At 73.2% G+C, this 55443-nt stretch carries 50 protein-coding genes (1 of these 50 only partly in view); 22 read left to right on the forward strand and 28 right to left on the reverse strand.

Going from position 1 to position 55443, the window contains the following annotated elements; translation table 11 throughout:
• Positions 1-107 precede the first annotated feature (107 nt).
• Positions 108-1259: an acyl-CoA dehydrogenase family protein gene (locus ACLQ2X_RS20875; RefSeq protein ID WP_425682750.1), complete on the reverse strand. Its 1152-nt coding sequence runs from the start codon at positions 1257-1259 to the stop codon at positions 108-110.
• A 75-nt stretch (positions 1260-1334) separates the two neighbouring features.
• Here ACLQ2X_RS20875 and ACLQ2X_RS20880 point away from each other — a divergent pair, with 75 nt between their 5' ends.
• Positions 1335-2825, forward strand: a complete 1491-nt coding sequence (locus tag ACLQ2X_RS20880) for an aldehyde dehydrogenase family protein (protein WP_425682751.1) — start codon at positions 1335-1337, stop codon at positions 2823-2825.
• 1 nt (position 2826) lies between these two features.
• Here ACLQ2X_RS20880 and ACLQ2X_RS20885 read toward each other — a convergent pair whose 3' ends face one another.
• Positions 2827-3480, reverse strand: coding sequence for a GntR family transcriptional regulator (locus ACLQ2X_RS20885; RefSeq protein WP_425682752.1), 654 nt, complete (start codon positions 3478-3480; stop codon positions 2827-2829).
• A gap of 43 nt (positions 3481-3523) precedes the next feature.
• Here ACLQ2X_RS20885 and ACLQ2X_RS20890 point away from each other — a divergent pair, with 43 nt between their 5' ends.
• Genes ACLQ2X_RS20890 through ACLQ2X_RS20905 form a run of 4 tightly spaced genes read left to right on the forward strand, consistent with a single transcriptional unit; the run spans position 3524 to position 7756 of the window.
• Positions 3524-4372, forward strand: a complete 849-nt coding sequence (locus ACLQ2X_RS20890) for an enoyl-CoA hydratase-related protein (RefSeq protein WP_425682753.1) — start codon at positions 3524-3526, stop codon at positions 4370-4372.
• On the forward strand, positions 4369-5562 hold the full coding sequence (locus ACLQ2X_RS20895) for a CaiB/BaiF CoA transferase family protein (RefSeq protein WP_425682754.1): 1194 nt from the start codon (positions 4369-4371) through the stop codon (positions 5560-5562). The genes ACLQ2X_RS20890 and ACLQ2X_RS20895 overlap by 4 nt, the downstream gene beginning before the upstream one ends.
• Positions 5562-6590, forward strand: a complete 1029-nt coding sequence (locus ACLQ2X_RS20900; protein ID WP_425682755.1) for an LLM class F420-dependent oxidoreductase — start codon at positions 5562-5564, stop codon at positions 6588-6590. The genes ACLQ2X_RS20895 and ACLQ2X_RS20900 overlap by 1 nt, the downstream gene beginning before the upstream one ends.
• A gap of 29 nt (positions 6591-6619) precedes the next feature.
• Positions 6620-7756: an acyl-CoA dehydrogenase family protein gene (locus ACLQ2X_RS20905; protein WP_425682756.1), complete on the forward strand. Its 1137-nt coding sequence runs from the start codon at positions 6620-6622 to the stop codon at positions 7754-7756.
• On the opposite strand, the gene ACLQ2X_RS20910 is transcribed toward ACLQ2X_RS20905, so the two are convergent.
• The 4 genes from ACLQ2X_RS20910 to ACLQ2X_RS20925 form a co-directional block, all read right to left on the reverse strand.
• Complete coding sequence (locus ACLQ2X_RS20910; protein WP_425682757.1) at positions 7742-8455, reverse strand: TetR/AcrR family transcriptional regulator; 714 nt, start codon at positions 8453-8455, stop codon at positions 7742-7744. The two genes, ACLQ2X_RS20905 and ACLQ2X_RS20910, sit on opposite strands and share 15 nt — an antisense overlap.
• A 159-nt stretch (positions 8456-8614) precedes the next feature.
• Positions 8615-9376: a succinate dehydrogenase/fumarate reductase iron-sulfur subunit gene (locus ACLQ2X_RS20915; protein ID WP_425682758.1), complete on the reverse strand. Its 762-nt coding sequence runs from the start codon at positions 9374-9376 to the stop codon at positions 8615-8617.
• A complete protein-coding gene (locus ACLQ2X_RS20920) occupies positions 9373-11307 on the reverse strand; it encodes a fumarate reductase/succinate dehydrogenase flavoprotein subunit (protein ID WP_425682759.1) in 1935 nt (644 codons plus the stop codon). The genes ACLQ2X_RS20915 and ACLQ2X_RS20920 overlap by 4 nt, the downstream gene beginning before the upstream one ends.
• Before the next feature lies 1 nt (position 11308).
• The gene (locus ACLQ2X_RS20925) at positions 11309-11992 is read right to left on the reverse strand and encodes a succinate dehydrogenase cytochrome b subunit (protein WP_425682823.1); all 684 of its coding nucleotides are present in this window, start codon (positions 11990-11992) and stop codon (positions 11309-11311) included.
• Between the two features lie 83 nt (positions 11993-12075).
• Here ACLQ2X_RS20925 and ACLQ2X_RS20930 point away from each other — a divergent pair, with 83 nt between their 5' ends.
• The gene (locus ACLQ2X_RS20930) at positions 12076-13005 is read left to right on the forward strand and encodes a LysR family transcriptional regulator (RefSeq protein WP_425682760.1); all 930 of its coding nucleotides are present in this window, start codon (positions 12076-12078) and stop codon (positions 13003-13005) included.
• Between the two features lie 13 nt (positions 13006-13018).
• Here ACLQ2X_RS20930 and hrpA read toward each other — a convergent pair whose 3' ends face one another.
• Positions 13019-17011 (reverse strand): ATP-dependent RNA helicase HrpA, encoded by a 3993-nt coding sequence (gene hrpA, locus ACLQ2X_RS20935; protein ID WP_425682761.1) that lies wholly within the window; start codon positions 17009-17011, stop codon positions 13019-13021.
• A gap of 132 nt (positions 17012-17143) precedes the next feature.
• On the opposite strand from hrpA, the gene ACLQ2X_RS20940 reads away from it, so the two are divergent.
• Positions 17144-17611 carry a cytidine deaminase family protein gene (locus ACLQ2X_RS20940; protein ID WP_425682762.1) on the forward strand — a complete coding sequence of 156 codons (468 nt, stop codon included), beginning with the start codon at positions 17144-17146 and terminating at the stop codon, positions 17609-17611.
• A 46-nt stretch (positions 17612-17657) separates the two neighbouring features.
• On the opposite strand, the gene ACLQ2X_RS20945 is transcribed toward ACLQ2X_RS20940, so the two are convergent.
• A complete protein-coding gene (locus ACLQ2X_RS20945) occupies positions 17658-18584 on the reverse strand; it encodes a MerR family transcriptional regulator (protein ID WP_425682763.1) in 927 nt (308 codons plus the stop codon).
• A 125-nt stretch (positions 18585-18709) separates the two neighbouring features.
• On the opposite strand from ACLQ2X_RS20945, the gene ACLQ2X_RS20950 reads away from it, so the two are divergent.
• Positions 18710-18865: a hypothetical protein gene (locus ACLQ2X_RS20950; RefSeq protein ID WP_425682764.1), complete on the forward strand. Its 156-nt coding sequence runs from the start codon at positions 18710-18712 to the stop codon at positions 18863-18865.
• Positions 18866-18920: 55 nt separating this feature from the next.
• On the opposite strand, the gene ACLQ2X_RS20955 is transcribed toward ACLQ2X_RS20950, so the two are convergent.
• The 4 genes from ACLQ2X_RS20955 to ACLQ2X_RS20970 all read right to left on the reverse strand — a co-directional run bounded on the left by ACLQ2X_RS20955 (position 18921) and on the right by ACLQ2X_RS20970 (position 22278).
• A complete protein-coding gene (locus ACLQ2X_RS20955) occupies positions 18921-20180 on the reverse strand; it encodes an Nramp family divalent metal transporter (RefSeq protein ID WP_425682765.1) in 1260 nt (419 codons plus the stop codon).
• Between the two features lie 66 nt (positions 20181-20246).
• The gene (locus ACLQ2X_RS20960; protein WP_425682766.1) at positions 20247-20438 is read right to left on the reverse strand and encodes a hypothetical protein; all 192 of its coding nucleotides are present in this window, start codon (positions 20436-20438) and stop codon (positions 20247-20249) included.
• 196 nt (positions 20439-20634) lie between these two features.
• Positions 20635-21504, reverse strand: a complete 870-nt coding sequence (locus ACLQ2X_RS20965) for a manganese catalase family protein (protein ID WP_425682767.1) — start codon at positions 21502-21504, stop codon at positions 20635-20637.
• 33 nt (positions 21505-21537) lie between these two features.
• Positions 21538-22278: a sensor histidine kinase gene (locus ACLQ2X_RS20970; RefSeq protein ID WP_425682768.1), complete on the reverse strand. Its 741-nt coding sequence runs from the start codon at positions 22276-22278 to the stop codon at positions 21538-21540.
• A 65-nt stretch (positions 22279-22343) separates the two neighbouring features.
• Between ACLQ2X_RS20970 and ACLQ2X_RS20975 the strand changes: the two genes are divergently transcribed.
• A complete protein-coding gene (locus tag ACLQ2X_RS20975; RefSeq protein WP_425682769.1) occupies positions 22344-22994 on the forward strand; it encodes a response regulator in 651 nt (216 codons plus the stop codon).
• Between the two features lie 135 nt (positions 22995-23129).
• On the opposite strand, the gene ACLQ2X_RS20980 is transcribed toward ACLQ2X_RS20975, so the two are convergent.
• On the reverse strand, positions 23130-23777 hold the full coding sequence (locus tag ACLQ2X_RS20980; RefSeq protein ID WP_425682770.1) for a hypothetical protein: 648 nt from the start codon (positions 23775-23777) through the stop codon (positions 23130-23132).
• Between the two features lie 270 nt (positions 23778-24047).
• Here ACLQ2X_RS20980 and ACLQ2X_RS20985 point away from each other — a divergent pair, with 270 nt between their 5' ends.
• The gene (locus ACLQ2X_RS20985; protein ID WP_425682771.1) at positions 24048-27452 is read left to right on the forward strand and encodes a BTAD domain-containing putative transcriptional regulator; all 3405 of its coding nucleotides are present in this window, start codon (positions 24048-24050) and stop codon (positions 27450-27452) included.
• 101 nt (positions 27453-27553) lie between these two features.
• Here the strand turns inward: ACLQ2X_RS20985 and ACLQ2X_RS20990 are convergent, their stop codons facing one another.
• The 3 genes from ACLQ2X_RS20990 to trmB all read right to left on the reverse strand — a co-directional run bounded on the left by ACLQ2X_RS20990 (position 27554) and on the right by trmB (position 31916).
• Positions 27554-28438 (reverse strand): C40 family peptidase, encoded by an 885-nt coding sequence (locus tag ACLQ2X_RS20990; RefSeq protein ID WP_425682772.1) that lies wholly within the window; start codon positions 28436-28438, stop codon positions 27554-27556.
• Positions 28439-28677: 239 nt separating this feature from the next.
• A complete protein-coding gene (locus ACLQ2X_RS20995) occupies positions 28678-31182 on the reverse strand; it encodes a DEAD/DEAH box helicase (protein ID WP_425682773.1) in 2505 nt (834 codons plus the stop codon).
• A 47-nt stretch (positions 31183-31229) separates the two neighbouring features.
• Positions 31230-31916, reverse strand: coding sequence for a tRNA (guanosine(46)-N7)-methyltransferase TrmB (gene trmB / locus ACLQ2X_RS21000; protein ID WP_425682774.1), 687 nt, complete (start codon positions 31914-31916; stop codon positions 31230-31232).
• 84 nt (positions 31917-32000) lie between these two features.
• On the opposite strand from trmB, the gene ACLQ2X_RS21005 reads away from it, so the two are divergent.
• Both ACLQ2X_RS21005 and ACLQ2X_RS21010 read left to right on the forward strand, forming a co-directional pair.
• Positions 32001-32570: a hypothetical protein gene (locus ACLQ2X_RS21005; protein WP_425682775.1), complete on the forward strand. Its 570-nt coding sequence runs from the start codon at positions 32001-32003 to the stop codon at positions 32568-32570.
• A gap of 344 nt (positions 32571-32914) precedes the next feature.
• The gene (locus tag ACLQ2X_RS21010; RefSeq protein ID WP_425682824.1) at positions 32915-33556 is read left to right on the forward strand and encodes a class F sortase; all 642 of its coding nucleotides are present in this window, start codon (positions 32915-32917) and stop codon (positions 33554-33556) included.
• Between the two features lie 43 nt (positions 33557-33599).
• Here ACLQ2X_RS21010 and ACLQ2X_RS21015 read toward each other — a convergent pair whose 3' ends face one another.
• From ACLQ2X_RS21015 to ACLQ2X_RS21025, 3 genes are read right to left on the reverse strand one after another with little or no spacing between them, the layout of a single operon-like run.
• Entirely contained in the window at positions 33600-33920 is a 321-nt protein-coding gene (locus tag ACLQ2X_RS21015) for an antibiotic biosynthesis monooxygenase family protein (RefSeq protein ID WP_425682776.1), read from the reverse strand.
• Positions 33921-33965: 45 nt separating this feature from the next.
• Complete coding sequence (locus ACLQ2X_RS21020) at positions 33966-34763, reverse strand: exodeoxyribonuclease III (protein WP_425682777.1); 798 nt, start codon at positions 34761-34763, stop codon at positions 33966-33968.
• 55 nt (positions 34764-34818) lie between these two features.
• Positions 34819-35739, reverse strand: coding sequence for a proteasome assembly chaperone family protein (locus ACLQ2X_RS21025; protein ID WP_425682778.1), 921 nt, complete (start codon positions 35737-35739; stop codon positions 34819-34821).
• 390 nt (positions 35740-36129) lie between these two features.
• On the opposite strand from ACLQ2X_RS21025, the gene ACLQ2X_RS21030 reads away from it, so the two are divergent.
• From ACLQ2X_RS21030 to ACLQ2X_RS21040, 3 genes are all read left to right on the forward strand, one after another.
• On the forward strand, positions 36130-36984 hold the full coding sequence (locus ACLQ2X_RS21030) for a peptidase M23 (protein ID WP_425682779.1): 855 nt from the start codon (positions 36130-36132) through the stop codon (positions 36982-36984).
• A 94-nt stretch (positions 36985-37078) separates the two neighbouring features.
• Positions 37079-37225: a hypothetical protein gene (locus tag ACLQ2X_RS21035; RefSeq protein ID WP_425682780.1), complete on the forward strand. Its 147-nt coding sequence runs from the start codon at positions 37079-37081 to the stop codon at positions 37223-37225.
• Positions 37226-37266: 41 nt separating this feature from the next.
• Positions 37267-38010 (forward strand): EcsC family protein, encoded by a 744-nt coding sequence (locus tag ACLQ2X_RS21040; RefSeq protein WP_425682781.1) that lies wholly within the window; start codon positions 37267-37269, stop codon positions 38008-38010.
• A gap of 58 nt (positions 38011-38068) precedes the next feature.
• On the opposite strand, the gene ACLQ2X_RS21045 is transcribed toward ACLQ2X_RS21040, so the two are convergent.
• Positions 38069-38911, reverse strand: coding sequence for an SGNH/GDSL hydrolase family protein (locus ACLQ2X_RS21045; RefSeq protein ID WP_425682782.1), 843 nt, complete (start codon positions 38909-38911; stop codon positions 38069-38071).
• Positions 38912-39073: 162 nt separating this feature from the next.
• Here ACLQ2X_RS21045 and ACLQ2X_RS21050 point away from each other — a divergent pair, with 162 nt between their 5' ends.
• The 3 genes from ACLQ2X_RS21050 to ACLQ2X_RS21060 are packed head-to-tail and all read left to right on the forward strand — an operon-like array spanning position 39074 to position 41767.
• Complete coding sequence (locus tag ACLQ2X_RS21050; protein WP_089155665.1) at positions 39074-39337, forward strand: DUF6343 family protein; 264 nt, start codon at positions 39074-39076, stop codon at positions 39335-39337.
• Positions 39338-39349: 12 nt separating this feature from the next.
• Entirely contained in the window at positions 39350-40762 is a 1413-nt protein-coding gene (locus ACLQ2X_RS21055) for an NADP-dependent succinic semialdehyde dehydrogenase (RefSeq protein WP_425682783.1), read from the forward strand.
• A gap of 39 nt (positions 40763-40801) precedes the next feature.
• On the forward strand, positions 40802-41767 hold the full coding sequence (locus ACLQ2X_RS21060; protein ID WP_425682784.1) for a TIGR03885 family FMN-dependent LLM class oxidoreductase: 966 nt from the start codon (positions 40802-40804) through the stop codon (positions 41765-41767).
• A 28-nt stretch (positions 41768-41795) separates the two neighbouring features.
• Here ACLQ2X_RS21060 and ACLQ2X_RS21065 read toward each other — a convergent pair whose 3' ends face one another.
• Both ACLQ2X_RS21065 and ACLQ2X_RS21070 read right to left on the reverse strand, forming a co-directional pair.
• Positions 41796-42329, reverse strand: coding sequence for a GNAT family N-acetyltransferase (locus tag ACLQ2X_RS21065; protein ID WP_425682785.1), 534 nt, complete (start codon positions 42327-42329; stop codon positions 41796-41798).
• A gap of 22 nt (positions 42330-42351) precedes the next feature.
• A complete protein-coding gene (locus ACLQ2X_RS21070) occupies positions 42352-43620 on the reverse strand; it encodes an MFS transporter (protein ID WP_425682786.1) in 1269 nt (422 codons plus the stop codon).
• Between the two features lie 152 nt (positions 43621-43772).
• Between ACLQ2X_RS21070 and ACLQ2X_RS21075 the strand changes: the two genes are divergently transcribed.
• On the forward strand, positions 43773-44336 hold the full coding sequence (locus ACLQ2X_RS21075) for a GNAT family N-acetyltransferase (RefSeq protein ID WP_425682787.1): 564 nt from the start codon (positions 43773-43775) through the stop codon (positions 44334-44336).
• Positions 44337-44419: 83 nt separating this feature from the next.
• Positions 44420-44950 (forward strand): DinB family protein, encoded by a 531-nt coding sequence (locus ACLQ2X_RS21080; RefSeq protein WP_425682788.1) that lies wholly within the window; start codon positions 44420-44422, stop codon positions 44948-44950.
• Positions 44951-44962: 12 nt separating this feature from the next.
• On the opposite strand, the gene ACLQ2X_RS21085 is transcribed toward ACLQ2X_RS21080, so the two are convergent.
• Entirely contained in the window at positions 44963-45283 is a 321-nt protein-coding gene (locus ACLQ2X_RS21085; protein ID WP_425682789.1) for a DMT family transporter, read from the reverse strand.
• 53 nt (positions 45284-45336) lie between these two features.
• Positions 45337-47946, reverse strand: coding sequence for a glycoside hydrolase family 9 protein (locus ACLQ2X_RS21090; protein WP_425682790.1), 2610 nt, complete (start codon positions 47944-47946; stop codon positions 45337-45339).
• A gap of 216 nt (positions 47947-48162) precedes the next feature.
• Here ACLQ2X_RS21090 and ACLQ2X_RS21095 point away from each other — a divergent pair, with 216 nt between their 5' ends.
• Complete coding sequence (locus tag ACLQ2X_RS21095) at positions 48163-48888, forward strand: PP2C family protein-serine/threonine phosphatase (RefSeq protein ID WP_425682791.1); 726 nt, start codon at positions 48163-48165, stop codon at positions 48886-48888.
• A gap of 3 nt (positions 48889-48891) precedes the next feature.
• Here ACLQ2X_RS21095 and hrpB read toward each other — a convergent pair whose 3' ends face one another.
• From hrpB to ACLQ2X_RS21110, 3 genes are all read right to left on the reverse strand, one after another.
• Positions 48892-51489, reverse strand: coding sequence for an ATP-dependent helicase HrpB (gene hrpB / locus ACLQ2X_RS21100; protein WP_425682792.1), 2598 nt, complete (start codon positions 51487-51489; stop codon positions 48892-48894).
• 328 nt (positions 51490-51817) lie between these two features.
• Complete coding sequence (locus ACLQ2X_RS21105; protein WP_425682793.1) at positions 51818-52642, reverse strand: SigB/SigF/SigG family RNA polymerase sigma factor; 825 nt, start codon at positions 52640-52642, stop codon at positions 51818-51820.
• A gap of 200 nt (positions 52643-52842) precedes the next feature.
• A complete protein-coding gene (locus ACLQ2X_RS21110; RefSeq protein WP_425682794.1) occupies positions 52843-54432 on the reverse strand; it encodes a phospholipase D-like domain-containing protein in 1590 nt (529 codons plus the stop codon).
• Between the two features lie 136 nt (positions 54433-54568).
• Between ACLQ2X_RS21110 and ACLQ2X_RS21115 the strand changes: the two genes are divergently transcribed.
• Positions 54569-54697 carry a hypothetical protein gene (locus ACLQ2X_RS21115; protein ID WP_425682795.1) on the forward strand — a complete coding sequence of 43 codons (129 nt, stop codon included), beginning with the start codon at positions 54569-54571 and terminating at the stop codon, positions 54695-54697.
• A gap of 38 nt (positions 54698-54735) precedes the next feature.
• Here ACLQ2X_RS21115 and ACLQ2X_RS21120 read toward each other — a convergent pair whose 3' ends face one another.
• Positions 54736-55443: the 3' portion of a pirin family protein gene (locus tag ACLQ2X_RS21120; RefSeq protein ID WP_425682796.1), read on the reverse strand. The gene runs 279 nt beyond the window's last position; only the last 708 of its 987 coding nucleotides appear in the window; its start codon lies off the right edge, out of view; it ends in the stop codon at positions 54736-54738.

The following is a 55443-nucleotide window of genomic DNA, read 5'->3' on the forward strand; positions in this document are numbered from 1 at the left end:
TGTGGTGGGGCCTGGGCCGCGGCGCGCCCAGGGGGACCGGTGGGGCCCGCCCCACCGACCACCCCGCGCGCGGCGCGCGGCCGGGGGGCGACGCCCGCGCCGTCGCGTCAGGACAACCGGTCGGACAACCCGTACGTCCGGGCGATGATCTCCCGTTGGATCTCGCTGGCGCCGCCGTAGACGGTGGACACGATCGAGGACCGGACCAGTCGTTCCATGTCGAACTCGAGGGTGTAGCCGTAGCCACCCATCATCTGCATCGCGTCCAGGGTGACGCGCCGGGCGGTCTCGGTGGCCTTGAGCTTCGCCATCGAGCTCTCCCGCGGCAGCATCGTCTCCGGTGACCGGTCGACCCGGGCGGCGGTGTCGTGGACCAGCAGCCGGGCACACTCGATCTCGGTGGCGAGGTCGGCCAGCCGGTGCCGGATCACCTGGAACGAGCCGATCGGCCGGCGGAACTGGCGCCGGACCTTGACGTAGTCCACGACGTCGTCGAACGCCCGCTGGGCGGTGCCGAGCATGACGCTGGCGAGGATCAGCCGCTCCATGTTGAGCCCGGCCATCAGTTGCCGCCAACCCTGGTCGACCTCGCCGACCACGGCGTCGGCGGGCAGTGGGCAGTCGGTGAAGTAGAGGTCGTTGACCTCCCGGCCGCCCATGGTGTCGATGCCGGAGATGGTCAGGCCGGGCGCGGTTGCGGGGACCAGGAACATGGTCAGGCCGTGGTGGTCGCCGGCGCGGCCGGCGGTGCGGGCGACCAGCAGGATGTGCTCGGCCAGGTGGGCGTTGGAACACCACGTCTTCTGGCCGTTGACGACGTATCCGTCGCCGCGTCGCTCGGCGCGGCAGCTCAGGTTCGCCACGTCCGAGCCGGCCTCGGGCTCGGACATGGCGACCGCTTCGATGACGCCGCGCGCCACCCCGGACAGGATCAGCTTCTGCTGCGCCGGTGTGCCGAACCGCTGGTAGGTGGCGGCCACGATGATCGAGGTGGTGAAGCCGCCGATCGGGGCCATCGCCCGGGCGGTCTCCTCCAGGAACAGGCAGAGTTCGGCCATGCCCGCGCCGCCGCCGTCGAACTCCTCCGGCAGCGACAGGCCGAGCCAGCCGAGGTCGGCCATCTTGCGGTAGAGCTGCGGGCTGTGTGGTTCCCGACCGCCGTCGGTGAGTTGCCGCCGCTGCTCCCGGGTCCCGATCTCGCGGCGGCAGAAGTCCCGCACCGCTGAGACAAGGGACCGTTGCTCGTCGCTCCACTCCACGGCTGCACCTCCGGCGTCGGCAAGGGATTGACAGCAAGGCTAAACTATCGAATATCAAATGTCAGGAGGCCGCCGATGACGTCCCTCGTTGAGCACCCTCGTCGGCTGCACGTCGTCGACCCGGTGACCGGCGCGCACCACGCCGACTACGAGCTGGCCGACGAGGCCGCGGTGCGGCTGGCCGTGACCCGGGCGCGCGAGGCGGCCCACTGGTGGGCGGCCCTGGACGCTCGGGACCGCCGCCGGCACCTGCTCGCCTTCAAGGCCTCCGTCACCAGCCGCGTCGAGGAGTTGGCCGCACTCGTCCGGGCCGAGACCGGCAAGTCGCTGGCGGGCGCCCAGCTGGAGATCATGCTCGCCGTCGAACACCTGGACTGGGCGGCCCGGCACGCCCGGCGGGTGCTGCGGCGACGCTCGGTCCCCTCCGGCCTGCTCGCGTTCAACCAGGCCAGTTCCGTGGAGTACGTGCCCTACGGCGTGGTCGGCGTGATCGGGCCGTGGAACTATCCGGTCTACACGCCGATGGGTGCCGTCTCGCACGCGCTGGCCGCCGGCAACGCCGTGGTGTTCAAGCCCAGCGAGTACACCCCCGGCGTCGGCGTGTGGCTGGCGCAGCGCTGGAGCGAGCTGCTGCCCGAGCGGCCGGTCCTGCAGGTGGTCACCGGCGACGGGACGACAGGCGCCGCGCTGTGCCGGGCCGAGGTCGACAAGGTGGCGTTCACCGGCTCGGCGACGACCGGACGCGCGGTGATGGCCGCCTGCGCCGAGCGCCTGACCCCCGTGGTGATCGAGGGCGGCGGCAAGGACGCGCTCATCGTCACCGCCGACGCCGACCTCGACGCGGCGGCCCGGGCGGCGGTCTTCGGCGGTCTGGGCAACGCCGGGCAGACGTGCGCCGGCGTCGAGCGCGTCTACGTCGAGCAGGCCGTCTACGAGCCGTTCCTGGCGATGCTGGCCGAGCTGGTGCGGCAGGTCCGGCCGGGCGCCGAGCCGGACGCGCCGTACGGGCCGATGACCACGCCGGCCCAGGCCGACGTGGTGCGCGGTCACATCGCCGACGCGCTCGACCGGGGCGGCCGGGCGGTGGTCGGCGACGCGGGTTCGGTGCGGCCGCCGTTCGTCGAGCCGGTGCTGCTCGCCGACGTGCCGGAGGACAGCGCGGCGGTCACCGAGGAGACGTTCGGGCCGGTGCTCGTGGTCAACCCGGTGGCCGACGCCGACGAGGCGCTGCGCCGGGCGAACGCGACCAGCTACGGCCTCTCCGGCTCGATCTTCACCCGGAGCCGCCGCCGTGGGCTGGCGCTCGCCGCGGGCATGCGGGCGGGCGCGGTGTCGGTCAACTCGGTCCTGGGCTACGCGGGCGTGCCGTCACTGCCCTTCGGCGGTGTCGGTGACTCCGGGTTCGGGCGGGTGCACGGCGCGGACGGCCTGCGGGAGTTCAGCCGGCCACGGTCGGTAACCTGGCAGCGGTTCCGGCCGGCGATCGACGTGATGACGTTGCAGCCGTCCGCCTCGGCCATGCGACGGTCGTTGGCGATGTTCTCGTGGCGTCATGGTCGTCGGTGAGTCACCCGTTCCAGACGCCCAGCCCGTCGAGGTGCTTGATCAACCGTTCGGCGCCGTCGGTGAAGTGGCGTGCCATGACCGGTCGGACAGCCGCCGGGTCGTGCGCCCGCAGCGCGTCGAGCAGGGCCTCGTGGTCGGCGACCATGCCGGCCCGCCACTCCGGGTCGGCCGCGTAGAACCGGGACGGCGTGTAGCGGGTCACGGTGCGCAGCAGCCAGGACAGTTTGCGGGCGTCGGCCAACCGGTTGATCTGGCGGTGGAACTCGTACTCGAGTTGCTCGACCCGGCTGACCTGTCGGGCCTGGGCGGCCCGGCGCAGCCGTTCGTGCTGCTGCCACAGGTCGTCGAGCTGCTCGGCGGTGATGTCGGCGGCCACCCGGGCGGCGAGCTCACCGGCGATGTGTCCCTGCAACGCGAACACGTCCACGATGTCCTGCCGGGACAGCGGGGCGACGACGTGCCCGCGGCGCGGCTGCAACTCGACCATGTCCTCCGCGCGCAGCATGAGCAGGGCCTCCCGCACCGGCGTGATGCTCAGCCCGGTCTGCTGGGCGACCTCCTCGAGCCGGATGCGTTCGCCGGGCCGCAGTTGGCCGGACATGATCCGGTCCCGCAGCAGGCCGGCCACCGTCTCGGACAGCTGGGGTTGGGTCACGTCCTGGATCCTGCTCCGCTCCGCCACCGACAAACTCTATCAAATGTCAAATGTCACGGAGGAGGGGCGGATGGGCTGGTCGGTAGGTGAGGCCGCACCCGCCGGGTGTGGCCTGCGGGCGGCGACCCACGACGGGGTCCGCACGATCTGGTTCGACCGGCCGGACCGGCGCAACGCGATGACGCTTGACATGTTCCGCGACTACTACGCGGCCCTGCTGGCCGCCGACCGGGACCCGGCGGTACGGGCGGTCGTGGTGACCGGCACCGGCGACTGGTTCTGCGCGGGCGCCGACCCGCAGGCGCTGGGTGCGCTGCTCGACCCGCGTCACCGCGACCTCCTGGTGCGGGAGTTCGGCTTCCCGCCCCACCTGCCGCTGACGCTCGGCACGCCGATCGTCGCGGCGGTCAACGGCGGCGCGGCCGGCCTCGGCCTGGTGCACGCCCTCTACGCCGACGTGCGCTTCCTCGCCGAGCAGGCGCGCCTGGCCACCGCGTTCAGCCGCCTCGGCCTGGTCGCCGAGTACGGCAGCGCCTGGCTGCTGCCCCGGCTCGTCGGCGTCGGCAACGCGCTGGACCTGCTGGTGTCCGGTCGCAAGATCGACGCGGCGGAGGCGTACCGGATGGGGCTGGCGCAACGGGTCCTCCCGCGCGACGAGGTGCTGCCGGCGGCGCAGGCCTACGCCGCCGATCTCGCCGCCCACTGCTCCCCGACGTCCGTGGCGGTGATCCGGCAGCAGGTGTGGTCCGGCCTGGAGACCGGAGCCGCCGAGGCGGGAGCCGACTCCATGCGGCTGATGGCCGAGTCCCTCGCCGGTGCCGACTTCGCCGAGGCCCTCGCCGGCCAGGTCCAGGGGCGGGCACCCCGGTACGCGGGACGGAGCGGCGCATGAGTGGCCCGCTGGCCGGCCTGCGGGTGGTGGAGCTCGCCGGGATCGGCCCCGGCCCGTTCGCCGCGATGCTGCTGGCCGACCTGGGGGCCGACGTGGTCCGGGTCGACCGGCCGGGACCGGGCGGGCCGTCGACCGTGGCCCCCGGGCGGGACCTGCTCAACCGGGGCAAGCGGTCGATCGTGGTGGACCTGAAGCACCCTGACGGCGCCGAGGTGGTCCTCGGCCTGGCCGAGCGCGCCGCGATCCTCGTCGAGGGCTGGCGCCCCGGCGTGGCCGAACGGCTCGGCGTCGGGCCGCAGGCGGCCCTCGCCCGCAACCCGGCCCTCGTCTACGGACGGATGACCGGCTGGGGACAGGACGGGCCGTTGGCCCGCACCGCCGGGCACGACATCGACTACATCGCCGTTGCCGGGGCGTTGCACCCGATCGGTCGGGCGGGCGGGCCACCGCAGATCCCGCTCAACCTCGTGGGTGACTTCGGCGGCGGCGCCCTCTATCTCGTCGTGGGTGCCCTGGCGGCGCTGCACCTGGCCCGTGCCACCGGCCGGGGGCAGGTCGTGGACGCCGCCGTCGTGGACGGCACCGCCCACCTCACCACCATGTTCGCCGGCCTGCTCGCCGGGGGAGCGTGGCAGCCCGAACGGGGGCGCAACCTGCTCGACGGCGGTGCGCCGTTCTACGACGTCTACGCCACCGCCGACGGCGGGCACATGGCGGTCGGCGCCCTGGAGCCGCAGTTCTACGCCGAACTGCTCCGACTGCTCGGGCTGGCCGACGCGGACCTGCCGGCCCAGCACGACGTGGCCGGCTGGCCGGTGCTGCGCGCGCGTTTCGCGCAGGTCTTCGCCGCCCGCACCCGCGCCGAGTGGACCGGGGTGTTCGCCGGCACCGACGCCTGCGTGGCGCCGGTGTTGTCGCTCACCGAGGCGCCGCACCACCCGCACCTCGCCGCCCGGGGCACGTTCGAGGAGCACTTCGGCCTCCGCCAGCCCGCGGCGGCGCCCCGCCTGTCCGACACCCCGGGCGCGGTCGGCGGTCGCCCGCCGGCGCCCGGGGTGGACACCGAGGCCGTGCTCGCCGACTGGGGGCTGGGCGCGCACCTGCGGCGGTGGCGGGACGCCGGCGTCGTCACCCAGGCACCGGCCGCCAACCAGGCACCGATCGTCAACCAGGGGCAGGGAGTGCACTGATGCTCGTCGGGACAACACTGGCCTACGCCACCGACCCGCGCGGCGGCGCGGACGCGGTGGCCGCCTGGGAGCAGGACGGCCTGGACGTGGTCTGGGTGTCGGAGGCGTACGGCTTCGACGCCCCGACCATCATGGGCTACCTCGCGGCCCGGACCTCCCGGCTGCGGATCGGCTCGGCCATCCTGCCGATCTACTCCCGCACGCCGGCGCTGCTGGCACAGACCGCGGCGGGTCTCGACGCGATGTCCGGCGGCCGCGCCATCCTCGGCCTGGGCGCGTCCGGCCCGCAGGTGGTCGAGGGTTGGCACGGCGTCGCGTACGACCGGCCACTGGCCCGGACCCGCGAGGTGATCCGGATCTGCCGGCAGGTGTGGCGGCGGGAGACGCTTGTGCACGACGGCGTCTACCGCCTGCCGCTGCCCGCCGGGGAGGGCACCGGCCTGGGTAAACCCTTGAAGATGCTCACCCACCCCGTCCGCGAACGCATCCCGATCTACGTGGCGAGCCTGGGTGCCAGGAACGTCCGGATGACCGCCGAGATCGCCGACGGATGGCTGCCGTTCCTCTACGACCCGCAGCGCGCGGACGACGTGTGGGGCGCCGCGTTGACGGCCGGCCGGGCCGCCCGGTCCGCCGACCTCGCGCCGCTTCAGGTCGTGGCCGGCGGCCCGCTGGCCATCGGCCCCGACGTAACCAGCCTGCGGGACCTGGCCCGACCGCTGATCGCCCTGTACGTGGGCGGCATGGGCGCCAAGGGCCGCAACTTCTACCACGACCTGCTGTGCCGTTACGGCTACGCCGCCGAGGCGGACCGGATCCAGGAGCTCTACCTGGCCGGCCGCAAGGCCGAGGCCGCCGCCGCCGTGCCGGCGGACCTGCTGGAACGCACCAGCCTGATCGGGCCGGAGAGCTACGTGCGGGACCGCGTCCAGGCGTACCGCGAGGCCGGCGTCACGGTCCTCAACGTCACGCCGCTCGGGCCGGACCCACGGCGTCTCATCGCCACCGTGGCGGACCTGGCCCGGTAGGACCCGCAGACGTGAAGGAGTTGACGCACATGGCGGAGCGCGCCGTCTTCACCGCCGACCACCTCGCGTTCGCCGAACTGGCGCGCGCCTTCATCGCCAAGGAGATCGCCCCGCACCACGAGCGGTGGGAGGCCGACGGCATCGTCGACCGGGACGTGTGGCGGGCCGCCGGAGCCGCCGGCCTGCTGGGTTTCTCCGTCGACGAGCGCTACGGCGGCGGTGGGGTGACCGACCGCCGGTTCAGCGCCGTCCTCACCGAGGAACTGGCCCGGGCGGGCGCGAGCGGCCCGGCGTTCGGCCTGCACAACGACATCATCGGGCCGTACCTGACCGAGTTGACGAACGACGAGCAGAAACAGCGGTGGCTGCCGGGGTTCTGCTCCGGCGACATCGTCACCGCGATCGCGATGTCCGAACCCGACGCCGGCAGCGACCTGCAGGGCATCACGACCACCGCGATCCGGGACGGGGACCACTACGTCCTCAACGGGCAGAAGACCTTCATCAGCAACGGCATCCTGGCGGATCTGGTCGTCGTGGTCGCCCGGACCGACCCGGGGGCGGGGCGCCGGGGGATCAGCCTGCTGGTGGTGGAGCGGGGCATGTCCGGCTTCGAGCGCGGGCGCAACCTCGACAAGATCGGGCAGCGGGCGCAGGACACCGCCGAGCTGTTCTTCGCCGACGTCCGGGTGCCGGCGGCCAACCTCCTCGGCGTGGAGGGCGAGGGCTTCGCCTACCTGATGCGCAACCTTCCCCTCGAACGGCTGTCGATCGCGGTCGCGGCACTGGCCGGCGCCGAGACCGTGTTCGCGCAGACGCTCGACTACTGCAAGCAGCGCCAGGCCTTCGGCCGGCCGATCGGCAGCTTCCAGCACAACCGGTTCGTGCTCGCCGAACTGGCCACCGAGCTGCGCCTGGGGCGGGTCTTCGTCGACCACTGCCTGGTCGATCCGGAACTCACCGCGCAGACCGCGGCGATGGCGAAGTGGTGGTGCACCGAGTTGCAGCACCGCACCGTGGACCGGTGCCTGCAGTTGCACGGCGGCTACGGCTACATGCGCGAGTACCCGGTGGCCAGGGCGTACCTGGACGCCCGCGTCCAGACGATCTACGGCGGCACCACGGAGATCATGAAGGAGGTGATCGGCCGGTCACTCGGCCTGTGAGACGTGCCCCAACATGGGCACCAGGTAGCGCCGGGCCACGGCGCGCAACTGGTGCTCGTCGTCGAGGTCGATGACGTGGCTGGGCGTGAGCAGGAAGGAACAGGACAGCCGGGTCATCAGCTCGGCCACCACCTCGACGTCCACCGCGGCGGAGATGGTGCCGGCGCGCTGTTCCCGGCGGAGCTGTCCGGCGACGAACCGTTGGACCGTGGCCAACGTCCGCCCCCCGTCGCTGATCATCGACGGGATGAGCACGTCCGGTTCGGTGGCCGTCAGCCCGCCGATGAGCGGGTTGCGGCGGATGGCGTGCAGGGCGCTGACGAAGCCCAGCACCACCCGGTCGGCGACGGTCTCGGCCTGCTGGATGTCGACCAGGAACCGGTCGAAGTAGCGCCGGAACTCCCGGCGGACGACCTGCTCGACGAGGCGGTCCTTGGTGGCGAACCGGCGGTACGCGGTGATCCGGGAGACCCCCGCCCGACGGGCCACGTCCTCCATGGTGGAGCGCCGGATGCCCATCCGGCAGAACTGCTCGAAGGCGGCGTCGAGAATCCGGCTGGCCACCTCGTCGTTGTCGTCCGCGCGGTGCAAGGCTTCGGCGAGGGCGCGTTCGAGCAGCGACTCCGGCTGGACCGGCCCGTCCGGACCGGCCTGGGGCAGCGGCGGCGGCGACGCGTTTGCGGAAGCGCTGCGGGCCATGACCGCCCTTCCGGGGAGCTGCGGTGACGCGGGGTGCCGCCTCACGGTACCAACCGGTCGCGTGCCCGACGCCGTGGCCGCGGACCGGTCGTACCCCGGGAAAGGGCGACCGCCGCGCCCCGGTGCGGGGCGCGACGGTCGGGTGGTTCGCGGCGTGGCTCAGGTACCGGGGGTCCCGGCGCGCTTGGCCGTCGCCTTCAGGTAGTCGCGGTTGAGCCGGCCGATGGTGTTCAGCGGGATGCCCTTCGGGCAGGCCGTCGCGCACTCGCCGATGTTGGTGCAGCCGCCGAAGCCGGCCTCGTCGTGCGCGTCCACCATGCCGATCACCCGGGTGTAGCGCTCGGGCTGGCCCTGCGGCAGCAGCGAGAGCTGGGTGATCTTCGCGGCGGTGAACAGCATGCCGGAGCCGTTCGGGCAGGCCGCCACGCACGCGCCGCAGCCGATGCAGGCGGCGGCGGAGAACGCGGCGTCCGCGTCGGCCTTGGCCACCTGCGTGGAGTGTGCCTCCGGGGCGCTGCCGGTGGGCGCGGTGATGTAGCCGCCGGCGGCGATGATCTCGTCGAAGGCGTTCCGGTTGACCACCAGGTCCTTGATGACCGGGAAGGCGCGGGCCCGCCAGGGCTCGATGTCGATCGTGTCGCCGTCGGAGAACTGCCGCATGTGCAGCTGGCAGGCGGTGGTGCCGCGCTGCGGCCCGTGCGCCTCGCCGTTGATCATGAGGCTGCACGTGCCGCAGATGCCCTCGCGGCAGTCGTGGTCGAACGCGACCGGCTCCTCGCCGTCGAGAATCAGCCGCTCGTTGAGCACGTCGAGCATCTCCAGGAAGGACATGTCCGGGGACACGTCCCGCATCGGGTAGGTGACCATCCGACCCTTGTCCTCGGGGCCGGTCTGGCGCCAGATGCGCAGGGTCAGGTTCACTTGTAGCTCCGCTGCGTGGGGTGGACGTATTCGAAGGTCAGGTCTTCCTTGTGCAGCACGGGTTCGCCGGTGCCGGTGTACTCCCAGGCGGCCACGTAGGCGAACCGGTCGTCGTCGCGCTGCGCCTCACCGTCGGGGGTCTGGTGCTCGGCCCGGAAGTGGCCGCCGCAGGACTCCTCGCGGTGCAGGGCGTCGATGCACATCAGCTCGGCCAGCTCGAAGAAGTCGGCCACCCGGCCGGCCTTCTCCAGCGACTGGTTGAGCCCTTCGCCGTCGCCCGGTACGCGCACCCGCTGCCAGAACTGGTCCCGCAGGGCGCGGATCTCGTCGATCGCCTTGCGCAGCCCGGCCTCGGAGCGCTCCATGCCGCAGTGCTCCCACATGATCTGGCCCAGCTCGCGGTGGAAGGAGTCCACCGTGCGGTCGCCGTTGATCGCCAGGAGCCGCTTGATCCGGTCCTCGACGTCGGTACGCGCCGCGACCGCCTCGGGGTGGCTGGCGTCGACCTTCTCCAGCGGGCCGGACGCCAGGTAGTTCGCCAGCGTGTTCGGCAGCACGAAGTAGCCGTCGGCCAGGCCCTGCATGAGCGCCGAGGCGCCGAGCCGGTTCGCGCCGTGGTCGGAGAAGTTGGCCTCGCCGATCACGAACAGGCCCGGGATGCTCGACTGGAGGTCGTAGTCGACCCAGAGGCCACCCATCGTGTAGTGCACGGCGGGGTAGATCCGCATCGGGACCTCGTACGGGTCCTCGCCGGTGATCCGCTCGTACATCTCGAAGAGGTTGCCGTACTTGGCCTCGATGGCCTTGCGGCCGAGCCGGTTGATGGCGTCGGCGAAGTCCAGGTAGACGCCGAGCCCGCCGGGGCCGACGCCGCGTCCCTCGTCGCATACGTTCTTCGCGGCGCGGGAGGCGATGTCGCGGGGGACCAGGTTGCCGAAGGAGGGATAGATCCGCTCCAGGTAGTAGTCCCGCTCGTCCTCCGGGATGTCCCGGGGACTGCGGTCGTCGCCGGCGGTCCTGGGCACCCACACCCGGCCGTCGTTGCGCAGCGACTCGCTCATCAGGGTCAGCTTCGACTGGTGGTCGCCGGAGACCGGGATGCAGGTCGGGTGGATCTGGGTGTAGCAGGGGTTGGCGAAGTAGGCGCCCTTGCGGTGCGCCCGCCAGGAGGCGGTGACGTTGCAACCCTTGGCGTTGGTGGAGAGGTAGAAGACGTTGCCGTAGCCGCCGGAGGCGAGCACGACCGCGTCGGCCATCTCGGTGCTGATCTCGCCGGTGACCATGTCGCGGACCACGATGCCGCGCGCCCGGCCGTCGACGAGGACCAGTTCGAGCATCTCGTGCCGGGCGTTCATCTCGACGTTGCCCAGGCCGATCTGCCGCTCCAACGCCTGGTACGCGCCGAGCAGCAGCTGCTGGCCCGTCTGGCCCCGGGCGTAGAAGGTGCGCTGCACCTGCGCGCCGCCGAAGGAGCGGGTGTCCAGCAGGCCGCCGTACTCGCGCGCGAACGGCACGCCCTGGGCCACGCACTGGTCGATGATGTTGACCGAGACCTCGGCGAGCCGGTGCACGTTCGACTCGCGGGAGCGGAAGTCACCGCCCTTGACCGTGTCGTAGAAGAGCCGGTGCACCGAGTCGCCGTCGTTGCGGTAGTTCTTGGCGGCGTTGATGCCGCCCTGCGCGGCGATGGAGTGGGCGCGGCGCGGGCTGTCCTGGTAGCAGTAGGACTTCACCCGGTAGCCCTGCTCGGCGAGCGTCGCGGCGGCGGAGCCGCCGGCCAGGCCGGTGCCGACCACGATCACCGTCAACTTGCGGCGGTTGGCCGGGTTGACCAGCTTCATCTCGAAGCGGTGCCGCTCCCACCGAGTCTCGACCGGGCCGTCGGGGGCCCGGGTGTCGGCGATCGGGTCGCCTTCGGTGTACAGATCCATGTCAGGCCACCAATCCGGTGAGTACGGCGAACGGGACCACCAGGTAGCCGCCGACGAGCAGGACGGCGAAGACGAGCGCGGCGATCCGGGCCCGGCGCTCGCCCTTGGGCGTCTGCTGACCGAGGCTGCGGAACGCGCTGAAGGCGCCGTGGCGCAGGTGGAAGCCGAGGGTCACCAGCGCGAGGGTGTAGAAGAGCGTGACGTACCAGCGTTCCGGCGCGAAGCCGGCGACCACGTTGCCGAACGGGTTGGCCGGGTCGCCCTGCGGGTTCAGGTGACCTGTGGTCAGGTCGAGGAGGTGGTAGATCACGAAGAGCAGGATGATCACCCCACCCCAGCGCATGGTGCGGGCCGCGTAGTTCACGTGGATCTTGCGGCGGTGCGCGTACGCGACCGGCCGGGCGGCGCGGGCCCGCCTGGCGAGCACGATGGCCGCGCCGATGTGCCCCAGGACGGCCACGGTGAGCACCGTGCGCTGGATCCACAGGAACCAGGTCGTCGGCAGCAGGGGCGTGCCGATGTCCCGCAGCCAGTGCGCGTAGTGGTCGAACGAGGTCTCGCCCGTGAAGATCTTCAGGTTGCCGATCATGTGCAGGATCAGGAACAACACAAGGATGATGCCGGTCACCGCCATGACGGCCTTGAGGCCGACGTTCGAGCGGATGGGCGACCGAGTTTTCGTGATTACCACGCGACTGACGCTAGGAGCAGTTCGATCAGGCGTCCAATGCATCGAAATCGCAGTGTTGATAGCCGTAAGCTATGTAGATGCAGCTCCATCAGCTTCGCTACTTCGTGGCGGTGGCCGAAGTACGACATTTCACCCAGGCAGCCGATCTTGTGGGCATCACCCAGCCTTCGTTGAGTAAGCAAATTCACGCCCTGGAGACCGACCTGGGTGCCCCGCTCTTCGAGCGGGTAAGGGGCAACATCACGCTGACCGCGGCCGGCGAGGTCCTGCTGCCGCTGGCCAAGCGGATCCTCGCCGACGTGGACACCGCGACCCGCGAGGTGCAGGAACTGGTCGGGCTGCGCCGGGGTCGGGTCCGGCTGGGCGCCACCCCCAGCCTGGCCACCTCGCTGGCGCCCCCGGTGCTGCGCCGGTTCCGCGACGCCCACCCCACCGTCGACCTGCGCGTCGAGGAGGGCGGATCGCAGGATCTCGTCCGCGACCTGCTCCGCGGCGGACTCGACCTCGCGTTGGTCATCATGCCGTCCGGCGGCGCCGACCCCGGGCTGCGCCTCGACCCGATCCTGCGGGAGAGCCTGGTGGTCGCCTCGCTCGACCCGCTGCCAGGCGTTCCGCCCGACGGGCAACTGCGCATCACCGACCTGCGTGACCAACCGCTCGTCATGTTCCGGGAGGGCTACGACCTGCGCGACGCCACCCTCCAGGCGTGCCGGACGGCCGGCTTCGAGCCGACCCTGTCGGTCGACGGCGGGGAGATGGACGCCGTGCTCAGCTTCGTGGAGGCCGGTCTCGGCGTCGCACTGGTCCCGGGCATCGTGGTGGCCCGCCGGCCGGGCATCCGGGTCACCCGGCTCGCCCCGCCCGGCGTGCGCCGGACCATCGCGGTGGCCCGCCGCCGCGACGTGGTGCCCACCCACGCCGGTCGGGAACTGCGCCGCATCCTCCTGGAGTACGTCCACGACGCCACCGCCACCGCCCAACTCCCACCCGGCGTCGAACCCCTCTGAACCCGCCCCGGGGTCAGCGGCCCTCGGCGTCGTCCATGGCGCGGTAGATGCGCTGTTCGGAGACCGGGTACGGGGTGCCGAGGGCCTGGGCGAACACGTTCACCCGCAGCTCCTCGATCATCCAGCGGATCTGCCGGGCCGCCGCCGAGGCGCGCCGCGCCGGGGGCAGGGCGGCCAGCATGTCCTGATACTCCTTCTGCACCACGGCGATGCGGTCCTGCTGGGACTTGTCCCGCTGCGGGTTGCCGGGCAGCCGGTCCAGCCGACGCTCGACCGCGGTCAGGTAGCGCAGCAGGTCGGGCAGCCGCGCGTACCCCGTCTCGGTGATGAAACCCTTGTGCACCAGGCCGGTGAGCTGGCTGCGGATGTCGGCCAGGGCGGCCACCACGGCCAGGTTCCGGGTGGCGCCGAGGCGCTGCTCCACCGCGTACCCGGCGGCCAGCACCCGCCGGACCCGCTCCATCACCTCGACGACCGTGTCCACCAGGTCGGCCCGGACCCGCTCGCGCAGCGCGGCGAAACCGTCGGCGTCCCAGGCGGGACCGCCCGCGTCACCGATCAGCCTGTCGATGGCCGCGCCGGTGGCGTCCTCGATCAGCTCCGGCACGCTGCCGTGCGGGTTGCGCGACAACGCCAGCTTCGCCTCGTTGCTCAGCCGCCCCTGGAGGAACTTCGCCGGTGACGGCAGCGTCAGCCGCAGCAGCCGCCGGGTGCCCGCCCAGTGCGCCGACTCCTGCTCGGCGGCGGAGTCGAACACCTTCACCCCGACCGTGGTGCCCTCGTCCACGAGCGCCGGGTACGCGGTCACCGCGAACCCGGCCCGCACCTGCTCGATGGTGCGGGGCAGCTCGCCGATGCTCCACCCGGTCAGCCCGGTGCGGGCCACGTCGGGGGCGGCGGCGGCCACCACCTGGCGTACCTCCTGGCGCAGCTCGCGTTGCAGGGCCGGCAGGTCCTTGCCCTCGGCGACCGGCTTGTCGTCGTCACCGAGCACCCGGAACGTGACCCGCAGGTGCGGCGGCAGCCGACCCGGGTCCCACGCGTCCGCCGGGACGGTCACCCCGGTCATCCGGCGCAACTGGCGGGTCAGCGCGGCCAGCAGCGGCTCCTCGCCCGGGGTGATCGCGGCCAGCGCGGCCCGCGCGTAGTCGGGCACCGGGACGAAGTTGCGCCGTACCGGCTTGGGCAGCGACCGGATCAGCGCGATCACCAGTTCCTCGCGCAGCCCCGGCACCTGCCAGTCGAAGCTGTCCGCCGGCACCTGGTTGAGCAGCGGCAGCGGGATGTCCACGGTCACGCCGTCGGTGGGCGCGGTCGGGTCGAACGTGTACGTCAGCGGCAGCGTCACGCCGTCGGCCTGCCACTCGTCCGGGAAGTCCTCCTCGTCCACCCCGCCGCGGCCGGCATTGACCAGCAGCTCCCGGGTGAACGTGAGCAGGTCCGGCCTTTCCCGCCGGGTCTTCTTCCACCAGGTGTCGAAGTGCCGGCCGGACACCACGTCGGCGGGGACGCGCTGGTCGTAGAAGGCGAAGATGGTCTCGTCGTCGACCAGGATGTCGCGGCGCCGAGCCCGGTTCTCCAGCTCCTCGATCTCGGTCAGCAACTTCTGGTTGTCCCGCCAGAACTGGTGGTGGGTCTGCCAGTCGCCCTCCACCAGGGCGTGCCTGATGAACAGCTCACGGCTCAACGCCGGGTCGATCCGGCCGAAGTTGACCTTGCGCGAGGTGACCAGCGGGACGCCGTACAGGGTGACCTTCTCGTAGGCCATCACCGCGGCCTGCTTCTTCTCCCAGTGCGGCTCGCTGTAGCTGCGCTTGACCAGGTGCTGGGCCAGCGGCTCGACCCACTCCGGCTCGACCCGGCCGGCGACCCGGCCCCACAGTCGGGACGTCTCCACCAGCTCGGCCGCCATCACCCAGCGCGGCGGCTTCCTGAACAGCGCCGACCCGGGGAAGATCGCGAACTTCGCGCCGCGCGCGCCCAGGTACTCGTGTTTCTGCGCGTCCTTGAGCCCGAGGTGCGACAGCAGGCCGGGCAGCAGCGACTGGTGCACCTTCGGGGTGTCGATCTCCTCGGGCAGGTCCGCGCCGGCGCCGCGCCCGCCCTCGCCCCGGTCCGAGCTGCGCAGCACCTGGCGCAACTGGCTGACGATGTCCTGCCACTCGCGTACCCGCAGGTAGTTGAGGTATTCGGCCTTGCACATCCGCCGGAACGCGCTGGAGGACAGCTCCCGCTGCTTCTCCCGCAGGTAGCGCCACAGGTTCAGGTAGGCGACGAAGTCCGACTCGGAGTCGGCGAACCTGGCGTGCGCCTGGTCGGCCTGGGCCTGTTTCTCGGCCGGCCGTTCGCGCGGGTCCTGGATGGACAGCGCGGCGGCGATCACCACCACCTCGGTGGCGCAGCCGTTGCGCTCGCCTTCGAGGACCATCCGGGCCAGCCGGGGGTCGACCGGGAGCTGGGCCAGTCGCCGGCCCAGCGCGGTGAGCCGCTTCGCCGGGTCGGTCTCGGCCGGGTCGAGCGCCCCCAACTCGTGCAGCAGGTTGACGCCGTCGGCGACGTTGCGCCGGTCCGGCGGGTCGATGAACGGGAACGCCGCGACGTCGCCGAGCCCGATCGAGGTCATCTGGAGGATGACCGAGGCCAGGTTGGTGCGCAGGATCTCCGGGTCGGTGAACGCGGGCCGGGAGTCGAAGTCCGCCTCGTCGTAGAGGCGGATGCAGATGCCGTCCGAGGTACGCCCGCAGCGGCCCTTGCGCTGGTTGGCGCTGGCCTGCGAGACCGGCTCGATGGGCAGCCGCTGCACCTTGAGCCGGGTGGAGTAGCGGGAGATCCGGGCGGTGCCCGGGTCCACCACGTACTTGATGCCGGGCACGGTCAGCGAGGTCTCCGCGACGTTCGTGGCGAGCACCACCCGGCGGTTGCTGTGCGCGGCGAACACCCGGTGCTGCTCGGCGGTGGACAGCCGGGCGTACAGCGGCAGGATCTCGGTGCCGAGCAACGACCGCTTGTTCTGCACCAGCTTGGCCAGCGCGTCGGCGGTGTCCCGGATCTCCCGCTCACCGCTGAGGAATACCAGGACGTCGCCGGGCCCCTCGGCGGCCAGTTCCTCGACCGCGTCGCCGATGGCCTGGATCTGGTCCCGGACGTTCTCCTCGTCGGCGGCGTCCTCGTCGGTCTCGGTGACCTCGACCAGCGGCCGGTAGCGGAGCTCCACCGGATAGGTCCGCCCGGACACCTCGACCACCGGCGCCGGGTTGCCCTCGGCGTCGGCGAAGTGCCGGGCGAACCTGTCCGTCTCGATGGTCGCCGAGGTGATGACCACCTTCAGGTCTGGCCGGCGGGGGAGGAGCTGCTTGACGTACCCGAGGATGAAGTCGATGTTGAGGCTGCGTTCGTGCGCCTCGTCGATGATCAGCGTGTCGTACTGCCGCAGCATCCGGTCGGTCTGCAACTCGGCCAGCAGGATGCCGTCGGTCATCAGCTTGACCAGGCTGTTGTCACCCACCTGGTCGGTGAAACGCACCTTGTAGCCGACCACGTCACCGAGCTCGGTGCCGATCTCCTCGGCGATCCGGTCGGCCACCGTACGGGCCGCCAACCGGCGGGGCTGGGTGTGCCCGATCAGGCCGGTGATCCCGCGCCCCAGCTCCAGGCAGATCTTGGGCAACTGGGTGGTCTTGCCGGAACCTGTCTCGCCGGCCACGATCACCACCTGGTGGTCGCGGATCGCGGCGGCGATGTCGTCCCGCCGCTCGCTGACCGGCAACTGCGGTGGATAGGTGATAGCCGGCACCGCGGCGCGGCGCGACTCCAGCCGCGCCTCGGCCCGCGTCACGTCGGCCGAGATCTCGGCCAGCGCCGCCTCCCGCCGCTGCGGATCGCGCAGCCTGCGTACGCCGTCGAGCCGCCGCTGGAGCCGCCGCTGGTCGCGGAACATCAGGGGCGCGAGTCGGCGGTGCAGGTCGCGGGCGGTGTCAGGGGCGGCGGGTACGGCTGGATTCTGCATGTCGTCGCCAAGGATAGGCAGCCGCGTGGCGGACCGCCCCCGGGTTACCGGCGACGGGCGTGCCGTGGCCGGGCGGGCCGTGCCGCCCGATAGGGTTGCCGCCGACGAGGCCGACGAGAGGTGGGGACGATCATGCGGGACACCGACCGGGCGCTCGTGCAGGCCGCCACCGCCGTGGCCAAGCTGCGCTGCCGCAGCGACAACCACACCGTCGCCGCCGCCGTACGCGGCACCGACGGCCGGGTGTTCAGCGGCGTGAACGTCTACCACTTCACCGGTGGCCCGTGCGCCGAGGTGGTGGCCCTTGGCGCTGCCGCGACCCAGGGCGCGGGCGAGCTGGAGGCGATAGTCGCGGTGGGGGACCGAGGGCGGGGCGTCATTCCGCCCTGCGGGCGCTGCCGTCAGGTGCTGCTCGACTACTTCCCGTCGATCAAGGTGATCGTCGGCCCGACCGACGGGCTGCGCGCGGTCCCGATCGCCGACCTGCTGCCCGAGACGTACGTCTGGTCCGACCACCAGGTCGAGGTGCCGGTGGCCGCCCGCGTCGGGGTGTGGCCGACGCCCGTGGTGCCGGGCAGCCGGCAGACCTCGGAGGACTGACCCACCTCGGTCGCCGGCTCCACCAGCCCGGCCTGGTGCGCCCGCCTTAGGATTGCCGGGCGTGCAGTGCCCTGATCGACCAGTCCAGCACCGGGGCCAGGCTCTCGGCCGGTGGCCAGCCGTTGACCACGGAGAGCAGATCCAGGTACCGCTCCCGGCGAGGGTCGCGCGCGGCCCGCAACCGGTCCAGCATCCGCCGGCCCAGGTCGGCGTCGTCCGGCAGGTCGCAGAGCTGGGCGTACCGGCTCGCCGCCCGGGCCAGGATCGGGTCGGCCCGGGGCGCGGCCGGTTCGACGCCGTCGGCCAGCGCCGGGGCCACCTCCTCCCGGACCACGGTGACCACGTCCCGGCGTACGCCCTCGGCGCCGGCCCGGTCCGCCGCGTGCTGCTCGGCCAGCCGACGCAGCCCGGCCCGGAACTCCGGGTCCAGAGTCAGCTCGGCCAGCTCCACCCACGCCTCGATCTGGCCGTCGTCCGGATCGTCCGGCAGCTCCGGCGTGAGCGATCGGCGGATGCCCGCGAACGCCGGATCGGTCAGGCCGCCGAACGCCGCGTCGAGGAACTCATCGACCAGCCGCCGTCGCTCCCGCGCGGCCAGGCCGGCCAGCCGGTGCAGCAGGTCGGCCTCGGACGGCGTGGCCCCGCGCCTGGCGATCACGGTCAGTACCGCGCGGCGCGTCCGCAGCAGGCGGATCTGCGCCGTCAGAGCGTCCGCGTGCGCCGAGGCGACCTCGGGCAGGGTGACCTCGCGCGTCACGACCCGGTGCACAGTGGGCAGGTCCACACCGAGTTCGCGCAACGTCCGTACCAGGTCGAGCCGGGCCACCGCCGCCGCGTCGTAGCGGCGGTGGCCGGCCGGTCCCCGGTCGGTGGGCGGCACGATGCCGCGGTCGGACCAGAACCGGATGGTCTTCACCCGCAGCCCGGTCCGCCGGGCCAGGTCACCGATCGAGTAGCGCTCCGCACCGTCCATGCGCCCACCATCGCGCCTCCCCCCGGTGGAGGCGCAACCCATCGACAGCGCCACTCAGGTACGCCTTACCAGGTCAGTTAGGGTAAGACGAAGTTCTACGACGAGCTGGCCAAGATCGCCCGACCGTGTTCACCGAGAAGGTCTCCATCGTGCGCTTCGTGCCGACCGAGATCCGCCTGTACGGCCCGGACTCGTTCTCCGGCATCGTCGTCGGCGACACCGGCCTGGGCCGCCCCGAGCGGCAGATCCTCGACGACCTGGAGAAGTACCTGGCCGCCTGAGCCCGCTCAGCCTGCGCCCGCCCGGCCATGACACCGCGGGCGGGCGCGGGTGTGCTCAGGCGACCAGTTGCCAGAGCAGGAACGCGTTGAGCGCCACCACGAACGCCGTGATCGCTACCGCGGCGGCGGTGGTGGCCCGGCGGTTGACCAGGCTGCCCATCAGATCCCGGCGGCGGGTGAACATCACCACCGGGATGAGCGCGAACGGGATGCCGAAGCTCAGCACCACCTGGGACAGCACCAGCGCCCGGGTCGGGTCGACGCCGATCGCGAGCACCGCGAGCGCGGGCAGCAACGTGATCATCCGGCGGATCAGCAGGGGGACCCGGCGGCGCAGGAAGCCCTGCATGATGATCTCGCCGGCGTACGTGCCGACGCTCGTGGAGGCGAGCCCGGACAGGAGCAGGGCGACCGCGAAGCCGACCGCCGCGGCCGTGCCGATCGTGGTGGCGAGCCCGGCGTGCACGCCCTCGAGGGTGTCGGTGCCCGGGATCGAGGTGCCGTGGAAGCTGCTCGCGGCGACCAGCAGCATGGCCAGGTTCACCGCGCCGGCGATGCCGAGCGCGATCAGCACGTCGATCCGGAGCCCTTTGGCGACCACACGCCGCTGCGCCTCGCCGTCGGCGGGTAGGCGGTTCGGGGTCAGCGCCGAGTGCACGTAGATGACGTGCGGCATCACCGTCGCGCCGAGGATGCCGGCGGCGAGCAGCATGCTGTCGGTGCCCTGCATCCGGGGCAGCAGTCCGGCCGCGGCGGCGGAGGCGTCCGGTTGCGCGCTGACCAGGTTGACCGCGAACGCCAGCACGATCGCGCCGAGCAGCACCGCGATGGCGATCTCGAACGTCCGGAAACCCCTGGCGCGCAGTGCCAGGATGGCGAACGAGGCGGCGCCGACGATCAGGCCGCCGGGCAGCAGCGGGACGCCGAACAGCAGGTGCAGCGCGACCGCCCCGCCGATCACCTCGGCCAGGTCGGTGGCCATGGCGACCAGCTCGGCCTGCGCCCACATGATCCGGTTGAGCGGCCGGGGCAGGTGCTCGCGGCACAGCTCCGGCAGGCTGCGTCCGGTGGCCAGGCCGAGCTTGGCGGTGAGCGTCTGCACCAGCATGGCGGCCAGGTTCGCGGCCACCACCACCCAGACCAGCAGGTACCCGTACCGGGCGCCGGCGGTGGAGTTGGTGGCGAAGTTGCCCGGGTCGACGTAGGCCACCGCGGCCACGAACGCCGGCCCGAGCAGGATGAGACGGCCGCGTACCGGGCGGGGGGTGCCGACGGTCCGCAGCGGAGGTAGGACGGGCGAGTCGTTCGTTACCACTGGTGCTCCTCGACGGCGGGCGACTGACGAATGACGGCGAACGGCGAGGGTGGACCGGGGGCGGGGTCAGGCGGGTTCGTGCCGGGCGGTCGCCGGGTGGGCGGCCGGTGCCGGCCCGCGTTCCAGCGCGTCCGCGAGCGGGACCAGCGCGGTGAGGGCGGCCAGCGCCAGGATCGCGGGCAGGGCCAGGCCGGCGCCCACCGAGACGAGCGTGAGCAGGGCGAGAACGGCCGTCCTGGTGCGGTTGGACGTGGACATGACGACTCCCGGACGGTGTGGTGCGGAGAACGAGGGGGTGTCGCGGGGGGGCGCGGGGGCGCGCGGCCCCGCCGGGGGCGGGCCGGGGTGGCGGGGGGGGGTGGGGGTCGCAGCCGCGCAGGCGGGGCGGGTGGGGGGCGCCCCGGGGGGGGGGGGGGGGGGGCCCCCCCGCGCGGGCGCCCCGACGCGGGCGAGGTCAGGTGAGCTTGCTCTTGACGGTGTTGGCGACCTTGCCGACCATTCCCGGGTTGGTTCCGTACAGGCGCGGGTCGCCGGGGGCCAGCACCGGCTCGGGCGCGTGCGCCCGAGGAGCGTTGTCGTAGCGGAACTCGCCCTTGCCGTCCGGTGTCGGCCCGGACGCCCAACGGCCCTCGGCGGCGTCCTGGCCCGGCGAGAAGTCCAGGTACGTGTAGCTGAACTCGGCGGTGAACTCAGGCGAGTCGGGGAAGGCGTCGGGCACCGGCATCTCCTCCAGGCCGTCCTCCCGGAGCTGCTCGATGGCCGCCATCCACATGTTCTGGTGCATGGTGTCGCGGGCGAGCAGGAACCGCAGCATCTGCTTGACGCCGGGGTCGTCGGTCATGTTGAACAGGCGGGCCACCTGGAGCCGGCCCTGGGCCTCGGCGGTGACGTTGAGGTGGAAGTCGGCCATCAGGTTGCCGCTGGCGGTGATGAAGTTGCCGTTCCACGGCACGCCGGCGCTGTCGACGGCCAGCGCGCCGCCGCCGCCGTGGATGAAGTGGGCCGGGTTCGACCCGCCGTAGATGGCGCCGACCATCGGGTTCTCCTCGGCGGCGTCCTCCAGCGACAGCGGGGCGTTCTCCAGGAGCCGGGTGATCATCGTGGCGATCATCTCGACGTGGCCCATCTCCTCGGTGCCGACGTCGAGCAGCAGGTCCTTGTACTTGCCGGGGAGGCGGCAGTTCCAGCCCTGGAACAGGTACTGGTTGGCGACGGTCATCTCGCCCCACTTGCCGCCCAGGACCTCCTGGAGCCGCCGCGCGAACGCGGCGTCCGGCCCGTCGGGCTTCGCCTCGAACTGCAGGTCCTTCATGTGGGTGAACATCGCGGTTCTCCTCCCGGTGCACCGGTGCTGTCCTCACCCGGATGCCCATTGCGTCGGCCCGCCGGGGCCGACCCGTGTCCCCGACGGGACACCTCGGGGCGGCACCGGCAGCCGGACCTGCACGGCCAGCCCGCCGCCCCGTCGGTGGCGGGCGCCAAGTGTTCCGCCGTGGGCGTCGACCAGGCGGCGGACGATCCACAGGCCGAGGCCGGGCCCGGCGGTCGACGGTGTGGGCCGGGCCAGCGCCGCGCGCAGTGCGGGGGACGGGCGGCCCTGGTCCAGCACGGAGAGCGTCAGCATGTCGCCGCGCACGGCGGCGCGGACCACCACCGGCCCGCCGGCCGGGCCGTGGCGCAGCGCGTTGTCCACGAGGTTGGCGAGGATCCGCCGGACGTGCTGCCCCGGCACGGTCAGGTCGGCGGCGGCCCGCTCGACCCGCGCGCGCAGTCGGGGACCGGCGGCGGCGGTGACCGCGTGGACCAGGGCGGCCAGCGGGAGCCGGGGAGGCCGGTCCGACCCGTCCCGGAACCCCGGGTCGCCGAGGTCGTTCAGCAGCGTCCCCAGGTGTACGGCGTGTTCGTGGGCCAGCGCGGCGATGGCCCGCCGGTCCGGCGTGGCCAGTGCCGGCTGCTCGGTGAGGGCCCGGGTCAACGCGGCCAGCGCCCGCACCGGCGTGCGCATCTCGTGGCAGAGGACCCGGATCGACAGCGACTCGTCCCGATCGACCGGCCCGTGATGGGGACGACCGGGCGGGGTGGTGAAGTCGAGAGCCATGCACGGGTGTTCCCGACAACAGCCCCCGTATGCCACCTATCCTGTCCGGGAGGAGGAAAGCAGACATGGGTGACGGTCCCATCCGGCTCGCCGTGGTGGACGACCATCCGCTCTTCGTCCGCGGGCTTGAACTGCTGCTGTCCACCACCACCGACGGCCGTGTCCAGGTCGTCGGCTCCACCTGCGACGCGGCCGCCGCCGCCGGGGTCGTCGCCCGGTGCGCGCCGGATCTCGCCCTGGTGGACCTGCACATGCCGCCGCCCGGCGGTCCGCGGGCGATCGCCGCCATCCGGCGCAACAGCCCTCGGGTCCGGCTGCTCGCCATGTCCGGCTCGGACGACCCCGCCCCGGCGGTGGAGGCGTTGCGCTGCGGTGCCGAGGGCTACCTGCCCAAGACCAGCGAGCCGGAGGACCTGCTGCCCCCGCTGCTGGCCGTGCTGGACGGCTGGGCGGTGATGCCGAGCGGTCTGCTGCGGCAACTGGTCGGGCCCGCCCGGGCGCCGGGGCTCAACCTGGACGAGGAGGAACGCCGGCTGTTGCAGGCGATCGCCGGCGGGCACGGCACGGTGACGATCGCCGAACGCCTGCACACGTCGGAGCGGACGGTGAAGCGGATGACCGCGGCGCTGCTGCGCAAACTGCGGGTGACCAGCCGGGTGGAGGCGGCAGCCCTGGCCGGGCGGGCCGGGCTGCTCGACGAGCGCCTCGACCGCTGACCCTTCGGCGTCCGCCCTCCGCGCGCCGACTGTCCCGGTCCGCGCTGCCCGGTTCGCGCCCCGGGGCGGCCGACGCCGTGTGGTCGGAGCGTCGAACGGCCGCCCCGCGGACGGAGCGGCCGTTCGCGTCGGTGGTCAGGCGGCGGTGGACCAGATGGCCCGGAACGCGGCGGCCTCGCCGGCCAGCCACTGCTCGATCTGCTGGGGTTTGACGTCGGCGGGCATCCGGTGTGCCTCGCCGCGGCGTACGTCGACGAGCACCGGCTCGGCGTGCGGCAGCACCGCGTCCATGTGCCGGGTCATCAGGTGCAGCGTGGCCAAGGTGGCCTCCTCGCTCGGCGGCGCCTCGTCGAAGTGCAGCCGGATGGCCTCGGCCCGCCCGTCGGCGTACCGGACGCCGAACTGCGGGTTGATCTTCACGGGTAGGTCGCCCAGCATGGCCAGGGCGTCGCGGGTCTGCGCCAGATCCACCCCGGCCGGCTCGCCCAGCGAGTGCAGCCAGCGGGTCGCGCCGGGCACGAGCGCCTCGTAGAGCGGGCGCCAGCGTGGCTTGACCAGGTCGGCGATCTGCGCGAGGTGGGTGCCGCCGGTGTGGAACGCGACGTCGGCCTTGAGCGCCTTGACGAACTGGCCGTGCGGGTTGAAGCCGTGCCGGCTCGCCCGCTGCCGGCGCAGACCGCCGACGAAGGTGGCCTTGGTGGGGCCGGTGCGATCGACGTAGCGGGTGAATCCGAGGAGGGTGGCGTAGGGGGTGACAGGGGCGGTGGAGGTGGGCGCGGTCACGGGCGTCCTCCCAGGTCAACAACTGGATTAGTACATACATTCTAATCGACGGGTCTGACATCAGCCAGGCCGCGACGAGGGCCGCCGTGTCCCGTCCCTGTGAAATTGGTCAATTCACGGCAGTCGGCCAATCAAGTGGCAGTGTCCGCGCGGGGGTGGCCGGCGGTACGGTGCCGGGATACCGTGCATCGTGTGTGATCTTCGCGTTTGGTCGACGGCTGGATTCAGGGTTGGGGCTGACGGCGCCGAAGGGACGCCGGGCTCGGCCGGATGACGGGCGGTGGAGATCCGCAGGGACCCCCGTTCGGCTCACTTCTGAAGTCGTACCGCGAGCGCGACGGCCTGACCCAGCAGGATCTCGCCGGGCGCTCGGGCGTCAGCCTGGCGGCGATCCGCGACCTCGAGCAGGGACGTAGCCGCCGTCCCCGGCGCGCGTCGGTCCGCAATCTCGCGCTCGCCCTGGGGCTGTCCGGTCAGGATGAGTCCCGGCTCTTCGCCTCCGCCTACACGATGCGAGCGCCGACGGCGCCGGGGCCCGCCCAACCGGATACGGCTCCTGCGGTGACCGGGGCGCCGACCACGCTGGGCGTACTGGGGCCGCTCACGGTGTGGCGCGGCGGAGTCGCGGTGCCGCTGACCGCCGCCAAGCAGAAGTGCATCCTGCTGCGGCTGGCACTGAGCGCGGGCGACGTCGTCGGGCGCGAAGAGTTGATGGACCTGATCTGGGGCGAGAAGCGTCCGGCGTCGGCTGCGAACCTGCTGCACACCTACATCCGACGGCTGCGCCAGGTGCTGCACCCCGATCCCACGTCGGTGCGAATGCTCTCCTCCGCCCCGGGCGGATACCACCTCACGGTCGGTCCCACCCAGCTGGACCTGATGCGGTTCCGGGAGATCGCCGCGCGCGGCGCCGGCGAGGACGATCCGGGCCGGGCGCTCTGCCACTTCGCGGAGGCGGCCCGGCTGTGGCGGGGAGACACCGACGTGGACGCCCTGCGGGACAGCCCCCTGATGACCGCCGTGACCGAGGAGTACGCGAAGCTGCTGCGCGTCTACGCCACGGTCGCACGCGATCTCGGTGAGTGCGAGCAGGTGCTGCCGCGTCTGCGTGAGCTGGCCGGCCAGCTTGAGCTGCACGAGCCACTGCACGCGGAACTGGTCATGACCCTGTCGGCAGGTGGCCGGCAGGCGGAGGCACTTGCCGCCTACGAGCGGGTGCGCGCCGCTCTCGCCGACCAACTCGGCATCGACCCCGGCGACCACCTCCGCGAGGCGCACCGGGGCGTGCTCCAGCAACGGTGGCGCGCGACGCCGCCGGCGTCGTCGGGACGCGCCGTGGTCCAGCAGGCACCGGCGGCACCGCCGGACTTCGTCGGGCGCGGGCCCGAGCTGGCCCTGATCGCCGAGGCGCTCCGCCCCGGTTGGCCGGTGGTCGGGCACACGCCGTCGGTGCCGATCGTCGCCGTCAACGGTGCGGCCGGCGTGGGCAAGACGGCGCTCGCCCTCGAGGTGGCGCGGCGCCTGCGCGAGGACTTTCCGGACGGGCAGTTGTACGCCGACCTCAGTGGCGTCTCCGGTGAACCGGTCGCGCCGCTGGACGTGCTCGGCCGGTTCCTGCGGGCCCTGCGCGTGCCCTGGCAGCGGGTCGGCACCGACGAGGCCGAGGCGGCGGCGTTGCTGCGCAGCGAACTTTCCGGCCGCCGGATGCTGATGATCCTCGACAACGTCCGGGACACGCGGCAGCTGTCACCGCTGCTACCGGGCACCGGCGGGTGCGCCGTGCTGGCGACGAGCCGGCGGCGCCTCACCGATCTCGCCGGTGCCACGGTCGTCGATCTGCCCACACTGCCGTTCGCGGACGCCCTCGACCTGCTCGCCGCGGCCGCGGGCCCGCACCGGATCGCCGCCGAACCGGAGGCCGCCAGACAGCTGGCCGCGGCCTGCGGACACCTACCGCTGGGCCTGCGTATCGCGGGCGCGCGGCTGGCCAGTAGGCCGGCGTGGACCACGGCCGATCTCGTCCGGCGGCTGCGCGACGAGAGCCGTCGTCTGGCCGAGCTGACCGTCGGAGAATCGAGCGTGCTGGCCAGCTTCCAGCTCAGCTACCAGGACCTCAACGATCCCGCGCGGCGCGCATTCCGCCTGTGCGCGCTGCACCCGGGGGACGACTTCGGGCTCGACGCCGTCGCCGTCCTGCTCGACATCGAGCCGGCCGAGGCGGATGCGATCCTCGGCGAGCTGCTGGATGCCAACATGCTCCTGCAGTACACCGCCGACCGCTTCCGCTTCCACGACCTGTTGGGCCTGTACGCGGCGAGGTTGCTCGCCGAGGACGACCCGACGAAGCACGCCGGTGCCCGCGACCGTCTCTATGCGTGGCTTCTGCACAGCGCGACGGCGGCGATGGAATGGGTGTACCCGCAACTGATCAGGCGGACCTCGTACGGGGATCGGGCCGCCCTGTTCGACGGCTGTGCGGCCGCGTGGGAATGGCTCGACGCGGAGACTCCGGCCCTGGTCTCGCTCGTCGAGCGCATCACCGGCCCGGACCACCGGCGGTTGGCCTGGCGGATCGCCGACCAGTTGCGCGGATACTTCCTCATCCGGCGGGACGTGGACCGGTGGTTGCGGTCCGCCGACGCGGGCCTGCGGGCGGCGGTCGCGGAGGGCGACCCGGCTGCCCAGGCAGCGATGCTGATCAGTCGCGGCCAGGCGATGTGGGCGTTGGGCCGGCACCAGGACGCGCTCGACGCGTACACGGAGGGGGCCAGGTTGGCCGACACCGCCGGGTGGCGGCCAGCCGTGGCATACCTGCGGCACAACATCGGCCTCGTGCTACGCGAACAGGGCCGGCTGGACGAGGCGGAACAGTCCTACCGGCGGGCGCTGGAACTCAGCGCCGACGAGGAACTGGGGCACGTGCGAGCGGTGACATGGAACGGTCTGGGCATCCTGTGTGCCGCCCAGGGCCGCCTCACCGCGGCCGTCGGCCACTTCACCGCCGCCCTGCGGATCAACCAGGTGACCGGCCGTGAGACGTCCACGCTCGCCAACCGGGTCAACCTCGGTATGGTGCTCCGCTACCTCGGGGACGAGCCGGCCGCCGAGGACCACCTGCGCGCGGCCCGCGACGGATACCGGCGTCTGGCCGACCTGCACGGCGAACTGTCCGCCCTGAGTGAGCTGAGCCAGCTGTACACGCAACGGGGTCGAGACGGAGCTGCCGTCAGCGCCGCGCGGCAGGGGTACGACCTCGCGCAGATCGTCAGGGACCGGCGCGCGCAGGCGGCGCTGCTCACCACGTTGGGCGAGGCGCAGTTGGGCGGCGGCGACGTCCCGGCGGCCCTTGGTTCGTTCCACCAGGCGGTCCAGATCGCCGCCGAGTACCCGTCCGTCGCCACGCGGGCGACGGTCGGGCTGGCGCGAGCACTTCTGCAGGCCGGGGACCGTGCCGGAGCGCGCCGGCACGCGGAGCGCGCCGGCCGGGAGGCCCGGGCGCACAGTTTCCGCATCATCGAGGCCGCCGCTCTGGCGGTGCAGGCCCGCTGTGTCGCCGGCGACGACCGGGCGTTGGCCGGTCGACTCGCCGCCACGGCCGCCGACGCGTACCGGGCCGCCGGCGCGGACCTGCTCGCCGAGCGGGTGGAGGCGGAGCAGACGCCCCCGCACCGGTGAGCCGACGCGGTGGGACATAACGGCGGCGGTGGGTGCCGGGACCAGCCGGCTCCGACACCCGCGGGTGCCGGAGCCGGTTCACCTGCCAAGCGGTTCGCTGGTCAGGAGACGCCCTGGATGCGGAACTGCCCGACCCGGTAGCTGGCGAGCCCGTCGGTGTGCTTGGTGACACCCCGACCCGGCAGCGCGTCCAGAACCTGGTCCCCGCCGGCGTAGAAACCCACATGGTCGATCGAACGTGGCATGTCCGGGAGGTCGTAGAAGATGAGATCCCCGACCTCCAGATCAGCCGGGCCGACCTTCATGGCGTCGAGCCTGCCCCACGGCGTGCTCCCGTTGCCGTCTGCCCTGGCGCGTGCCCACTCGTACATCTCCTCAGCCGTGTCATTGCTCGACAGGCCGGGGAAGTTGTCCACGTGGTTGAAGGCCCACTGCACGAGGCCGGAACAGTCCAGCCCACCCGATGAGTCCCCCCCGAGCACGTACGGCGTGCCGATCATCGAGGTGGCGATCCGATACGCGTTCTTCCCGTAGTTGTACACGTGCTTGACCTCGGTACACGCCCGCTCTTCCCCGCCGAGCCCGTTCGCGACCACGAACTGGAGGCTGTTGATCAGGCCGATGCTGTCGGGGTTGAACTCCCAGGCGGCGCCCTTGACGACGGTGCCCCTGCCGCCGGTCGCCCGGAGCCAGCCCAGGCCGTCGAACAGGTAGTTCTCGCCACCTGTCGGGTTCTCCGCGCGGAGCGTCATCCCGGGGGTCTTGCCGTCGTCCAGGGTGTCCTTCAGTTCCCAGTAGACGTTCGCCTCCTGGGTGCTCCTCCAGTTGATCTGCAGGTCCGCCCAGGCGCCCGGGCATCCGACGGTCAGCTTGATGCTCTTGTGTAGCAGTTCCGCCTGAGCGGCGGTGGGGGATACCGCGATGAGGCCCAGCGTCGTCGCCAGCGTCAGCACCAGGCTGCCCAGCCGTCTGAGTCGAGTGGTCATGCGTGTCTCCTCGGGATCTGACTCGGAAGGTGCGGCCGATCACCTCCGATCGAGGAACCAGCCGACGACGACGCTAGGGCCAGAGGGTTGACTGATCCTGACGCCAAGACCCGTACTCGGCCCGTACCAGTGCGTCGGCGCACGGGCGCAACCCGCCGAGGCGGTGGCGTGGAGGTCGGGACGTTGATCGCCAGCGCGTGTTCACGAGGCCTCCGGTGGTCTCCGGTGTTGCTTGGTCGCTACAACTGACCCACGTCGGTCACCCGGACCACCGCCGCGCCGGCCTCGTCCGACGCCGCGAGGTCGACCTCCGCGCTGATGCCCCAGTCGTGGTCGCCGTCCGGGTCGTCCAGGATCTGCCGCACGGTCCACCTGTCGCGGCCCTGCTCGATCATCAGCAGCGCCGGCCCGCGCGCGTCCGGGCCCACCCCGATCCCGTCGTACGCCTCGAAGTACGGCTCCAGCGCGTCCGCCCACGCGTCCGCGTTCCAACCGTCCCCGGCGTCCAGGTCGCCCAGCAGGTCCCAGCGGCGCAGCGCGGCCAGCTCCACCCGGCGGAACATCGCGTTGCGCACCAGCACCCGGAACGCCCGCGCGTTGCGGGTGACCGCCGGCGGCCGGTCGTCGAGCGTCGCGGCCACCTCGGCCACGTCCGACGGGTTGCGCAGCCGCTCCCACTCGTCGATCAGGCTGGAGTCGACCTGGCGGACCAGCTCGCCCAGCCACTCGATGAGGTCGACCAGTTCCTCGGTCTTGGCGTCCTCCGGCACGGTCTGCCGCAGCGTCTTGTACGCGTCGGCGAGGTAGCGCAGCACCAGCCCTTCGGAGCGGGACAGTCCGTAGAACTGGACGTACTCGGTGAACGTCATGGCCCGCTCGTACATGTCGCGGACCACCGACTTGGGGGAGAGCTGGTGATCGGCCACCCAGGGGTGGCCCTGCCGGTACATCTCGTACGCGGCCTCCAGCAGCTCCGCCAACGGCTTCGGCCAGGTCACGTCGTCGAGCAGTTCCAGCCGGGCCTCGTACTCGATGCCCTCGGCCTTCATCGCGGCGACCGCCTCGCCGCGGGCCTTGAACTGCTGCGCGGACAGCACCTGACGCGGATCGTCGAGGATCGACTCGATCACGCTCAGCACGTCCAGCGCGTAGGACGGGGACTCCCGGTCGAGCAGTTCGACGGTGGCCAGCGCGAGCGGCGACAACGGCTGGTTGAGCGCGAAGTCGAGCTGCAGGTCGACGGTGAGCCGCACCCGCCGGCCGGTCTCGTCCGGCTCGGGCAGCTCCTCGACCACGCCACCGGCGCGCAGCGCCCGGTAGATGGCGATGGCCCGGCGGATGTGCCGGCGCTGCGCGGCCGGGTCCTCGTGGTTGTCGGTCAGCAGGTGACGCATCGAGGCGAACGCGTCGCCCGGCCGGCCGATCACGTTGAGCAGCATCGAGTGGCTGACCTGGAAGCTGGAGGTGAGCGGCTCCGGTTCGGCCTCGACCAGGCGCTGGAACGTCGGCTCGCCCCAGCCGATCGAGCCCTCCGGTGGCTTCTTCTTCACCACCTTGCGCCGCTTCTTCGGGTCGTCACCCGCCTTGGCCAGCGCCTTCTCGTTCTCGATCACGTGCTCGGGGGCCTGCACCACGACCCGGCCCAGCGTGTCGAAGCCGGCCCGCCCGGCCCGGCCGGCGATCTGGTGGAACTCGCGGGCCTTGAGCAGCCGGGTGCGGATGCCGTCGTACTTGCTCAGTCCGGTGAACAACACGGTACGGATGGGCACGTTGATGCCGACGCCGAGCGTGTCGGTGCCGCAGATGACCTTGAGCAGGCCAGCCTGGGCGAGCGTCTCCACCAGGCGGCGGTATTTCGGGAGCATGCCGGCGTGGTGCACGCCGATGCCGTGGCGGACCAGCCGGGACAGCGTCTTGCCGAAGCCGGAGGTGAACCGGAAGTTCCCGATCGCCTGGGCGATCATGTCCTTCTCCGCCCGGGTGCACACGTTCACGCTCATCAGCGCCTGCGCGCGTTCCAACGCGGCGGCCTGGGTGAAGTGCACCACGTACACCGGGGCCTGCTTGGTCTCCAGCAGCTCCTCAAGGGTCTCGTGCAGCGGCGTGGTCGCGTAGGAGAACAGCAGCGGGACGGGCCGCTCGGCGGAGCGCACGACGGCGGTCGGCCGGCCGGTGCGCCGGGCCAGGTCGTCGACGAACCGGGTGGTGTCGCCGAGCGTGGCGGACATCAGCACGAACTGCGCCTGTGGCAGTTCGATGATCGGTACCTGCCACGCCCAGCCCCGGTCCGGCTCGGCGTAGAAGTGGAACTCGTCCATGACCACCTGGCCGACGTCGGCGCGGGTGCCCTCGCGCAGCGCCAGGTTCGCCAGGATCTCCGCCGTGCAGCAGATGATCGGGGCGTCCGCGTTGACGCTGGCGTCGCCGGTGAGCATGCCGACGTTCTCGGCGCCGAACACCTCGCAGAGCGCGAAGAACTTCTCCGACACCAGCGCCTTGATCGGCGCGGTGTAGAACGTGGTGCGGTCCTCGGCCAGCGCGGCGAAGTGCGCCGCGATCGCCACCAGGCTCTTGCCCGAGCCGGTCGGCGTATTCATGATCACGTTCGCGCCGGAGACGATCTCGATGACCGCCTCCTCCTGGTGCGGATAGAGGTCGAGACCGCGCTCGGACGCCCAGGAGGCGAACGCGTCGTAGAGGGTGTCGGGGTCGGCGGTCTTCGGCAGCGCGGCGGTGAGAGTCATGGCGCTCCCATCGTGCCTGGATCACGCGCCGCCGCGCCAACCGGGGCTCAACGCCGCCGGTGGATCAGGTCGAAGATCTCCCGGCCGGCCGTCAACGCCCGCCGCTCGAACTTGGTCACCGGCCGGTGCGCCGGACGCGGGGCGTAGCCGCCGTGCACGTCCACCAGCTTCGGGTCGGCGGTGAGCGTGTCCCGCATCGACTGCGCGTACTCCGCCCAGTCGGTGGCGCAGTGCAGCGTGCCGCCCGGCGCCAGCCGGGACCGCAGCAGCGCCACGTGCGCCGGCGCGATGATCCGCCGCTTGTGGTGCCGGGTCTTCGGCCACGGGTCCGGGAAGTAGACGTGCACCGCGTCCAGGCAGCCCTCCGGCATCGCCCGGACCAGGTCCAACGCGTCGCCTTCGGCCACCCGCACGTTCTCCAGCCGGTGCCGTTCGACAAGCTCCAGCAGGTTGGCGATTCCGGGCGTGTGCACCTCGACCGCCAGATAGTCTCGGTCCCGGTCGGCCGCCGCCATCGTGGCGGTGGCGTCGCCCATGCCGGAGCCGATCTCCAGCACCAGCGGCGCCCGCCGTCCGAACAGCGTCGTCGGGTCGCACGGCCCGTCGAGGGCGGCGATGGTGAGGCCGTACGCGGGCCAGAGCCGAGCCAACGCGTCGCGCTGCCGGTCGCTCATCCGCCCGCGCCGCGGGTGGAAGGTGCGGATGCGGGAGTCAGGGGTGTCGGTGGTGGTCACAGCGCCCCCGAGCCTACGCCGCGCGGATCGGATGTGATGTGCGGCCGGGGGTGAGAGGATTCATCCCGTACGCCGGGAGGGGTCATGGGGTCAGTCAGGGTTCGTGGGGCGCTGCTGGTCGCGGTGGGCGCGTGCGCCGTCCCGCTGCTCGGCGCGGTGCCCGCCCAGGCCGCGCCGCGCGCCGAGCCGGCGCCCACCGAGTCGCTTCCGGCCGACGCGGTCTTCGCCGAGGTCACCCCGGGCACCGTGTCGCCGGGCTACCTGGTCGGCATCCGCGCGAGCTGCCGCGACAACTCGGTGCCGGCGATCGTCACCTCGGATGCGTTCGGCAGGATCCAGGTCCAGCCGCAGCGCGGTCTGCTCACCGCCTCGCCGATGGTCCACGAGCGGACCCGCCCCGGCAGCTACCGGATCAAGCTGGAATGCCCTAGCGGGGAGACCGCCTCCACGATGCTCCAGGTGGTCAAGCAGTTGCCGCCCAGCCGCCGGCCGAGCCCGTTGCCCAGCCGTGGCCCGGCCACCGGCTTCGGTGGCACCGCCGGCTCCGATCTGGGCGGTCTCCTGGTGCCGGTCGGGCTCGGGGTCACCATGGTCGGCGCCGGCCTCGGCGTGGCCGCGTCCCGCCGGCACGCCCGTGGCGCCGCCGGACGCTGAGGTCCGCCATGGCTGAGCACTCCACCCCGCCGCCCGCCGGCTACCGGCGTTCCGGTTGGCTGTTCGCCCCGCCACCCGAGTCCGCGCCGCCGGCGCCACCCGCGTCCGGGCCACCTGTGTCCGGGCCACCCGCGTCGGAGCCCGCCGCGTTCGGGCCGTCCGTGTTCGGGCCCGCTGAGCCGTCCCCGTCGCGGGCCTCCGCGTTGCGGGCGTGGAGCCCGCCGCCGGCCGACCCGCCGCCGGCACGGCCACGGCCCGCCGGCCCGCCGCCGGTGGGTCCGCCGCCGGCCGGGCCGGGCTGGCGGGAGGAGGGCCGGCGGGACGAGGGCCGGCGGGAGGAGGGCCTGCGGGACGAGGGCCGGAGCGCCTGGTCGAAGCCGCTGGCGGTGGTGCTGGTGCTGGTCGGCGTGTTCGCCACCGGGGCGGGGCTCGGCCGCACCGCCGGGCCGTTCGAGTGGGCCGACGCGTCGGCCGGGTCGAGCCCGGTGGCGTCCCCGCCGGCCCCGGCGCCGGTCCGCAAGGCGGCCGGCCGGCCGGTCCGGCTGACCGTGCCGGCCATCAAGGTCGTCGCTCCGGTGACCCCGGTGGGGCAGGCGCGGGACGGGTCGGTCGACGTTCCGCCGTTGACCGAGCACAACCAGACCGGCTGGTACGACCGCGGTGCGGTGCCCGGCGAGCCCGGCCGCGCGATCATCGTCGGGCACGTCGACACCAAGACCGGCCCGGCCGTTTTCTACCGCCTGCACAGCCTGAAGCCGGGCACCCGGGTCCAGGTCACCCGGTCGGACCGCAGGGTGGTGACGTTCAAGGTCGACAGCGTCGAGTACTTCGACAAGACGAATTTGCCCGCGGCCCGGGTCTACGGCGACTCCGGCCCGGCCGAGCTGCGCCTGATCACCTGCGGCGGCGAGTTCCTCGGCGGCCGCACCGGCTACCGGAAGAACGTCATCGTCTTCGCCTCGCTGGCCACCGCCGGCACCCCCTGACCCGCCGCGTGGCCACGAGGGTGACGGCGGTGGACGGGCGGGGTCAGGGCTTGGCGGGGACCTGCTGCACGACCTCGAACTCCAGCAGGTTGGCGCCGGTGGCGACCGGCTTGCGCGGTGCCTCACCGTCGCCGTCGGAGTGCGCGGCCCGGGACGGGCCCTGCGCCCACGCCTGGTACGCCTCCTCCGACTCCCACCTGGTGTAGACGAAGTAGCGGCTCTCGCCGGCGACCGGGCGCAGCAGTTCGAAGCCGAGGAAACCGGGGGAGTTCTCCACCGCGCCGGCCCGGGCCGCGAACCGCTTCTCCAGCTCCGTGCCGGCGCCGGCCGGGACGTCGATTGCGTTGATCTTCACGACTGCCATGGGTCCACCCTAGCGAGCGACACCGCCGCCGCCCGGCGCCGCCGGTCAGCGTGCCCCGGCGGTGGGGGGCGGATCGGCGTCGACCACGATCGGCGCGTGGTCGGAGGGGCCCTTGCCCTTGCGGGCCTCCCGGTCGACGTACGCCGAGCGGACCGCGCGGGCGAACGGGGCGGTCGCGTACACCAGGTCGATGCGCATGCCCTTGTTCTGGTGGAACATCCCGGCCCGGTAGTCCCAGTAGGTGTACGGGTGCGGCCCCTTCATCGGGGTGGGCACCACGTCTTCCAACCCGAGGTCGCGCAGCGCGGCCAGGGCGGCCCGTTCGGCCGGGGTGACGTGGGTGGAGGTGGCGAACAGCGCCGGGTCCCAGACGTCGGCGTCGGTGGGGGCGACGTTGAAGTCACCGCAGACGGCGAGCGGAGGGCCGGCGGCCACCTCCGAGGCCAGGGCGTCGCGCAGCGCCGCGAACCAGGCCAGCTTGTACGCGTAGTGCGGGTCGTCCGGCGCGCGGCCGTTCGGCACGTACACCGACCAGACCCGCAGGCCGGCGCAGGTGGCCGAGATGGCGCGGGCCTCCGGTGCCGGGAAGCCGGGCTCACCGGGGAAACCGACGGCCACGTCGGCGAGTCCGACCCGGGACAGCACGGCCACCCCGTTCCACCGGCCGTCGCTGTGGCTGGCCACCTCGTAGCCCAGCGCGCCGACCTCGGTGACCGGGAACGCGCCGTCCGGGCACTTGGTCTCCTGCAGGCACACCACGTCCGGCTCGGTGGTGGCCAGCCAGTCGAGCAGACGGGGCAGGCGGGCCTTCACCGAGTTGACGTTCCACGTCGCCAGGCGCATGACTCCACCCTGCCGCATCGCCGCCGGCCCTGCCCGACCGGCCCGCCGTGCGCCCTCAGCGTTCCGGGTTGTCGCCGGGGCGGGGTTGCTCGGCCAGGAACCGTTCCAGCTCGGCGCCGAGTTCGTCGGCGGTGGGCAGCGGGCCGGTCTCGGTGGAGAGCAGGTTCTTCTCGCCCCGGCCCCGGGCGAACGCGTCGTACTGCTCCTCCAGCGCCCGGACCAGGGTGGCCGCCTCCTCGGTCTGGGTGACCTGCCGGTCGATCTCCACCCGGATGGCCTCGGCCGCGGTGCCCAGGGCCTCGCGGGGCAGCAGCAGGCCGGTGCTGCGGGACACCGCGGCGAGCAGCGCCTCGGCGGCTGCCGGGTAGTCGGTCTGGGCGACGTAGTGCGGCACGTGGGCGGCGAAGCCGAGGGCGTCGCGGCCCTGCTGGCCGAGGCGGTACTCCAGCAGGTGCCCGACGCCGGCCGGCACCTGAACCTTCTGCAGCCACGGCTCGTGGCCGGCGATCAGCTCCGGGCGGGTGGCGTGGGCGGTGACCCCACTGGGGCGGGTGTGCGGCACCGCCATCGGGATCGAGTTCAGGCCGACGGTGAGCCGTACGTCGAGGCGGGCCGACAACCCGGCGACGGCTGCCACGAAGCGTTCCCACTGCAGGTCCGGCTCGGGGCCGGTGAGCAGCAGGAAGGGGGTCTCGTCGTCGTCACGCAGCAGGTGCAGCTCCAGTTCCGGGGCGTCGTAGTCGGTCCAGCGGTCTTCCACGAAGGTCATCACCGGCCGGCGGGAGCGGTAGTCGAAGACCTGGTCGACGTCGAAGCGGGCGATCGTCCGGGTGTCGAGTGCGGTGAGTAGCTGCTCGCGGGCCAGCCGGGTGGCGCTGCCGGCGTCGACGAAGCCGGTGAGCGCCTGGATCAGCACCGGCTGGCCGAGATCCGGCAGCTCGTCGGCGAGTTCGTAGAGCTCGTGTGGGTCGAGCACCGGTGGGTCCTCCCTGTCGACGCGTGCGGGAAGCGCCGCGCGTACGGCGTCCCGGTTTCGCCAACGTACCGGGAGGTCGGGTCCATTCCGTTACGCCCCGGTCCGGAGCCCGGATCGTGATCACGATTCGGCTACGGCCCGGTCCGGGGGTCCGCTCCCGGATCGTCCGAACGGACGAGTTAGTGGATCAACGGGGGACCGGGCAGGAAATGCGAGGTCGCGGCCCTTGTCGGCCCGGTTCGGGGCGGCCGGGTGATTTCTCCGGTCCCCGAGGTCTGTGCCGGGGCGGCCCGGCCCGGCGCGTGCTGCCCGGATGCCGGGGGCCGGGATGTGGCGAGCGCCACTGTTTGCGCCTGGGAAATCCCGGTTTGCCCTGTCTAGCCTCGTCGGATGCGTGACGACGGCACATTCGACGACCCGAACGGCCCCGACCGCCAAGCTGACCGTTCGGACGACACCCCGTCCACCGTTCGGACAACCACCCTTCGCGACCTCTTCGGGCGCACCCGCCTCGGGTCGCTGCTCAACCCGCGGCCCGGCCGCACCCGACTCGCGGTCGCCACCGGCGCGGCCTGCTGCCTCGGCCTGGTCGGCTTCAGCCAGGCCGGCTTCGGCCCCGATGAGCGCGCCGCCGCACCGGCGCCCGCGGCGGAGGTCGCCGAACGCGCGGCGGTCGACGCGGCCTCCCGCGGCCTGACCCGCCCCAGCACCGCTCTGCCCACCCCCACCCCCGGAGCCAGCGCCAGCGCCTCCCCGACCGCCACCCCGAAGGCGACCAAGCCCACCCCCAGGAAGACCGTTCGCACGATCGCCCCGGTCGCCGGCCTGAACCACACCCAGATGAACAACGCGAAGAAGATCGTGCACGCCGGCCAGAAGATGGGCGTGCCGCGTCGCGCCCTGGTCATCGCGGTCGCCACCGCCATGCAGGAGAGCACCCTGCTCAACTACGCCAGCGGCGTGCTGCCCGAGTCGCAGAGCTACCCCCACCAGGCCATCGGCTGGGACCACGACTCGGTCGGGTTGTTCCAGCAGCGCCCGAGCAGCGGCTGGGGCAGCGTCGCCGAACTGATGGACCCGGAGTACGCGACCCGGGCGTTCCTGTCCGCGCTGAACGAGATCCCCGGCTGGCAGGACCTGCCGCTGTCGGTGGCCGCCCAGGCGGTGCAGGTCTCCGCGTTCCCCGACGCGTACGCCCAGCACGAATGGCGGGCCGGCAAGGTGGTCGCGGAGGTCCTCGGCTGAGCGGAGCGGGATGGTTGCCGAAGCGGTGAAACGGGTACTCGAGGGTTGCCGGTCCCAGGTACACATGAAGAGGACCGCGTGACAGGAGGACACCATGTCGCTCATGCAACGGATCTCCGCCTTCCTGCGGTCGCCGCGGGGTCAGCAGTTGGTCGACCGCGGTCGGCGTGAGATGTCCAAGCCGGGGAACCAGGCCCGGCTGCGGCAGATCGCGACCCGGCTGCAGTCGCGCCGCCGCTGATCCCGCCCGCCCCCCGGCCGCACGGACCCCCGGAGCCCTTCGTGACCGACCCCGCCCCCGTCGACGGGGAGCACAACGCCGCCCCTGCCGCCTCCGCCGCACCTGTGGAGGCGCCCGAGGTGCCTCCGGCCCGACTGTGGGACCGGATGCGCGCGGACCCGCAGTACGCGCCGGAGCACCTGGCCCTGGAGGCGGTGCGCCGGCTCGGGCCGGAGGCGGCGCAGTGGGCCGCCCGGGAACGGGCCCTGCGGCCCGGCGTCCCACCCGAGCAGCTGGCCGACCAGGCGGTCCGCAAGTTCGTCAACCACGCCCGGTTGTCCGGGGCGGTGTCCGGGGCCGCCGGGCTGCCCGGCGCGGTCATCGACGTGGGCGTGCTGGCCTGGACCCAGGCCCGGCTGGTGCTGCACGTCGCCGCCGCCCACGGGGCCGACCCGACCCACCCCGACCGGGCCGCCGACCTGCTCATCCTCCAGCGGGTGCACAAGGCTGCCCAGACCGCCCGGCTGGCGTTGGGCGTGGCCGCCGGCCGGGAACGGGCCGGCGCGCTGTTCGGCTCGGCCGCCGACCGGGCGCTGGGCCGGGTGATGCTCCAACTCGGCGTCCGGCTGGCCCGGATGGCCGGGGTGCGCGCCGCGAAGCGGATGTTCGCCAAGGTCGTCCCGGGCGCCGCGATCGTCCTGGGCACCTGGGCCAACTCCTCGGCCACCAAGGAGCTCGCCGACCGGGCCCGTGCGCTCTACCGGGACGCCGGCCCCCGGCACCTGCCCGCCCCGCGCGAGCCGTGACCGCCCCGCGCGAGCCGTGACCGCCCCGCGCGAGCCGTGACCGGCCGGGCCGAACCGGTCAGCCCGCCCAGCCGGAGGCCCGCCACGCGACCTCGGCCAGCCTGCCCTGTCCGGCGGCGTTCGGGTGAAACCAGTCCAGCGCGTTGACCTGGTCCAGGTCGAAGCGGTGCCGGTGCACCGCGCCGCCGTCGAACCGGCACCGCGTCCCGTACGCCCGGCAGGCGGCGCGCAGCTGACCGTCGTACCCCTCGATCCGCTCCCGGACGCGGGCCCGGCGGGCCACCACGGTGGGCGCGGTCGACGTGGCGTCGGCCAGCAGTGCCGGGCAGACGCCCCGCGACCAGGCCCGCACGGCCCGGGGTTCGGTGTGCCCGACCTGCCACAGCCGGTACAGGTCGGGGATGCTGACCACAAGCACCCGCGCCTTCGGCCGGCCCCGGCGCAGCACCGCCAACGCGGCGTCGACCTGGTCGCGGAAGGTGGCGGTGGGGGTCATCTGGTCCACGTCGCCGCGGCAGGCGTCGTTCGCGCCGATCAACACCGTGACCAGGTCTGCCCGGTCCCGCACCGCCGACCGGGCCTGGTCGGCCAGGCCGGCCGCGCGGGCGCCGGGAACCGCCCGGTTGTACGCCCGCAGCCCCGGCGTGTCCACGCGCAGCCGCCGGTAGACGCTCTCCACCCGCAGGCCGTCCCCGCTCGACCAGGAGTTACGCGCACAGCTCACCAGTACCAGGCAGGAGCCGTAGCCGGCGGTGATCGAGTCGCCGAGTGCGGTCAGTACCCGGGGATCGCCGGGCCGTGGGGTGTCCGACGGGCGCGGCGCGGCCGAGCCGGAGCCGTCGCAGGCCAGCGCGACAAGCGCGGCCAGGCAGGCCAGCGCGGCAATCCAACGTCGAGACATGAGGTCCCCCGTCCGGCGGCACCGACAGTCGACCCTACGCCCGACTCGGCCGTCGACGGCCCGACTGTCGGCTATCCGGCATCGACCACCATCGTTAAAAGTCTGGTGCTGGCCGGCCCGACCGACCGGTTAGGGCCACGCCTGCCGGGGTAGGCGACAGGAATGACCCGATCACAGCCCCGACGTGCCCGTGGGACGGTCGGCCACGCCAACAGCGCGCTGAACCTGCGCCTGGTCCTGGCCCTGTTCGGTCTGGTGGTGATGACCGTCTTCGCGGTCCTCGCGTTCGCCGCCGACGTGGCCTGGCTGGGCGTCGTCTGCGCCCTCCTCGCCGTGGTCGCCGTGGTCGACCTGGTCGTGATCCAGCGCCGCCGCGCCGCCCGCCGCCGGGAGGAGCCGGGCGTGCGGCACTCGCTGTTCGAGTGACAGGAGTACGCCATGCCCATCGCCACCACCAACCCCGCCACCGGACAGGTCCTCAAGACCTACGACCCGATGTCGGACGAGCAGATCGACGCCGCCATCGAGCGGGCCGACCTCGCCTTCCGGCAGCTGCGGGACACCACCGTCGCGCAGCGGGCCCGATGGCTCGTGGCCGCCGCCGACCTGCTCGACGCCGAGCGCGACGAGACCGCCCGGCTGATGACCACCGAGATGGGCAAGACGTACGCCGCCGCCAAGGCGGAGGTCACCAAGTGCGCCGCCGCCTGCCGCTTCTACGCCGACAACGCCCCCCGGATGCTCGCCGACGAACCGGCCGACGCCGCCGCGGTCAAGGCGAAGCGGGCGTACGTCCGCTACCAGCCGATCGGCCCGGTGCTGGCGGTGATGCCGTGGAACTTCCCGCTGTGGCAGGTGCTGCGCTTCGCCGCGCCCGCGCTGATGGCCGGCAACACCGGCCTGCTCAAGCACGCCTCCAACGTGCCGCAGACCGCCCTCTACCTCGAGGGTCTGTTCCGCCGCGCCGGATTCCCCGAGGGCGCGTTCAGCACGCTGCTGGTCGGCTCCGACGCGGTCGACCGCATCCTCAGCGACCCCCGGGTGCGGGCGGCCACACTCACCGGCAGCGAGCCGGCCGGCCGGTCCATCGCCCAGATCGCCGGCCGGGAGATCAAGAAGACGGTGCTGGAGCTGGGCGGCAGCGACCCCTTCGTGGTGATGCCCTCCGCCGACCTGGACACCGCCGCCGAGGTGGCCACCACCGCCCGCTGCCAGAACAACGGCCAGTCCTGCATCGCCGCGAAACGGTTCATCGTGCACACCGACGTCTTCGACGCGTTCGCGGAGAAGTTCGCCGCCCGGATGGCGGCGCTGCGCGTCGGCGACCCGATGGACGAGGACACCGACGTGGGCCCGCTGGCCAGCGAACGCGGCCGCGACGAGGTGCACGCGCAGGTCACCGACGCCGTCGACCAGGGCGCGACGGTGCTGTGCGGCGGCGAGAAGCCGGCCGGGGACGGCTGGTACTACCCGCCGACGGTGGTCACCGACCTGCGCCCGCAGATGCGGATGTGGACCGAGGAGGTGTTCGGGCCGGTCGCCGGCCTGTACCGGGTCGACTCGTACGACGAGGCGATCGAGGTCGCCAACGGCACCAGCTTCGGCCTCGGCTCCAACGCCTGGACCGACGACCCGGCCGAACAGGAGCGCTTCGCCACCGACCTGGAGGCCGGCAACGTGTTCATCAACGGCATGACCACCTCCTACCCGGAGTTGCCGTTCGGCGGGGTGAAGAACTCCGGGTACGGCCGGGAGCTGTCCGCCCTGGGCATGCGGGAGTTCTGCAACACCAAGACCGTGTGGATCGGGCAGGGCGAAACCGGCGCGGGTGCCGGCGCCCACTCCGAGTAGGCGATTGGCCGGACGCCGTCAGGGGTAGGAGTGGCGGGCATGACGGCGTTCGGCTTCCACGCATCCCACGAGCAGATCCACCCGGCCCGGCTGCTGGAGGCGGTGATCCACGCCGAGCGCGCCGGCTTCGACGCGGCCATGTGCTCCGACCACTTCGCCCCGTGGAGCGAGCGGCAGGGCCACTCCGGGTTCGCCTGGTCCTGGCTGGGTTCGGCGTTGCAGGCCACGAACCTGTCCTTCGGCGTGGTCAACGCGCCCGGCCAGCGCTACCACCCGGCGATCATCGCGCAGGCCGTCGGCACGCTCGCCGCCATGTACCCGGGCCGGTTCTGGGCCGCCCTGGGCACCGGCGAGGCGGCCAACGAGCACATCACAGGTGAGCGGTGGCCGCGCAAGGACATCCGCACCGCGCGGCTGCGCGAGTGCGTGGACGTGATCCGGGCGCTGCTGGCCGGCGAGGAGGTCAGCCACGACGGGCTGGTCACCGTGGACCGGGCGAAGCTGTGGACCCGGCCGGAGGAGCCGCCCGCGCTGGTCGGGGCGGCCGTCAGCGTCGCCACCGCACGCTGGTGCGCCGAGTGGGCCGACGGGCTGATCACCGTCAACGCGCCTGTCGAGCACCTTCGCCAGATGATCGACGCCTACCGGGACGCCGGTGGAGGCGGCCCGCTGCACCTTCAGGTGCACGTGAGCTGGGCGCCCGAGCAGGAGCAGGCCGAGGCGATCGCGTACGACCAGTGGCGCAGCAACGTCTTCGCCCCGCCGGTCTGCTGGGACCTGGAGACCCCCGAGCACTTCGACGTGGCCAGCGTCGACGTGCCGATGGCGAAGGTCGCCGAAACCGTCAACGTCTCCGCCGACCTGGGCCGGCACATCGGCTGGCTGGAGGAGTACGTGGCGTTGGGGTTCGACCAGATCGCGTTGCACCACGTCGGCCAGGAGCAGCGCGCGTTCATCGACACGTTCGGCGCGGAGGTGCTGCCGAAGCTGCGTTCCGGCGCGTGACCCGCACCGGTGCGGGCGGCCGGTTGCCTCAACCGAGCCGGCGCTCCAGCACCTGCCCGGGCCACGGCTCCCGCCCCGGCCGCTCGACCGTGAACGGGTCGGTGGCGGTGAAACCGCAGCTCTCGTAGAACCGCACGAGCGCCCGGTCGGGGCTGCGGAAGCAGTCCACCCGCAGCAGGCCGAGCCCGCGGGCGCGGGCCAGCTCCGCCGCGTACGCCAGCAGGGCCGTGCCGATCCCGCGCCCCGCATGCGACCGGTCGGTGATCAGCAGGTTCACGTACAGCTCCGGTTCGGTGGCCGGTGGCACGTATTCCGTGGCCGCGCCCACCACGAGCGCGCCCACCACCGTCGTGTCGACCTCGGCGAGGTGTAGGCCGTCACCTGCGGCCCACGCCTCGGCCTGGGCGATGCGACGTGAGTCGATCGAGGCCGGCTCGGCACCCCACTGGTCGGTGCGCCCGCGTTCGGCAAGCCAGGCGATGGCGCTGTCGAACAGCCGGATCAGGGTGGGTGCGTCGCCGGGTCCACCCGGCCGGATGGTGAGGGGGGACTGTTCGGTCATCCCGCCATGCTGCTACACCGGTTCACCCGTGCACCCCGGCGGGGCGTACCTCCGGCGCGGGCCGGTCCGCGACCGCCCGGCGGGTCAGCGCCGGGGCGGCCAGTCCGGCGGCGGCGAAGAGACCACCGAGCACCAGCCAGCCGACCGGCCCTGCACCGAGGACCAGCAGGGTCAGCAGACCCCGGCCGAGTGCCTGAGTCAGCCCGGCGAGCAGGCCGTCGGCCCCCTGGTACGCCCCGATCGCCCCCGGCGGGGCCAGGCCGTAGGCGAGGCCCGCGCCCGCCGCGCCGTGCCACAAGTCGCCCACCGTCCACGCCGCCGTGGCGACCAGCAGCAACGCGACCGCCGCAGGCACCGGCAGGGCAGCGGTCGCCGCGTACAACGGGGTCGCCGCCGCCAGCACCAGTCCCGCCCGGCGCAGTTTCCGGGCCGCCGGGGCGGCGCGTTCGGCACCCCGGCTCAGCCGCACCGCGAGCGCCACGGTGAGCACCGTGTTGGTGAGCAGCACCGCCGACACCACCGGGGGCGGCGCACCCGCCCGCTGCACCGTCCACAGCGGCAGGACGAGCGCCAGCACGGTCAGGTGCGTGCCGAGCACCGCCGAGACGCCGCTCACCGCGAGGAACCGTCCGTCGCGCAGCGGCCCGCCGCGCCGTCGCGCACCCGGTGCCGTGGTCGGGCCGGACGTCTGAGGCGCGCCGCTGCCGGCGGCCGACTGCGGCGGCAGGCGCAGCAGCAGCGCCCCCGAGAGCAGGTAGGTGGCCGCGTTGCCGACCACCAGCACCTGGTACGCCCGGTGGGTGTCCACGGCCAGCGCGATCCCGGCCAGCGCGGTGCCGGCGGTGATGCCGATGTTCGCCACCGCGCGCAGCGTGGCGAAGGCGTGCACCCGGCCGTCCGGGCCGCCCACCGCGGCGACGAGCGCCGCCCGCACCGCCAGGTTGCCGGCGGCGAGCAGCGCCTCCGGCACCGCCACCGCCAGGAACACCGGGAACGATCCGACAAGCAGGTACGCCAACGCGGCGAACGCCTGCCCCACCTGGAGAACGACGCGCAGGGTACGGGGATCCCACCGGTCGGCCAGTGCGCCCAGCGGCACGCTCGCGGTCAGCCCGACCAAACCGGCGACGGTCAGCCCCGCCCCCACCGATGTGGCGGACAGTCCGACGTCCCGGGTCAGGTAGAGCGCCCCACCGGCCAGCCACAGCCCGGATCCGACCGTGTTCGCCAGCGTGGCGTAGGCCAGGGTGCGCAGCGGGCCGGGCGGCGGGAGCGGCGAGAGGCGTCCCATCAGCGACTGTCGGCCAGGCCCATGGAATCGACGGTAGGCGCGGGCCGACCGCTGCGACGCCCCGCATCAGGCGACCCCTGTCACACCGGCGGCGTCCCTCCCGGGCCGGAAACCGTTGGCGCGGGCCGGTCCCGCTCTGCCAGGGTCGGGCCGTGGAACGCAGCAGGATCGCCCGGCCCGACGAACTGGCCGACGTGCAGCGGATCGAGGTGGCCTCCGGTGCCCCGTTCCGTGAGATCGGCATGTCCCTGGTGGCCGACATGCCGCCGCTGCCGCTGGACGTGCTGACCGCCGGGCGGCGAGCCGGCCGCCTGTGGGTGACGACCGACCCGGCCGACCGCCCGATCGCGTTCGTGCTCGTGGACGTGGTCGACCACGCCGCGCACGTACATCAGATCAGCGTCGACCCGGCACATGCCCGGCGCGGGATCGGTCGGCGCCTGCTCGACGACGTGGCCGGCTGGGCGGCCGCCCAGCGTCTGCCGGCGCTGACGCTGACCACGTTCCGGTCGGTACCGTGGAACGGGCCGTACTACGCTCGCTGTGGATTCCGGGAACTCACCGTGGCGGAGCTGACGCCGGGGCTTGTCGGCCTGCTGGCCGCCGAGGCGGCGGCCGGCCTCGATCCGGCGGAGCGGATCGCGATGCGCCGCCCGGTTCCGGGCGGCGTCTCGGGCGGGGAAGGCATCTCTTCTCAGCATGTCGTTCGCGGGTGAGGCCCGGTTGGTGCGTCGTCCGTGGTGGAGTGGTCGACGCTTAACCGTTAGCCCCGGCACGCCGGCCGTGCCACGATCGCCGGGTGTCCGCCTCCCCGCACGCGCTGCTGCGCTGGCAGTTCGACCTGACCTGGGCGCTCGTCGACTATCACCTCGAACGGCTAAAGGCCGCGGACTTCCTCTGGGAGCCGGCGCCGCTCTGCTGGACGATGCGCCTCGACCCGGCCGGAGGATGGCGTGCGGACTGGGCGGACACCGAGCCTGACCCGGTGCCGGTGCCCACGGTGGCTTGGCTGACCTGGCACATCGGCTGGTGGTGGTCGGTCGCCACCGACCACCTGCGACAGCGCCCGGTGCGGGAGCGGGCGGACGTCGGGTGGCCGGGACCGGGACAGGAGACGATCACCTGGCTGCGGGAACTGCGGTCGGAGTGGACGGACGGGCTCGACCACCTGACCCCGGCCGACCTGGACCGGCCCGCCGCGTACCCCTGGGCGGCCGACACCGGGCTGGCTGTCGCGCACCTGGCCGGCTGGGTCAACGCCGAGTTGATGAAGAACGCGGCCGAGATCGGTCAGCTCCGGTTGCTGCGGGCGGCGCGGCAGCCGACGTGAGCATGGGCGGGCTCAGTGCGCGCCGCCGAGGTTGAGCACCACCACCCCGACGATCACCAGGCCCGCCCCGACCACCTTTGTCACACTCAACGGCTCACCCAGGAACGCCGCGCCGATCGCGACGATGGCGGCGGTGCCGAGACCGGACCAGATCGCGTACGCGACGCCGACCGGGATGTCCTTCACGGCCAGGGAGAGCAGCCCGAACGCGGACAGGTACGCCACGGCGAGACCGAGCGTCGGCCAGAGCCGGGTGAAGCCGTCGGTGGCCTTGAGCAGGCTGGTGCCGATCACCTCGGCGGTGATCGCGCCGAGCAGGAAAAGGTACGCCATCGCAGGACCGTATCCGGTCCTGCGATGGCGTACCTGTGGAGCGGGAGAGCCGGTCAGGAGACCGTGCAGGCCTTACCGTTCAGGGTGACCAGGCCAGGGTCGGGGTTGGGGCCGGGGGAGGAGGCGCCGTTGAAGCCGAACGTGGTGCTGGCACCCGGCGCCAGCTTCGCGTTCCAGGACAGGTTCTTCGCGGTGACCGTGGCCCCGGTCTGGTCGACCTGCGCCGACCACGCCTGGCTCACCTTCTGGCCGCTCAGGAAGGCCCACCGCAGGCTCCACCCGTTCACCGCCGACGTGCCGGTGTTGCGCACCGTCACCTGGGTGGTGAAGCCGGACGGCCAGCTCCCGTGGGTGGTGTAGGTGACCGTGCAGGCCGGGGCCGGCACCGCACCGGAGTCACCCTGGTCGGCCAGGAACGAGGCGAGCCACGCCAACGCCGAGTTCCAGTTGATCGCCACCTCGTTCGTCGCGTACGAGTTGATGTCGTCGACGTAGCAGAACATCGGTGCGCAGCCGGCCAGCAGGTTCGCCGCGAACGGGTCCTGGAGGGCGGCGTTCGGGCCACCGGCGAGCGAGCCGGCCGGCGGGTTCGGCATGTCCGGGTTCAACTGGTGACCGAAGATCCGGCTGTGCTGGTTGCGGGCGTGCTGCTCACCCCACCCGGTCACGTACGACATGTTCAGCGCGTTGCGGCCGAACAGGTAGTCGGCGGCCTGCACCGCGCCGTCGCGGTACTTCGCGTCCCGACTCACGTCGAACGCGGTGGCCAGCACGATCGCGTTGTTCACCATGTTGCTGTTGCTGCCCCAGACGTACGCGTCGGCGGTGCCGGGGAACGGCAGCCCGTACGCCTGGGCGGCCAGTGCGGCCAGGTAGCGGTCGGCGGCGGCGGTGACCGACTCGCGGATGCGGGTCTTCTCGGCGGCGGGCAGCGTGTTCGGCACGGTGGCCAGGTCGAGCCGGCCCAGCGCGGCGACGCTCTGCCAGCCGAACGCGCCGCCGGCGGCGAACACGTCGGCGGTGTGCAGCGGCGAGCCGGTGACGTCGGCCAGGTAGGCCTTGTCGCCGGTGGTCAGCCACAGCTCGACCGCGGCCCAGTAGAACTCGTCGCTGACGTTCGTGTCGTCGTACGCGCCGCCGCCGGTGCTGTCGCTGGCCGGCGCGTAGGTCGCCGGGTTCGTCTTGGCCGCCGCGTACGCGGTCTTCGCGGCGGTGCCGCAGCGCGCGGCGAAGGCGGCGTCGTACGGGGCGTACAGCCGCTGGCACTGCGCGGCGACGGCGGCCAGGTTCAGCGTGGCGGCGGTGGACGGCGCGTGCAGCTCACGCGGCTGCGGGTCGTCCTGCGGGGCGAGCGGCAGGCCGGTCCAGTTCCGGTCGTGGATCTTGTGGTGGACCATCCCGGCCAGGGGCTTGCCGGCCGGCACCTGCATGCGCAGCAGGAACTCCAGCTCCCAGCGGGCCTCGTCGAGCACGTCCGGCACGGTGTTGCCGCGCTCGGGCACCCGCAGCGTGGCGTCGCCGAGGGCGGTGCCACCGTCGGCGGTCTCCGCGGTCTTGGTCCGCTCGAACGTGTTCAGCAGTTGGTAGGTGGCGATGCCCCCGTTGACCACGTACTTGCCGTGGTCGCCGGCGTCGTACCAGCCGCCGCGCACGTCAAGGGAGTAGTCGCAGACCCCGGCCTGGCACGGCACGTCGGTGTCGCCCTGGTTCGGGGCGACGCCGAGGTGACCGGCGGGCCGCGCGTACTCCTCGCCGATCAGGTCGGCGTCGATCGCGATGCCGCTGCGCTGGGCGTAGAAGAACTGGAGCGAGTCGGCGCGCAGCCGGTCGTAGAGCGCACCGGAGATGTCGAACGGGTGGCTGGTCTCGCCGTCCACGGTCAACGTGTAGCCGGTGCCGGGCGTGCGGTACGCGGAGAAGTCGACGGTCTGCACGTTCTGCGCCGAGGCGGTGTCGGTGCCGCGCGGGGTGCTCTCGCCGCTGGCGACCACGGTGCCGCCGGACGACTTCAGCTGCCAGGGCAGCGCCTCGGTGACCTCGGTGACCACGGTGGCGTGCTTCGGCCCGCCGGGCAGGTAGCCGACCTGGTTGACCCGGACCCGGGGACCGGTGTCCGGCTCGTACGGCGGTGCCGGCTCGCCGCCGCGCAGCGACACGTTGTCCAGGCAGAACGTCTGCGCCTGCGCGCTGCCGCCGACCTGGAAGATCAGTTGCGCGGTGGGGTTGTCGGCCGGAGAGGTGAACGTGGTGGTGACGTGTCGGGCGGTGCCGGTGGCGGTGGCGTCGACACTCGCGTACGTCGTGTAGGGGGCGCTGCCGAGTTGCAGGACCGCCTTGACGGCCGCGCCGGGGGTTGCGGAGACGTCGAAGGACAGTTCGTACTCGGCGCCCTGGGTCAGCGGCACCGCGTCCTGCCCGATGCCGGCGTCCCACGGGTTGGCGGTGCCCGCCGCGACGTTTGTGCAGAGTCGGCCGTCGGTGACCGTCAGGTCGCCGGTGCCGTAGGAGAACCAGGGGGAGACGCCGGCGCTGAAGTCGCCGTTGCGGAGTTGTTCGGGGGCGTCCGGCGGCACCTCGGCGCGGGCCGGTCCGGCGGTGAGGCCGGTGAGCGCCAGTGCGGTGGCCGCGGTGACCGCGGCGAGCCGACGACGGGATCGGGTCACGGATGGTCCTTCCGTGCTCAGGGGGTGGTGGGGGAGGGCACGGGAGCTGGGAGCGCTCCCAATATCAGCTCGATGTTTCCACCGCGTTCCGCCGCTGTCAATCGATCCGTCCCGATGAGGCCCCGCGCGCCCGCGCGTCGGGCATTCGCGGCGCCACGTACGATGTCGGTGATCTCCTAGAGACAACCGAGCCCTCGACCTGGCAGGCTGCGACCCATGACCCTGAAGCTTCGTTCCGTGGGAGCGAGCGACCGTGGGCTGATCCGCAGCGGCAACCAGGACGCCCAGCACGCGGGCGCCTGGCTGGTGGCGGTCGCCGACGGCATGGGCGGCATGGCGGCCGGCGACCTGGCCAGCCGCATCGCCATCGACGCGGTCACCCCGCTGGACACCGAAACGCCGGAGGACGCGCTGGTCGCCGCGCTCCAGGGCGCCATCGAGCTGGCCACCGCGGGGATCCGCCAGGCCGTCGAGGAGGACCCGGAGCGCCAGGGCATGGGCACCACGCTCACCGCGCTGCTGTTCGCCCGCACCGGAAGTTGCCTGGCGCTGGCGCACATCGGCGACTCCCGGGCCTACCTGTTCCGCGAGGGCGTGCTGAAACAGGTCACCCGCGACGACACGTTCGTGCAGATGCTCGTCGACCAGGGCGTCATCACCGCCGACCAGGCCAGCAGCCACCCCCGGCGCGCGGTGGTGACCCAGGCGCTGCAGGGCGGCGACGTCTCCCCGGCGTACGCGACGATGGTCCCCCGGGCCGGCGACCGCTGGCTGCTGTGCAGCGACGGCCTCTCCAACGTGGTCCGGGCGGACACGCTCACCGAGGTGCTCAACGAGCAGCCGGAGCGCGACGCCTGCGCGGCCCGGCTCATCGACCTGGCGCTGCGGGCCGGTGGCCCGGACAACATCACGGTCGTGATCGCGGACGTGGTGGAGGAATAAACCTCACCGCCGTCGCGGGCTGGCCCGGCGGGTCGGCTCGGCCACGGTCGGGTCCTCCGGCCACGGGTGCCGGGGATAGCGTCCGCGCAACTCCGCGCGCACCTGCGGATATCCGGTGCGCCAGAACGAGGCCAGGTCGGCGGTGACCGCCACCGGCCGCCCGGCGGGGGAGAGCAGGTGCAGCAGCACCGGCACCCGCCCGTCGGCGATGCGCGGCACGTCCCGCCAGCCGAACGTCTCCTGGAGCTTCACCGCCAGCACCGGCGCGGCCGGGTCGGCGTAGTCGACCCGCACCCGTGACCCGCTCGGCACCGCGAGCCGTTCCGGGGCCAGCTCGTCCAGCCGGGCGGCCTGCCGCCAGTCCAGCAGCCGGCGCAGCGCTCCGACCACGTCCGCGCGAACCAGGTCGCCGCGGCGGCGGGCGCGGGCCAGTTCCGGGCCCAGCCACCGGGGGGCGGTCGCCAGCAGTGCGGCGTCGGAGACGTCCGGCCAGTCCACGCCGAGGGCCTGCCGGCAGAAGGCCAACCGCTGGCGCAGCCCGGTCGCCTCCGGCGTCCACCGCAACAGCCCCGTCCCTTCCTGCCGCAGCCCGTCCAGCAGCGCCGCCGCGACCAGTTCCCGGTCCGGCGCGGCCAACGGCCGGTCGAGAAGTTCGACCGCGCCCAGCCGCACCACCTCCCGGGCCACCACGTCCCCGCCGGACCAGACGACCTCCCGGCCGGCGCGCACCAGAGCCGCCCCGGCCTCCCGCGCGGTCGCCTCGTCGATCGGCGCGGCCAGCCGTACCCGCGCCGCCGCCGCGCCGGGGGAGCGGTCGGCCACCGCGACCGCCAGCCACGGCGACCCGGCCAGCCCCGACCCGGGCGCCAGCTCCGCGGCGGTGCCGCCGGCCATCAGGTACGCCGATCCGCCGGCTTGCCGCGCCCGGGCCAGCCGTTCCGGATACGCGAGCCCGGCGAGCAGCCCCGCGGCCAGGTCGTCGGGCAGGTGCTCCCGCCGGTCCGCTGCCTGTCGGTCCGCTGTGCGCTGATTCCCTGTCCGTCGGTCCGCTGTTCGTCGGTCGCCGTCGCGTCGACGCGGTGCCGGTTCGGCGGCCGTGCCGGCGGGCAACGCGGCGCGCAGGCGACGTACCTCGGTGCGCCAGCGGGCGGTGGCGGCCGGGTCGACGGCCGTGCGCAGCCGGCGCCAGCGGGCCGGCAGGTCGTCCCCCGCCCCGCCGAGCGTGTCCTCGGCGAGCACCGCCACCACCTCGGCGGCGCGGTCGACACCGACGCGGGGCGCCCCGTCCAGCAGCGCCCGGGCCAGCCGCGGGTGGGTGCCGACCGCGGCGACCGCCCGCCCCCGGGCGGTGATCCGGCCGTCGGCGTCCACCGCGCCGAGCGTGGTCAGGGTTTCCCGGGCCACCGTCAACGCGGCCGGGGGCGGCGGGTCGGGCAGCGCCAGGCCGGTGCCGTCCGGTGTGCCCCATGCGGCCAGCTCCAACGCGAACCCGGTCAGGTCGGCGGTGGCGATCTCCGGTTCGGGTTGCGGCGCGAGTCGGGCGTGGGTGGCCTCGGACCAGCAGCGGTAGACCGCGCCGGGCGCCTCCCGGCCGGCACGTCCGGCCCGCTGGGTGGCCGCCGCTCGGGACACCGGCACGGTGACCAGCGCGCCCAACCCCCGGGCCAGGTCGGTACGGGGCACCCGGCTCAGCCCGGCGTCGACCACCGTCCGCACGCCCGGCACCGTGAGGCTGCTCTCCGCAACCGCGGTGGCCAGCACCACCCGCCGGCCGGCGGCCGGGGTCAGCGCGGCGTCCTGCGCGGCGCCGGACAGCCGCCCGTGCAACGGCAGCACGGCGATGTCGGCCAGGCCGGCCAGCCGGCCCGCGACCGCGGCGATCTCACCCGCCCCGGGCAGGAAGACCAGCACGTCGCCGTCGCGTTCGCGCAACGCCCGGCGGACGGTGGCGGCCACGTGGTCCAGCAGCGCCGGATCGACCCGCCCGGCGCCGGGCGGCGTCACCGGACGAGGCGGCGGGGCCCAGACTCGCTCGACCGGGTGCAGCGCGGCCTCGGCCCGCACCACGGGGGCGGGTTCGTCGGCGCCGAGCAGGGCGGCGAACCGGTCGGTCTGCGGGGTGGCCGACATCGCCAGCAGCCAGAGGTCGGGGCGCAGGGTGCCGCGGGCCTCGACGCTGAAGGCCAGCGCCAGGTCGGCGTCGAGGTGCCGCTCGTGGCACTCGTCGAGCAGCACCGCCGCCACGCCGGGCAGCTCCGGGTCGTGGTGCAACCGGCGCACCAGCAGACCGGTGGTGACCACCTCGACGCGGGTACGGGGCCCGACCCGTCGCTCTCCCCGCACCGCGTAACCGATCCGGTCGCCGACGCGCTCACCGAGCAGGGCGGCCATCCGGTGGGCGGCGGCGCGGGCGGCCACCCGGCGGGGCTGGGCGATCACCACCCGGCCGGTGACCGCGTCGGCGACCGCGAGCGGCGCGGTGGTCGTCTTGCCGGTGCCCGGCGGCGCCACCAGGACGCCGGCGCCCCGCTCACGCAGGGCCTCGACCAGCGCCGGCAGGACGGCGCGGACCGGCAGGTCGAGTGGGGCGTCGGCGAGCACGGACCCACTCTCGCACCCCACCGCCGGACGGCAGGCGGTGCCCCGCCACGCGCGGAACAAGCGCCTGCCGCCCGCCGCCTGCCGCCGCCCGCCCGCCTGCCTGCCGCCTCGCGATATCACGAACGACTCAGCTCGAAAGGCAGTCCGGAGCGGTGCCCGTCGCCCGCGCATGAGACGGCCGGGTGGGTGCCGAGCACGGAACGGCCGAAGGTGACACCCGGGGAACGGAACGGCCGGGGCGGCACCGGACACGGAACGGCCCGGCCGGCGCACCGCCGACCGGGCCCGGTGGACCGTGGCGACCGGGTGATCCGGCCGCCGCCACCCCCTAGTTGTACGTTCCGTCGAGCTGCCCGCGCAGCTTGGTGAGCGCCCGGGCCAGCAGCCGGGACACGTGCATCTGCGAGACGCCGATCTGCTCGGCGATCTGCGACTGGGTCAGGTTGCCGTAGAAGCGGAGCGTGAGGATCTTCTGCTCGCGCTGGTCGAGCGTGGCAAGCGCCGGGCCGAGGGCCACCCGCATCTCGGCCAGCTCGAACTCGCCGTCCTCGCCGCCGAGCAGATCGCCCAGCTCAGTGGCCCGGTCACCGTCGCCGGTCGGGGTGGACAGCGACACCGCGTTGTAGGCGCGGGCACCCTCCAGGCCCTCCAGGACCTCTTCCTCGGTGACCTTGAGGTGCGCGGCGATGTCGGCGACCGTCGGCGAACGCCCCAACGTCTGGAGCAGGGTGCTGTTGGCGTCCGAGATCGCCAGGCGCAGCTCCTGCAACCGGCGCGGCACCCGGATGTCCCAGGTGCGGTCGCGGAAGTGGCGCTTGAGCTCGCCGATGATGGTGGGAATGGCGTAGCCGGCGAAGTCGACGCCGCGCGACGGGTCGAACTTGTCGATCGCCTTGATCAGACCGATCGCGGCGGTCTGCGCCAGGTCGTCGTTCGGCTCGCCCCGCCCGCTGTAGCGGTGGGCGAGGTGGTTGGCCAGCGGCAGCCAGGCCTCGATGGCCCGGTCCCGCAACACGGGACGTGAGGGGTGACCGGCGGGCAGCGCGGCCATCGCGTTGAGCAGATTGGCGGCGCTGTCGGTGAGTGAACGGGGGTCGAGCTTCGCGGAGCCGGCCGGCTTGCTCGCCGGGGCACTGATCGTGGGGGCGGTCATGGTGGTCCTCCCTGCACCTCGTCCGCGGAGAAAAAGATGCGACGCTTAGGTTTAGCTTCAGTTAATACGTTCGGAAGCCACCCTAGCCCGATCGTGCTGCGGAAATCTAGCCGAAAGGCTGATGGATTTAAGGTGTAGCTAGGAATAAAAGGTACGCCAGGTGCGATACACCGGCCGGGTGTGTGACCAGGGGCGCGCTGTCACCAGGTCCCGGCGAGTCGGGCGCGCAGCGGTCGGCCGTCCGGGTCGTAGAGCAGCCGGTACGCCGGCAGCGCCCACAGCCGCGTACGCCAGGGCAGCCGTTCCGGGCGGTGCGGCCGCAACCGGCCCGGCGGGCGCGGCCCGACCCGGCCCGCGGCGTGCCAGCGGTCCAACGCGTCGGCGGTCGCGGTGATCGTCGCCACCGCGTCCACCGGGTCCAGCAGGTCGTCGTCCTGTCCACCGGCGGGATCGCGGTCCAGGTGCTCACGCCACAGCCGCAGTCGCAGGTCCCGTGCGAAGACCCGGGCGCCGTCGCCCAGGCCGGCCGGGTCCTCCGGGGCCCGCTCGTCGTGGGTGTCGTCGAGCACCGCGCAGGACAGCTCACTGTCGTGGGTCCAGGAGCGGCGGTTGAAGTTGTCGCTGCCCACGCTCGCCCACACGTCGTCGACGACGCAGATCTTCGCGTGCACGTAGACCGGGGTGCCCTCGTGGTTCTCCACGTCGAAGACGTGCACCCGCTCCGGGGCGGCCCGGTGGCACAGCGACAACGCCTGCTCCCGGCCCACCATGTTCGGCGGCAGCGCGAGCCGGCCGTCCACGTCCGGGTGCCGGGGCACGACCGCCACCAGGTGCAGGTCCGGATGCTCCCGTAACGCCTGCGCGAACAGTTCCGCCACCTCGGTCGACCAGAGATACTGGTCCTCCAGGTAGATCAGGCGGCGCGCCCGGCGTACCGCCTTGGTGTAACCGCGGGCCACGGTGCGCTCGCCGTCCGGGGCGAACGAGTAGCGTGGCCGCACCGCCGGGTAGGTGCGCAGCACCTGCACGTGGTGCGGGCCGCGGGCCGGCGGGTCGGGCGGCTGCGCGGGCAGCGGGTCCGGGCGCAGGTCCGAGCCGCGCAGCCGGTCCCGCAGGTAGGCCACCGGATTCTCCGAATCCAACGGCATCGGGTCGGTCCACCGCTCGCGGAACGTCGTGTCCAGGGCACCGACCACCGGCCCGCGCACCGCGAGCTGGACGTCGTGCCAGGGCGGTGTGGGGCCGTACCGGGGGGACATGCCCACCGCCTGGGGATCACCGGCGTGGCTGGCGTCGTCGCGGCGGCTGTGGCACAGGTCGATGCCGCCGGCGAACGCGACGTCCCGCCCCGGGTCGGCGGGGTGGCGCAGCACCACGAGTTTCTGGTGGTGCGATCCGCCCCGGCGGACCCGCTGGTCCAGCAGCACCTCGCCGCCGGCCGCGCGGACCGTCTCGCTGAGGTCGCGGTTCTCCCCCTCGCTGTAGGAGAGCGCGTCGACGTGGGACCGCCAGATCAGCCCTTTCACGATCACCCCGCGCTGGGCGGCCTGGGCGAACAGCTGCGCCACGGTCGGGCCGTCGGGTCGCATCCGCTCGTCCGGGTCGCCCCGCCAGTCGGTGAAGAACAGGTGGTCGCCCTCCGCCAGTTCCTCCACCTCACGAACCAGCCGGTCGAAGTACGCGGCACCGTGAATCAACGGCTCGGCGAGGTTTCCATCGGTCCAGACGGGTAAGTCAGAGCCCGGGTTGGCGCGTTCCGGTGCGGTGAGGAACCAGTCCCGCAGGGCCACGCTCCAGCCTCCCGAGGTCGACGACGTCCTCACACGGTAGGACCCCCGGCAGGGCCGCGCACGCCGAGCACAGTCGGCGCGGGCACGCGCCAGGGGTGCGCCGGACCCCTGAACGCGAAGCCGAGGAGGCACCGACATGCCCGCCGAGACGACGAACGCCGTGACCGACGACCGTGACCGGACGGTGGAGGGGGAGCGGGGTGCGCTGGTGGCGGTCCTGTTGATGGTGATCCTCGGGGTGGCCGGGATCTTCGCCGTCTCCTGAACCGTCCCCATGACGCGCCCCGCGCCCCGCCCTGCCGGTCAGGGCCGGTCGCCCTGGCCGGCGCTGTGCGGCACCCGCCCGGTCGGGACCACCCCGAGCCGGCCGGCCTGGAAGTCCTCGACCGCCTGGATCAGCTCGGCCCGGGTGTTCATCACGAACGGGCCGTAGTGTGCCACCGGCTCCCGGATCGGTCGGCCGCCCATCAGGTACAGCTCCAACGCCGGGGCGTTGCCGTCCTGCGTCCGGTCGGCGGTGATCCGCAGCGCCTCACCCGGCCCGTGCACCGCCAGCTGGCCGAGGTGGATCGGCCGGCGGTCGGTGCCGACCGTGCCCCGACCCGCCAACACGTACACCAGGGCGTTGAAGTCCGAGCGCCAGGGCAGGCTCAGCTCGGCCCCCGGCTGCAACGTCACGTGCGCGATCGTGATCGGCGTGTGCGTCGAGCCCGGACCCCGGTGCCCGGCGACCTCACCGGCGATCACCCGGATCAGCCCGCCACCGTCGGGCGTGGCCAGCAGCGCCGACTCCCGGCCGCGGATGTCCTGGTAGCGCGGCGCGCTCATCTTGGCCACCCGGGGCAGGTTGACCCAGAGCTGTAGACCGTGGAACAGCCCACCGCTCATCACCAGGTGCTCCGGCGGCGCCTCGATGTGCAGCAGCCCACTGCCGGCCGTCATCCACTGGGTGTCGCCGTCGGTGATCGTGCCGCCGCCCCCGGTCGAGTCCTGGTGGTCCATGATCCCGTC

This window comes from Micromonospora sp. DT31 (assembly GCF_049841795.1).
GTDB lineage: Bacteria > Actinomycetota > Actinomycetes > Mycobacteriales > Micromonosporaceae > Micromonospora.

Excerpts from the sequence above, each read along its gene's own strand:
- ACLQ2X_RS20880 (WP_425682751.1), top strand. The coding sequence starts at position 1,335 with ATGACGTCCCTCGTTGAGCACCCTCGTCGGCTGCACGTCGTCGACCCG.
- ACLQ2X_RS20890 (WP_425682753.1), top strand. The coding sequence starts at position 3,524 with ATGTCAAATGTCACGGAGGAGGGGCGGATGGGCTGGTCGGTAGGTGAG.
- ACLQ2X_RS20895 (WP_425682754.1), top strand. The coding sequence starts at position 4,369 with ATGAGTGGCCCGCTGGCCGGCCTGCGGGTGGTGGAGCTCGCCGGGATC.
- ACLQ2X_RS20900 (WP_425682755.1), top strand. The coding sequence starts at position 5,562 with ATGCTCGTCGGGACAACACTGGCCTACGCCACCGACCCGCGCGGCGGC.
- ACLQ2X_RS20905 (WP_425682756.1), top strand. The coding sequence starts at position 6,620 with ATGGCGGAGCGCGCCGTCTTCACCGCCGACCACCTCGCGTTCGCCGAA.
- ACLQ2X_RS20910 (WP_425682757.1), bottom strand. The coding sequence starts at position 8,455 with ATGGCCCGCAGCGCTTCCGCAAACGCGTCGCCGCCGCCGCTGCCCCAG.
- ACLQ2X_RS20920 (WP_425682759.1), bottom strand. The coding sequence starts at position 11,307 with ATGGATCTGTACACCGAAGGCGACCCGATCGCCGACACCCGGGCCCCC.
- ACLQ2X_RS20930 (WP_425682760.1), top strand. The coding sequence starts at position 12,076 with ATGCAGCTCCATCAGCTTCGCTACTTCGTGGCGGTGGCCGAAGTACGA.
- hrpA (WP_425682761.1), bottom strand. The coding sequence starts at position 17,011 with ATGCAGAATCCAGCCGTACCCGCCGCCCCTGACACCGCCCGCGACCTG.
- ACLQ2X_RS20940 (WP_425682762.1), top strand. The coding sequence starts at position 17,144 with ATGCGGGACACCGACCGGGCGCTCGTGCAGGCCGCCACCGCCGTGGCC.
- ACLQ2X_RS20945 (WP_425682763.1), bottom strand. The coding sequence starts at position 18,584 with ATGGACGGTGCGGAGCGCTACTCGATCGGTGACCTGGCCCGGCGGACC.
- ACLQ2X_RS20960 (WP_425682766.1), bottom strand. The coding sequence starts at position 20,438 with ATGTCCACGTCCAACCGCACCAGGACGGCCGTTCTCGCCCTGCTCACG.
- ACLQ2X_RS20965 (WP_425682767.1), bottom strand. The coding sequence starts at position 21,504 with ATGTTCACCCACATGAAGGACCTGCAGTTCGAGGCGAAGCCCGACGGG.
- ACLQ2X_RS20970 (WP_425682768.1), bottom strand. The coding sequence starts at position 22,278 with ATGGCTCTCGACTTCACCACCCCGCCCGGTCGTCCCCATCACGGGCCG.
- ACLQ2X_RS20975 (WP_425682769.1), top strand. The coding sequence starts at position 22,344 with ATGGGTGACGGTCCCATCCGGCTCGCCGTGGTGGACGACCATCCGCTC.
- ACLQ2X_RS20985 (WP_425682771.1), top strand. The coding sequence starts at position 24,048 with ATGACGGGCGGTGGAGATCCGCAGGGACCCCCGTTCGGCTCACTTCTG.
- ACLQ2X_RS20990 (WP_425682772.1), bottom strand. The coding sequence starts at position 28,438 with ATGACCACTCGACTCAGACGGCTGGGCAGCCTGGTGCTGACGCTGGCG.
- ACLQ2X_RS20995 (WP_425682773.1), bottom strand. The coding sequence starts at position 31,182 with ATGACTCTCACCGCCGCGCTGCCGAAGACCGCCGACCCCGACACCCTC.
- ACLQ2X_RS21005 (WP_425682775.1), top strand. The coding sequence starts at position 32,001 with ATGGGGTCAGTCAGGGTTCGTGGGGCGCTGCTGGTCGCGGTGGGCGCG.
- ACLQ2X_RS21015 (WP_425682776.1), bottom strand. The coding sequence starts at position 33,920 with ATGGCAGTCGTGAAGATCAACGCAATCGACGTCCCGGCCGGCGCCGGC.
- ACLQ2X_RS21020 (WP_425682777.1), bottom strand. The coding sequence starts at position 34,763 with ATGCGCCTGGCGACGTGGAACGTCAACTCGGTGAAGGCCCGCCTGCCC.
- ACLQ2X_RS21030 (WP_425682779.1), top strand. The coding sequence starts at position 36,130 with ATGCGTGACGACGGCACATTCGACGACCCGAACGGCCCCGACCGCCAA.
- ACLQ2X_RS21035 (WP_425682780.1), top strand. The coding sequence starts at position 37,079 with ATGTCGCTCATGCAACGGATCTCCGCCTTCCTGCGGTCGCCGCGGGGT.
- ACLQ2X_RS21045 (WP_425682782.1), bottom strand. The coding sequence starts at position 38,911 with ATGTCTCGACGTTGGATTGCCGCGCTGGCCTGCCTGGCCGCGCTTGTC.
- ACLQ2X_RS21050 (WP_089155665.1), top strand. The coding sequence starts at position 39,074 with ATGACCCGATCACAGCCCCGACGTGCCCGTGGGACGGTCGGCCACGCC.
- ACLQ2X_RS21055 (WP_425682783.1), top strand. The coding sequence starts at position 39,350 with ATGCCCATCGCCACCACCAACCCCGCCACCGGACAGGTCCTCAAGACC.
- ACLQ2X_RS21060 (WP_425682784.1), top strand. The coding sequence starts at position 40,802 with ATGACGGCGTTCGGCTTCCACGCATCCCACGAGCAGATCCACCCGGCC.
- ACLQ2X_RS21065 (WP_425682785.1), bottom strand. The coding sequence starts at position 42,329 with ATGACCGAACAGTCCCCCCTCACCATCCGGCCGGGTGGACCCGGCGAC.
- ACLQ2X_RS21070 (WP_425682786.1), bottom strand. The coding sequence starts at position 43,620 with ATGGGACGCCTCTCGCCGCTCCCGCCGCCCGGCCCGCTGCGCACCCTG.
- ACLQ2X_RS21085 (WP_425682789.1), bottom strand. The coding sequence starts at position 45,283 with ATGGCGTACCTTTTCCTGCTCGGCGCGATCACCGCCGAGGTGATCGGC.
- ACLQ2X_RS21095 (WP_425682791.1), top strand. The coding sequence starts at position 48,163 with ATGACCCTGAAGCTTCGTTCCGTGGGAGCGAGCGACCGTGGGCTGATC.
- ACLQ2X_RS21105 (WP_425682793.1), bottom strand. The coding sequence starts at position 52,642 with ATGACCGCCCCCACGATCAGTGCCCCGGCGAGCAAGCCGGCCGGCTCC.
- ACLQ2X_RS21115 (WP_425682795.1), top strand. The coding sequence starts at position 54,569 with ATGCCCGCCGAGACGACGAACGCCGTGACCGACGACCGTGACCGGACG.